Origin of the sequence: Chloracidobacterium sp. (genome assembly GCA_016711345.1) — a bacterium.
Classification (GTDB): Bacteria; Acidobacteriota; Blastocatellia; order Pyrinomonadales; family Pyrinomonadaceae; genus OLB17.
In genome coordinates this window covers 634,387-692,057 of the sequence record JADJTD010000001.1, presented here as the reverse complement: position 1 = coordinate 692,057, position 57,671 = coordinate 634,387, and the positions used below count along the sequence as shown (strand labels likewise).

General features: G+C 49.4%; 45 protein-coding genes (1 of these 45 running past the window's edge). 30 read left to right on the top strand and 15 right to left on the bottom strand.

Features of this window, described 5'->3' with window-relative positions:
• The first annotated feature begins 150 nt into the window (after positions 1-150).
• The 4 genes from IPL32_03030 to IPL32_03015 are packed head-to-tail and all read left to right on the top strand — an operon-like array spanning position 151 to position 4,184.
• On the top strand, positions 151-762 hold the full coding sequence (locus tag IPL32_03030) for a hypothetical protein (protein MBK8464779.1): 612 nt from the start codon (positions 151-153) through the stop codon (positions 760-762).
• A gap of 3 nt (positions 763-765) precedes the next feature.
• Positions 766-1,479: a hypothetical protein gene (locus tag IPL32_03025; GenBank protein ID MBK8464778.1), complete on the top strand. Its 714-nt coding sequence runs from the start codon at positions 766-768 to the stop codon at positions 1,477-1,479.
• Positions 1,469-2,923, top strand: coding sequence for an ATP-dependent DNA ligase (locus IPL32_03020; protein MBK8464777.1), 1,455 nt, complete (start codon positions 1,469-1,471; stop codon positions 2,921-2,923). The genes IPL32_03025 and IPL32_03020 overlap by 11 nt, the downstream gene beginning before the upstream one ends.
• A gap of 10 nt (positions 2,924-2,933) precedes the next feature.
• Complete coding sequence (locus tag IPL32_03015; protein ID MBK8464776.1) at positions 2,934-4,184, top strand: hypothetical protein; 1,251 nt, start codon at positions 2,934-2,936, stop codon at positions 4,182-4,184.
• A gap of 156 nt (positions 4,185-4,340) precedes the next feature.
• Here IPL32_03015 and IPL32_03010 read toward each other — a convergent pair whose 3' ends face one another.
• The 3 genes from IPL32_03010 to IPL32_03000 all read right to left on the bottom strand — a co-directional run bounded on the left by IPL32_03010 (position 4,341) and on the right by IPL32_03000 (position 4,978).
• Positions 4,341-4,502: a hypothetical protein gene (locus IPL32_03010; protein ID MBK8464775.1), complete on the bottom strand. Its 162-nt coding sequence runs from the start codon at positions 4,500-4,502 to the stop codon at positions 4,341-4,343.
• A 52-nt stretch (positions 4,503-4,554) separates the two neighbouring features.
• Positions 4,555-4,719: a hypothetical protein gene (locus tag IPL32_03005; protein MBK8464774.1), complete on the bottom strand. Its 165-nt coding sequence runs from the start codon at positions 4,717-4,719 to the stop codon at positions 4,555-4,557.
• Between the two features lie 106 nt (positions 4,720-4,825).
• On the bottom strand, positions 4,826-4,978 hold the full coding sequence (locus IPL32_03000) for a lmo0937 family membrane protein (protein ID MBK8464773.1): 153 nt from the start codon (positions 4,976-4,978) through the stop codon (positions 4,826-4,828).
• Positions 4,979-5,898: 920 nt separating this feature from the next.
• Here IPL32_03000 and IPL32_02995 point away from each other — a divergent pair.
• The 4 genes from IPL32_02995 to IPL32_02980 all read left to right on the top strand — a co-directional run bounded on the left by IPL32_02995 (position 5,899) and on the right by IPL32_02980 (position 10,785).
• Positions 5,899-8,739, top strand: coding sequence for a PAS domain S-box protein (locus tag IPL32_02995; protein MBK8464772.1), 2,841 nt, complete (start codon positions 5,899-5,901; stop codon positions 8,737-8,739).
• 4 nt (positions 8,740-8,743) lie between these two features.
• On the top strand, positions 8,744-9,400 hold the full coding sequence (locus tag IPL32_02990) for a response regulator transcription factor (GenBank protein MBK8464771.1): 657 nt from the start codon (positions 8,744-8,746) through the stop codon (positions 9,398-9,400).
• Between the two features lie 260 nt (positions 9,401-9,660).
• On the top strand, positions 9,661-10,428 hold the full coding sequence (locus IPL32_02985) for a Crp/Fnr family transcriptional regulator (GenBank protein MBK8464770.1): 768 nt from the start codon (positions 9,661-9,663) through the stop codon (positions 10,426-10,428).
• Between the two features lie 147 nt (positions 10,429-10,575).
• The gene (locus IPL32_02980) at positions 10,576-10,785 is read left to right on the top strand and encodes a hypothetical protein (protein ID MBK8464769.1); all 210 of its coding nucleotides are present in this window, start codon (positions 10,576-10,578) and stop codon (positions 10,783-10,785) included.
• Between the two features lie 108 nt (positions 10,786-10,893).
• Here the strand turns inward: IPL32_02980 and IPL32_02975 are convergent, their stop codons facing one another.
• Entirely contained in the window at positions 10,894-11,748 is an 855-nt protein-coding gene (locus IPL32_02975) for a universal stress protein (protein ID MBK8464768.1), read from the bottom strand.
• A 296-nt stretch (positions 11,749-12,044) separates the two neighbouring features.
• On the opposite strand from IPL32_02975, the gene IPL32_02970 reads away from it, so the two are divergent.
• Genes IPL32_02970 through IPL32_02950 form a run of 5 tightly spaced genes read left to right on the top strand, consistent with a single transcriptional unit; the run spans position 12,045 to position 17,639 of the window.
• Entirely contained in the window at positions 12,045-13,229 is a 1,185-nt protein-coding gene (locus IPL32_02970; protein MBK8464767.1) for a succinylglutamate desuccinylase/aspartoacylase family protein, read from the top strand.
• 4 nt (positions 13,230-13,233) lie between these two features.
• The gene (locus IPL32_02965; protein MBK8464766.1) at positions 13,234-15,183 is read left to right on the top strand and encodes a CBS domain-containing protein; all 1,950 of its coding nucleotides are present in this window, start codon (positions 13,234-13,236) and stop codon (positions 15,181-15,183) included.
• Positions 15,180-15,518, top strand: coding sequence for a DUF5335 family protein (locus IPL32_02960; GenBank protein ID MBK8464765.1), 339 nt, complete (start codon positions 15,180-15,182; stop codon positions 15,516-15,518). The genes IPL32_02965 and IPL32_02960 overlap by 4 nt, the downstream gene beginning before the upstream one ends.
• Positions 15,515-16,261, top strand: coding sequence for a VIT1/CCC1 transporter family protein (locus IPL32_02955; protein MBK8464764.1), 747 nt, complete (start codon positions 15,515-15,517; stop codon positions 16,259-16,261). Before IPL32_02960 ends, IPL32_02955 begins: the two co-directional genes overlap by 4 nt.
• Before the next feature lie 22 nt (positions 16,262-16,283).
• The gene (locus tag IPL32_02950) at positions 16,284-17,639 is read left to right on the top strand and encodes a DASS family sodium-coupled anion symporter (GenBank protein ID MBK8464763.1); all 1,356 of its coding nucleotides are present in this window, start codon (positions 16,284-16,286) and stop codon (positions 17,637-17,639) included.
• A gap of 90 nt (positions 17,640-17,729) precedes the next feature.
• Here IPL32_02950 and IPL32_02945 read toward each other — a convergent pair whose 3' ends face one another.
• The 3 genes from IPL32_02945 to IPL32_02935 are packed head-to-tail and all read right to left on the bottom strand — an operon-like array spanning position 17,730 to position 18,829.
• A complete protein-coding gene (locus tag IPL32_02945; GenBank protein ID MBK8464762.1) occupies positions 17,730-17,978 on the bottom strand; it encodes a hypothetical protein in 249 nt (82 codons plus the stop codon).
• Between the two features lie 34 nt (positions 17,979-18,012).
• A complete protein-coding gene (locus IPL32_02940) occupies positions 18,013-18,402 on the bottom strand; it encodes a DUF5335 family protein (protein ID MBK8464761.1) in 390 nt (129 codons plus the stop codon).
• Between the two features lie 28 nt (positions 18,403-18,430).
• On the bottom strand, positions 18,431-18,829 hold the full coding sequence (locus tag IPL32_02935; GenBank protein ID MBK8464760.1) for a YtxH domain-containing protein: 399 nt from the start codon (positions 18,827-18,829) through the stop codon (positions 18,431-18,433).
• A 955-nt stretch (positions 18,830-19,784) separates the two neighbouring features.
• Between IPL32_02935 and IPL32_02930 the strand changes: the two genes are divergently transcribed.
• The 3 genes from IPL32_02930 to IPL32_02920 all read left to right on the top strand — a co-directional run bounded on the left by IPL32_02930 (position 19,785) and on the right by IPL32_02920 (position 23,834).
• On the top strand, positions 19,785-20,585 hold the full coding sequence (locus IPL32_02930) for a Crp/Fnr family transcriptional regulator (GenBank protein ID MBK8464759.1): 801 nt from the start codon (positions 19,785-19,787) through the stop codon (positions 20,583-20,585).
• Between the two features lie 92 nt (positions 20,586-20,677).
• Entirely contained in the window at positions 20,678-21,709 is a 1,032-nt protein-coding gene (locus tag IPL32_02925) for a cytochrome C (GenBank protein ID MBK8464758.1), read from the top strand.
• Between the two features lie 16 nt (positions 21,710-21,725).
• The gene (locus IPL32_02920) at positions 21,726-23,834 is read left to right on the top strand and encodes a hypothetical protein (GenBank protein MBK8464757.1); all 2,109 of its coding nucleotides are present in this window, start codon (positions 21,726-21,728) and stop codon (positions 23,832-23,834) included.
• Positions 23,835-23,912: 78 nt separating this feature from the next.
• Here IPL32_02920 and IPL32_02915 read toward each other — a convergent pair whose 3' ends face one another.
• The 4 genes from IPL32_02915 to IPL32_02900 form a co-directional block, all read right to left on the bottom strand.
• Complete coding sequence (locus IPL32_02915) at positions 23,913-25,538, bottom strand: NapC/NirT family cytochrome c (protein MBK8464756.1); 1,626 nt, start codon at positions 25,536-25,538, stop codon at positions 23,913-23,915.
• Between the two features lie 144 nt (positions 25,539-25,682).
• Positions 25,683-26,021 carry a cytochrome c gene (locus tag IPL32_02910; protein ID MBK8464755.1) on the bottom strand — a complete coding sequence of 113 codons (339 nt, stop codon included), beginning with the start codon at positions 26,019-26,021 and terminating at the stop codon, positions 25,683-25,685.
• Positions 26,022-26,226: 205 nt separating this feature from the next.
• Positions 26,227-27,090 carry a hypothetical protein gene (locus tag IPL32_02905; GenBank protein ID MBK8464754.1) on the bottom strand — a complete coding sequence of 288 codons (864 nt, stop codon included), beginning with the start codon at positions 27,088-27,090 and terminating at the stop codon, positions 26,227-26,229.
• Between the two features lie 2 nt (positions 27,091-27,092).
• Positions 27,093-28,265: a hypothetical protein gene (locus IPL32_02900; GenBank protein ID MBK8464753.1), complete on the bottom strand. Its 1,173-nt coding sequence runs from the start codon at positions 28,263-28,265 to the stop codon at positions 27,093-27,095.
• A 271-nt stretch (positions 28,266-28,536) separates the two neighbouring features.
• On the opposite strand from IPL32_02900, the gene IPL32_02895 reads away from it, so the two are divergent.
• The 4 genes from IPL32_02895 (at position 28,537) to IPL32_02880 (ending at position 33,597) form a co-directional block, all read left to right on the top strand.
• Positions 28,537-29,922 (top strand): hypothetical protein, encoded by a 1,386-nt coding sequence (locus IPL32_02895; GenBank protein ID MBK8464752.1) that lies wholly within the window; start codon positions 28,537-28,539, stop codon positions 29,920-29,922.
• Positions 29,919-30,554: a carboxypeptidase regulatory-like domain-containing protein gene (locus IPL32_02890; GenBank protein ID MBK8464751.1), complete on the top strand. Its 636-nt coding sequence runs from the start codon at positions 29,919-29,921 to the stop codon at positions 30,552-30,554. The genes IPL32_02895 and IPL32_02890 overlap by 4 nt, the downstream gene beginning before the upstream one ends.
• A 144-nt stretch (positions 30,555-30,698) precedes the next feature.
• Positions 30,699-32,585: a VCBS repeat-containing protein gene (locus tag IPL32_02885; protein ID MBK8464750.1), complete on the top strand. Its 1,887-nt coding sequence runs from the start codon at positions 30,699-30,701 to the stop codon at positions 32,583-32,585.
• A gap of 292 nt (positions 32,586-32,877) precedes the next feature.
• Complete coding sequence (locus IPL32_02880; protein ID MBK8464749.1) at positions 32,878-33,597, top strand: tetratricopeptide repeat protein; 720 nt, start codon at positions 32,878-32,880, stop codon at positions 33,595-33,597.
• A gap of 289 nt (positions 33,598-33,886) precedes the next feature.
• On the opposite strand, the gene IPL32_02875 is transcribed toward IPL32_02880, so the two are convergent.
• On the bottom strand, positions 33,887-35,257 hold the full coding sequence (locus tag IPL32_02875) for an aminotransferase class V-fold PLP-dependent enzyme (GenBank protein MBK8464748.1): 1,371 nt from the start codon (positions 35,255-35,257) through the stop codon (positions 33,887-33,889).
• Positions 35,258-35,564: 307 nt separating this feature from the next.
• Between IPL32_02875 and IPL32_02870 the strand changes: the two genes are divergently transcribed.
• Together IPL32_02870 and IPL32_02865 are read left to right on the top strand one after the other, a co-directional pair.
• Positions 35,565-36,962, top strand: a complete 1,398-nt coding sequence (locus IPL32_02870) for a sigma-54-dependent Fis family transcriptional regulator (GenBank protein ID MBK8464747.1) — start codon at positions 35,565-35,567, stop codon at positions 36,960-36,962.
• 6 nt (positions 36,963-36,968) lie between these two features.
• Positions 36,969-38,873, top strand: coding sequence for a PAS domain S-box protein (locus IPL32_02865; GenBank protein ID MBK8464746.1), 1,905 nt, complete (start codon positions 36,969-36,971; stop codon positions 38,871-38,873).
• 12 nt (positions 38,874-38,885) lie between these two features.
• Here IPL32_02865 and IPL32_02860 read toward each other — a convergent pair whose 3' ends face one another.
• Positions 38,886-39,338 (bottom strand): universal stress protein, encoded by a 453-nt coding sequence (locus IPL32_02860; protein ID MBK8464745.1) that lies wholly within the window; start codon positions 39,336-39,338, stop codon positions 38,886-38,888.
• Positions 39,339-39,578: 240 nt separating this feature from the next.
• Here IPL32_02860 and IPL32_02855 point away from each other — a divergent pair, with 240 nt between their 5' ends.
• From IPL32_02855 to IPL32_02845, 3 genes are all read left to right on the top strand, one after another.
• Positions 39,579-40,073 carry a pyridoxamine 5'-phosphate oxidase family protein gene (locus IPL32_02855; GenBank protein MBK8464744.1) on the top strand — a complete coding sequence of 165 codons (495 nt, stop codon included), beginning with the start codon at positions 39,579-39,581 and terminating at the stop codon, positions 40,071-40,073.
• A gap of 171 nt (positions 40,074-40,244) precedes the next feature.
• On the top strand, positions 40,245-40,520 hold the full coding sequence (locus tag IPL32_02850) for a hypothetical protein (GenBank protein ID MBK8464743.1): 276 nt from the start codon (positions 40,245-40,247) through the stop codon (positions 40,518-40,520).
• Between the two features lie 666 nt (positions 40,521-41,186).
• A complete protein-coding gene (locus tag IPL32_02845; protein MBK8464742.1) occupies positions 41,187-41,405 on the top strand; it encodes a hypothetical protein in 219 nt (72 codons plus the stop codon).
• A gap of 112 nt (positions 41,406-41,517) precedes the next feature.
• On the opposite strand, the gene IPL32_02840 is transcribed toward IPL32_02845, so the two are convergent.
• On the bottom strand, positions 41,518-43,746 hold the full coding sequence (locus IPL32_02840; protein ID MBK8464741.1) for a carboxypeptidase regulatory-like domain-containing protein: 2,229 nt from the start codon (positions 43,744-43,746) through the stop codon (positions 41,518-41,520).
• Between the two features lie 364 nt (positions 43,747-44,110).
• Here IPL32_02840 and IPL32_02835 point away from each other — a divergent pair, with 364 nt between their 5' ends.
• From IPL32_02835 to IPL32_02815, 5 genes are all read left to right on the top strand, one after another.
• Entirely contained in the window at positions 44,111-45,034 is a 924-nt protein-coding gene (locus IPL32_02835) for an RNA polymerase sigma factor (GenBank protein ID MBK8464740.1), read from the top strand.
• Positions 45,035-45,325: 291 nt separating this feature from the next.
• On the top strand, positions 45,326-46,579 hold the full coding sequence (locus IPL32_02830) for a hypothetical protein (protein MBK8464739.1): 1,254 nt from the start codon (positions 45,326-45,328) through the stop codon (positions 46,577-46,579).
• Positions 46,580-46,715: 136 nt separating this feature from the next.
• Positions 46,716-50,816 carry a carboxypeptidase regulatory-like domain-containing protein gene (locus IPL32_02825; protein MBK8464738.1) on the top strand — a complete coding sequence of 1,367 codons (4,101 nt, stop codon included), beginning with the start codon at positions 46,716-46,718 and terminating at the stop codon, positions 50,814-50,816.
• A gap of 69 nt (positions 50,817-50,885) precedes the next feature.
• On the top strand, positions 50,886-52,139 hold the full coding sequence (locus tag IPL32_02820; GenBank protein MBK8464737.1) for a peptidylprolyl isomerase: 1,254 nt from the start codon (positions 50,886-50,888) through the stop codon (positions 52,137-52,139).
• A gap of 78 nt (positions 52,140-52,217) precedes the next feature.
• Positions 52,218-55,100, top strand: a complete 2,883-nt coding sequence (locus tag IPL32_02815; protein ID MBK8464736.1) for a carboxypeptidase regulatory-like domain-containing protein — start codon at positions 52,218-52,220, stop codon at positions 55,098-55,100.
• Between the two features lie 241 nt (positions 55,101-55,341).
• On the opposite strand, the gene IPL32_02810 is transcribed toward IPL32_02815, so the two are convergent.
• A protein-coding gene (locus IPL32_02810; protein MBK8464735.1) for a hypothetical protein crosses the window boundary here: on the bottom strand, positions 55,342-57,671 show its 3' portion. It continues 574 nt past the right edge of the window; only the last 2,330 of its 2,904 coding nucleotides appear in the window; the start codon falls outside the window, past its right edge — the gene reads right to left on this strand; the stop codon is at positions 55,342-55,344.

The following is a 57,671-nucleotide window of genomic DNA, read 5'->3' as shown; positions in this document are numbered from 1 at the left end:
AACGCGTGTTCTACGGTGTCTTTTTCAAATCGAGAAAGACACCTTTTTTGTATTTGATCTCTATGAACAGCTTATTTTTCATAGATTTACAGCGACTGCGGGTATAATATATTATTCGATTAAGTTGTTCTTTTGGATAAATTTTGAGGTATGGCAAGAGCACTGGTCCTTTCGCTTGACGGCACAGAATTTCCGGTTACGCTCGTAAAGATCGACCGCGACAAACTTTACGGACGTGTCGAGATCGAGGCGTTTGACGAGAAAGGCCGCGAGGCTTCGCTGCGAGTTCTGGCGGCGGACGGCAAGACTTTGATCGACAAAGGCGGCACGGCGCTCGCGACGGTTACCGACAAGGGCGATTCGGTTGATCGAAACGATCTTTTGCCGATCACTATCGACGGCGAAAAGATCGAACAGGTTCCATCATCATTCAATCAGACGAACATTCTCAAACCTGCCACCGTTGAGGATTACTTCACACAAGTTGTGAAGAACGTTTACATTGTCGGACCGCACGAGGACGCCGATATTTCCGAATTGCACGATCATCTTTCAACAGAACGCATTTTTACGTTTTCCTTTAGCTGGCGCGGCGGTATCGAATACGACAATGCGTTTTTGATCGGCGTCGGCGGTGAGGCTTTTATGGTCGTTGGAAAACAGGCTGAGTTCGAATTTGTAAAGCTCAATCAGGCTGCCATTTTAGAGTCAGCCGAGGAAGAAGAGATCTCAGCGGACGATATTGATTTTGATCTTTTATAAACTATGCCGATCAATATTACTAATCCTAAGAATCGTGATGCCGTTGTAGCTACAGAGGCGCTCAATCCAAAACGCGAGATTCGCTACACGGATGCGAAAGGCCGTCCGGTTTCAACCCGCAAATTATTAAAGACTGACGTATTGCACGATCTGCCGGAGTTGCTTGCGAAAAAGAAAAAGCTGGACAAGGTTGCTGAGGCCCTTATTAAAGAAGATCCAGAGATCGACATCGAAGCGTTTGGAATGTTTCTGACCGATATGGCGAGAGTGTATGTGACCAAGAAAGGCATTATTCATCTGGTCGAAGAGATCGAAGTGATCTACAACCCTGACGGCACGGTTCGCGAGCGCAGGCCGCGCAAGAAAGAACCTCAAAATATGAATGGCGAGTTTCCGATGCGCTGGACGGGGAAGTTTATTAAGAAAGAAGAAGCCGCTCACCGGTTTGTGTTTACAAATAAAAAGCAGCTCGTCCATATAAACGGCCTGACGTTTGATTTTTTGTATGAGATGGCGAAAGATCTGGACAAACGAAATGCGCTGCTGCTCGTTCGCGGTGGGGAAAAAGGTAACGAACCGCTCGTGATGAACCGCGGCGGCAAACCTTACAACGCGTTTCTGGAAGGCCGCATTAAAGGTGATGCGTATTGCCTGATCCTTCATTTATCGAATATGGAACTGAAAAAACCAAAGGGGCTTGCGACGGATGAATCTTGATTTCGATAAAAAGAAATTTACGTGCAAATTCGGTTATTGCATAGGCAAGGTGACTGATCTTGCTGATCCGTCGCTGCACATAAGGGCGCAGGAATACAAGCGCAAGATTAGCGGCCTGATGCGAGCCCTGCCGTCCGAAGATATTTTCAAGTTGCCAAAAGCGCGCGGAATGTTTGTCAGCCGCAAATACGACGGTGAGATGGCGTTGGTCTTTTTTGATGGAAAAAAGATCATCTCGGTAAACCCTGGCGGAACGGTTCGTGTCGGCTTGCCGTGTTATGAAGAAGCTGAAGAGCTTTTGAAAAAAGCGATGGTCAAATCATGCATTTTTGGTGCGGAGCTTTATGTAAAAGAAGATGCTACGAAAGCTCATCCGGTTCAGCAGGTTGTGCGCGTTTTGCGTTCGCCGTCGTCGAAAGAGCAACTGGAGAAGATAGGGCTTGCGGTTTATGACTTGGTCGATGCCGACGGCGATTCGATAACCGAAGCCGCAAAGGTTTTTTCTTTGCTCACAAAATGGTTTGGCAAAGGCAAGCGAGTTCATCCCGCTGAGCATCACAAAACGGACAAGGTCGATGCTGTGTTGGAATATTTCACAGATTGGGTCGTCGGTGAAGGCTCCGAAGGCGTCGTTGTGCGGCATGATCAGGCCGGTTGGTTCAAGATCAAGTCGCGGCACACTCTTGATGTTGCGATCATCGGATATTCGGAAGGTGAGGAAGGTCGCAAAGGTCTGCTGCACGATCTGCTTGTTGCGGTTGTGCGTAATGACGGGACGTTTCACGAATTCACGCGCGTTGGCGGAGGATTTACTGATGAAGATCGAAAAACGATCGCCGCCGACCTTAAAAAACGCATCGTTCCGTCTGATTATGTAGCGGTGAATAATGACTATGTCGCTTATGAAATGATACGTCCCGGGCCTGTGATAGAAATTACCTGCCTTGATATGATCGTCGAACGCGCTCGCGGAGGGCCGGTAAAAAGAATGGTGCTTGATTGGGACGGGAAGCGATATTCTGCCTTGACGCGCATGCCGCTCGTGAGTGTGATCTCGCCGCAATTTATACGGATGCGTGATGACAAGGAAGCGATTCCTGAGGATGCAAATATCAGCCAAGTGACCGATCTCGTCGATGTTCTGGAATCCGACAAAAGCGCTCATGCGGACGAAGATCCGGCGAGCGAGATACTTGAGCGAACCGTGTATGTAAAAATGATGAAGGGCAACAAGATGGTTCGTAAATTGCTGCTATGGAAAACCAACAAAACCGATCGCGGCGAGTTTCCGGGTTATGTTGTTTACCTCACCGACTTTAGCCCGAACAGGCAAAATCCGCTTGAACGCGACATGAAGATCTCAAATAATGAAAAGACAGCTCGCAAATTTTTCGACGAGATGGCGAAGAAGAATTTTATTAGCGGCTGGGAAAAAGTGAAATAACAGCTTAATAATGCCTGCACCATTCTACGAATTTGCCGGAAACAAACGTCTCCTTTGGATCGCTGAGGAGTGGATGCGTTATGCGGATGATCTTGCAGAATGGGCGATGGAACGGCTTGTGAATCGCCGTGACGTTTGGAGCCAGTACACCCTCAAAGAAGGAAAAATTCGCGTTTTTATGCTGCCGGTTCCTGAGCGGCGCAAATTGGGTACGGACATGGTGACGCTCACTAAATTGGTGCGGCATTTTTCCGGCAAATCGGCAGCACATTTGATCGGGCTTTTTTCTATTAGCGATCATGCGACGTGCAAATGGTTCTCGGTCGATGTCGATCTTCATGATGAAACGGTCCCAAACGCCGGTGAGATCGCAGAAGCAAATTTTGCTGCCGCTCTCGAATGGGCAGAAAAGTTACGTTCGCAGGGAATGGATCCGTTGCTGCTCGACAGCAACGGTGTCGGCGGTTATCACGTTTGGGTTCTACTTGATAAGGAATATGCGCTTGCCGACGTTTTCGATTTTGCCGATAATTTGAGATCGGATTGGGAGCGGCTCGGCTTGCCTCGCAAACCGGAAATATTTCCTCCGAAGCGGGCCGTCGGCCCTAATGATCTGCCCTATACGCTTCGAGTTCCCGGGCGGCATCATACAAGGTTGTTTTATACGCGTGTGTGGAATTTTGACGCGATCGCCGGTGAGAACGAATGGCTTGAAGGCGGCGATGCTATCGAGGCGTTGATCGCAACTCGGCTATCAAAACTTCCTAAAAAGGCCAAGGCCGCAACAAAGCGATCACTAACACAAGCTCCTGCTCCAAAAAAACGAGAACCGGCTACTCGCAAGCCACGCATTTGTCTCGATCTCGACGGCGTCCTCGCACAATACGACAAATGGCGAGGAATCGAACACATCGGCGATCCGATCCCAGGAGCACTGAAATTTACCAAAGATCTTGCGAGGATCGCAGAGATCGTGATCTTCAGCTCGCGCTGCGCACAGGATATAGCAGAAGGCTCGCGTATAACGCCGGGGCAGCTTCGTATTCACATTATCGAATGGCTCGAAAGGCACAAATTTCCCTACAGCGACGTCTATGTCGGACAAGGAAAACCGCGTGCTGCTGCATTTATCGATGACAGAGCAGTTGCATGCAGCCCCCAAAATGACAAAGACGCCTATAAGAACGCGCTTGAAGCGACGAAGATATTAGTTGCAAAACCGCACGGACTTCCGAACAAATTTGTTAGTCGAAGTAACTGACGGTTCTCTTTACGGGGAGCGAGTCGGGACGTTTTCCCTGACTAACCGGGGTTTGCGCGAGCCGGGTTCTACCCAGGCTCGCTCCCCAAAATCAATAGTACGTGTTGATCCAGTGTTTGAATGTCTCCTATGTAACAGTGGGTCCATTTTCTTCACTTATTTTCCATCGACTTTGTCCACTTCCTTAAGATCTCGTTTGTCGACATTATTTGCTTTTACTATCCTCTGCGGATCATTAGGTTGCAGCAAGGCTGCGGCTTTAGGGGTGTCCTCCGAATCCACGACCTTGATGGCAACGCATGGAAGCAAATCAAGCATCTTCGAAATCTCTCGCGACAAGCATGTTAATTTCCAAGTCGAGTTGATTAGGTCAATCGGGTTCCTTTGTTTCGTGATTCTGCCTGATTAGGATGAATGTTGAAAAGGAGATGGCTTCAAGTGAAACTACCAGAGTCAGAAATGTTGCGGTGGTTTCAAGGGCTTCTTCGAGCGTGACAATCGTCAGAATAATGCCATGGGTCTCATCAACAGGCACTCCCGTATTATTTTTTCACATTTTTATTCGGGAAGGCATGACTCAGCCTGTCAAATAAAAAAGGAGACCGATTACGATCTCCCTGATTACTAGTTTTACACTGTTTTCACAATGACGCCCGGCGTCCGGTGATTAGTTGAACGATGAATACGATCAAGGCGATCACCAGAAGTAGATGGATGAGGCTTCCAGCAGCCGGCATAAAGCCGAATCCCAGTGCCCAAAGCACCAACAGTATTAGAACAATAGTCCAAAGCATAATAATTTTCCTCCCTCGAATTAACAATCTTCAACCTATATTCTATTTAAGTTGAGGGCTGCTGAATGTTCGCTAACATACAGAAGCTGAATTTTGATTTACCCGCATGATGCATGTCCACAAGTGCAGGCGATCCCAATCAAGTCTTGATCGACACTGTCGCTGCATTGACGGCTACAAAAGTCGCCGTTGTCCGCCACGGGACAATGACACCGATCATGTTTACACGTTCCATCGTTTTCCATAGTTCAACTCCTTTTTTGGTTATCGTGCAGGCACCGTTACGTTTCTTTTGGTCTTTTTTCCAAATTGTCTTTTTTGGGGGCCATGTGAAAGTGATGTTCTTAGTTTACTTGTTCGGATGCCTTAGAATAACCCCCATTTCTGTTAATAATAATGCACAGAAAAAACAATATGGGCTTTATCCCAGCATACATATGTAGCACTTGGGAATTAGTTATCTTGTTTTAGGGAGATGATGATGAGGACACGCTCCGAGTTCATAAGTGGTGACGTGGACATATTGAAGGGAAATGATCTCGAGATGCTTTTGGCAAAGATCGAGATGTTCTGAGGGTTGGGGTAAATCTGACTGGCTAATGTCGTTGCACGATTCGAAAACGCGCTCCGCAAAAACGGCGTGCCTAGCCGCTTCGTCTATGCAGTAGCTCCACTGACAGCTTATGAGATTTTCGCTTTCCATGTGATGGCGTGGTCGCGAATTTAAAATATTACAACTATATACTGCACTAAACTATTACTAAAGTGATTTTAATACAAGTGGATAGCCCTAGTTGCAGAGAAAACAAATGTGCCTGGTTTATTTTCGATATACCGTTTTCTGATATTATGAAGAAAAGGAATTTTGTGTGTGATTGCAGGTAAATGCAGACTCTAAGTAGTTTTAACGGCTAATGGGAATGACCATCGAACGTGATGCATCACCAAGGGTGTCGCTGCTCTGGCCGAGAATGTCAGCTATCTTGCTCGCCTTGTATGCTCTTTTAGGCGGCATGGTTTCCATCACCGGCTGGGTAGCGAATCTTGAGCTTCTGACTGACTGGGATGGAAGCGGCATTTCAATCCAACCAAATTCAGCAATCGCTGCGATGGCGGCAGCCGCCGCAGTCCTACTGATGATCTATGGCTTTAGCCGGATTGCCGCTGCATTTGGAATTCTGGTGCTGCTAATTGGTGCATCTTCGATTCTACAGATAGTCTTCGATCTAAATTTTAGCACTCTGAACACGTTCTTTATGTTTGGCCGCGATTGGGGGCGCGTCGGAGTTATCGCACCGGGTCGAATGGGAACGCCGGGCTCGGCTTCATGGACGTTGATTGGGTCGGCAATCATTTTGCTAACTGCTTTTCGTCAAAAAAAAGATGTTAAAGGATACAAAAGGTACGACGTTCTTGCGTCTGCTCTACTACTCTGCACATTAGCAATCTCTACGCTTTCGATCACTGGTTTTATTTACGGAGCTGAGGTTCTTTATACGATCCCACGTTTAACGGTTATCGCTTTGCAAACTGCGACGTTCATCTTGGCGATAGCTATTGCCCTTATCCTTTCAATACCTGATGCTGGACCGTTGAGAATGTTGGCCGAAGACAGCCCCGCTGGAATTTTGGTTCGAAGAGCAACTCCGGTCCTTATTCTGTTACCATTTTTTCTAGGCTTGGTAAGATTGTCAGGGGAACGTGCTGGGCTATACGACCTTGCTTTTGGAACAGCCGCGAGGACGCTGATCGAAATAGCCTTACTCATTGGTCTATTGTGGTTGACCGCTGGTTCGATAAGCAGACAGGCAAAACGCGAAGCCGAGCAGGCGGCAATTCTGGTGGAATCGGAAGAGCGACGCAAACTAGCGCAAGAGGCAGGAAAGGTTGGCATCTTTGATTGGGATCATAGATCTGGAAAGACGTATTGGTCAGAAACCATGTGGTCTATTTACGGCCATGATTCTGGTTTAAGCAATTTCAATCCAGACGAGGCATTTTGGAGTTCTCATCTTTCTAAGGATGACCGTGAGAGGGTAAAGGACAAGCTGCGTCAAACCCTGGTGTCGGGCGGCGACGCATTCCAGGATGAATTTCGAATTGTTTTAGCTGACGGCTCTGTTCGATGGATCAATGCCCGGGCTGCGGTTTTGCGTGACGCAGGCGGCGACGTTTTACGAATGTACGGCGTGAATACCGACATAACATCGAGAAAAGAGATCGAGGAGAAGATTAAGATCAGCGACAATCAATTGAGACTTGTCACCAATGCGGTGCCAGCGCTTATTTCCTATGTTGATAAGACCGAATGTTATCGTTTTGCTAACCAGAGATTTACTGACTGGTTTGGTATTCCTAATGAAGAGATCATAGGAAAAGGTCCGAAGGATATATTCGGGCCGGAAACTTATAATGTTCTTAAGCCTTACATCGATGGCGTCTTGTCTGGCAGGAAATGTAATTTTGAGAGCACATTGAACTACAAACACGGAGGCGGTAAATATGTAAATATTTCATATATTCCCGATATTGGAGTCGATGGGAAGGTGCATGGGTATTACGGTTTGACTCATGATCTTACTGATCTCAAGCATTCTGAAGATCTTTTGCGCTCGAGTGAGGAACGGCTTGGCCTCATGATGGACAGTCTGACCGACTATGCCATTTTTTCACTGGATGGAAATGGGGTCATCAATAGTTGGAATAAAGGTGCTGAGATCATGTTCGGGTACTCAAACGATGAAGTGCTTGGACAACCTTACGCAGTTCTTTTTACCGCAGAAGACGTCGCAAGTGCGATCCCGAAGGTTGAGATGGGAACGGCGCGACGGAATAGACGAGCATCGGACGAACGATGGCTTTTAAGGAAAGACGGCGAGAGTTTTTTTGCTAGTGGGGTGTTAATGCCTGTGCATGTAGGTGAAGCTGTTACAGGTTATGTAAAGATCGTAAGCGACCTGACCGAAAAGAAACGTCACGCCGAAGAACTTCAACGGGCGTACGATGACCTTGAAGACAAAGTAAAAGAACGAACAAGGGAACTTGCTGAATCGAATGAGGCATTGGTTCAAGAAATACAAGAGCGTGAGACGGCAGAGAAAGAGCGTATTGAATTGCTCGGACGACTCGTTTCGAGTCAGGAATTTGAACGCCGCAGGATAGCCCGTGACCTTCACGATCAGATGGGCCAACGGTTGACGGCTCTTCGGTTAAAACTTGCGTCGCTGCATGAGCTTGCTCCGGGAAGCGATGAATTTACGACACGGGTAAACCGGCTTCAGGAAATTGCCGAACTTCTGGATTCCGAGGTCAGCTTCCTTACTTGGGAACTTCGTCCTACAACGCTTGATGATCTTGGTCTATTGGATGCGGTTGCGGCGTATGTGAACGAATGGTCACGACACTATGATATCTCGGCCGACTTTCATTCGGCGGGACTTCCCAAAGATCGGCTGGATCAGGAGACCGAGACACATCTCTATCGTATATCACAAGAAGCACTCAACAATATCGCTAAGCATGCAGAGGCTGAACACGTCACGGTTTTGCTCGAAAGGCGTGAGCAAAGCCTTATTCTTATAATTGAAGACGATGGAAAAGGTTTTGATCCTGTTAAAAAAAGAGCTGCCCGCCAATCCGGGAAGGGGCTAGGGTTGGTAGGAATGGAGGAACGGGCAATACTGATCGGCGGAGATATCGAGATCGAGTCGTCTCCTGGTAAAGGTACTACTATCTACGTTCGGGTACCTTTTTCTAAATAAACCAATGAGTAAAATAATACGCATTCTTCTTGCAGAAGATCATCAGACTGTCCGCGAAGGTGTGAAACTGCTGGTTAATGCCCAGCCTGATATGGAGGTTGTCGGCGAAGCCGGTGATGGTGAGATCGCTATCAAAGAAGCGGAGCGCCTTGCCCCTGATATTATCGTGATGGACGTTTCGATGCCTACTTTAAATGGCTTAAAAGCAACGAAACGGCTGCGTCGACAAAATCCCGACATAAAGATACTAACCTTGACACGTCACACGGATGACGGTTATCTACAGCAATTAATAGGTGCGGGAGCTAACGGATATGTGCTCAAACAGAGTGCTCCGACAGAACTTATTAATGCAATACGCACGGTTGCGGCAGGGAACTCGTACCTCGATCCCGCCCTCACCCGCAAAGTAATGGGCGGTTATGTTAATCGCGCCACGTCCTTGCGCGGAGAAAACAAAGGCGACCTGACAGACCGAGAAAACGAGGTGCTCAAGCTGATCTCATTTGGCTACAGTAACAAAGAGGTCGCCGAGTGGTTGGGACTTAGCGTCAAGACCATTGAGAGCCACAAAACAAATGCGATGAAAAAACTCGGCATCTCGAGCCGGATCGATATTGTACGCTACGCTATTCTGCAGGATTGGCTGCAAGATAATTAACCTCAAAACAATCAGATCCTTATCAGGGAATTCCCCTAGAGAAGTTGTCCTTTTTCCTGATTTCCCCCGAAACGACTTCCAGACATAATTAGACTATTGAATGGGCCAATGGCGGGTTATCGCTAGTGATGGAGTGGAAATCAATTAAGGGGTCGCCCGTTCAATATCCAAGGGGGACGAGCAAGGAGTTGAGCCACAATTCCTTGCTCAAAACTTCAAAGCTTTAAAAGGTAAACAGCATTTCAAAGGGGGAAAGCAATATGGATTTCAGAGACGTTTCACACTCAAGTTTTGATCATGAATATGTGGATATCGAAACGGGACGACCAAACAATGTTGCGCCCGAAACCAAAAACTTGATTCTCAGCACTTTGCCGGAGGAAATGCTCAAGTTGTTAAGGCCGGCGTTGAAACCTGTCTTGCTGACCAAGGAGCAATTTCTATATCAGGAAGAAGACCGGCTCGAATTTATCTATTTTCCGGAAACTGCTGTCGTTTCAGAATTCAAAATTCTCGAAGACGGCCGCATGGTCGAGATCGCAGTTACCGGAAAGGAAGGAGCTGTTGGGCTTTCGTCAATGTTCTCGAATTCACATTTTGCTCCAAATTGTACTCAGGTATCACAGGCAGGAACTGCCCGGCGAATCGATACCGAAGCGTTTGATAAATTATTGCGCTCAAACGAAAAAGTTCGCACCAGTCTCAGCCACTTTGTCGATATTTATATCAGACAGATCTCTCAGAAGGCGATTTGCAATATGTATCACTCAGTTAGGGAAAGGCTGTGTACATGGCTGCTTATGGTACAGGACCGTTGCGGACAGCGCATTTTAAACCTGACGCACGAACAAATTGCCAGAACACTAGGAGTTTACCGGCCGAGTATTACTTGTATCGCTCAGGAATTAAGAGATGGAAATCTCATCAGCTATTCGCGAGGCGGAATTACAATTCGCGATAGGCGACGTGTCGAACAGTCAGCTTGTTCGTGCTATATGGAGATCGGATTTGCCGCACCGACCTTTTAATTCAATTTTTTAGTCAATCATAACTGAAGTTTCAGTAAAGGCAAGGTAACTTAACCTTGACCCGTCTGGTGGGGGCCGACCATCCTTGAACATCCTCACCAACCGTTCATTCGGTACCCCGCCAAACAATTTTAAAGGGAGGAACTGATGTCTAAAGATGTCATACACGTAAAAGGAGAAGACAAAGTTGTTCGCGAGGATACCGCTAAGGCCTTTCGCGGAGTAAATTGGGCCATAATTTCAATAGGTGCTTTTGTTTTAATCGCAGGAGTACTTTTCTTTTTATTCTTATTGGTAGCGACGAGAGACGGGAATATCGAAAGTCCGGCAAATATTAATAGTGCAAATTCGCGTTGATCTACTTCGCACCTGTACGAATTCGCTCTCATAAATATAAAGTCAGCTAAATTGCTCAAGTTGAATCAAGTGTCAGATCGTATTTATTATATGTAGCTTGACTTTTTACTACGATTTTCGAACAACCTCGACGGAACAAGAAGCTCTTGATGCGACGGCGATGGAAACGCTGCCGATCAAAAACCTCTCAAATGAATCAGGTGCACAGTGAGGGCCAACGAATACGGCATCAGCATTCCAGTTTTCGGCTTCTTCGATTATTTCGTATTTGGGGTTGCCGAGACGGACTTCTATCGACGACGATACGCCCGCGCTCTCAAGCTTTTCCAGTGATGCGGCGGCGAGTGTTTCTGCCCACTGTATCGCGAACTTCGCTTCAACAGTTGCGTTCTTCATTTGCGGCGTAAATCGTCCGATCATCCCTAACACCGAGGCATCGGCGACTGCCAGCAATCGTACCTGCGTATTCGCGGACCACACTCGCCTGGCGATCGAATCGACAATACGTATTGCTCCCGCGGATCCATCAAAACCAACAAGGATCTTTGGTGAACGAGCATGAGTACCTTCTCGTTGACGTGCGATGCGAACCGAGCATCCGGCCTCGGTCAATATTGTCTGTGATGTGTGTCCAACGAAAATGTTTCCCGAACTGGTCATATGACTCGGTTCGCCAACGATTATTACATCAGGCCCGAATGACTCAGCCCTCGCGAGTATCTCTCGCGGCGGAGAGCCTGAGGCTGTCTCCGCGGTAATTGTCCAGGTTGGAAATTCGCTGGATAAAGCGTCTTTTCCGGCCAAGGCGATCGCCGTCGCTTCGTCGGCTGTCTTTGGCTCCAACCAAAACTCGGACACCGTAAGCAAAAGAGCCTCAGTATCGTCCGGAAATCCCGCGTAGCGAAGATCTTGAAGAGCGGCTCTTGCCGCGTCGGATCCGTTATAACCTATTAGAATTCGCATCGTAGTTGCCTCAACTTTGAAGATCGCCATTCTTCTTCGGTGAATGGTCAGACATCATCAAATGCAAAAGATATGCCACCCATATTGCTGCATTTAGGCAGCCATTAGTTCAATTAGTGCGAGTTTTTTCGCGGAACACTGCTAAAAGTTCTCGCTTTGCACAGAATTGTTTTCCGCCAGAGTCTTTTGGAGCAATGAGATCGGGAAATATATGATCCGGTGTTACGGAACGATGGTTGCATCATAATGGTGTGATGGAAACTACAACACATACGACAATAGAAAAAAGGATTGAAATGAAGTCTAGTTCGGAATCTCCGGTTGATGGCGTCGGGGAGCATTTGATCGGTGCGTTTATCGGCAATCCGAGCGGGCCGACGTTAATTGTTATCGGCAGTCTTCATGGAAATGAACCCGGCGGTTCAGCGGCTCTCTCAAATTTGTCGAAGCAGCTAAATAATTTGACGGGGAAACTCAAAGGGCGCGTTTATTTTCTTGCGGGAAACACCAGAGCTCTTCACGAAGGCGTGCGTTTTGTCGATACGGATCTCAATCGTCATTGGACGCCGAAAAATATGTCCAGTATCGGCACTGATGAGTTGTTAGAAACCTCTGAGGGAGTTGAGCTAACTGAACTTGACCATTTACTGGACGGTATCTTGATCACGGCAATGGATGAGGTATTTGTTGTTGACCTTCATTCAACATCATCAGACGGGATGCCATTTGCGACAGTTGGCGACACGTTGCGAAATCGCGCATTTGCGAAAAAATTTCCGGTAACGATACTTCTCGGTATTGAAGAGCAGCTTGATGGAACAATGCTCGAGTATCTCAATAATGCCGGTGCGGTAACGATGGGTTTTGAGGGCGGACAGCATCTTTCTCCTGAAACTGTCACGAATCATGAAGCACTCGTCTGGCTAGCAATGGCAAACTCCGGTGTTCTGGATGCGGCCGACCTTCCGGCTATCGAAACATCTCGCCATCTGCTTGACGCCGAACGACGCGGAGCGAGACTTTTCGAGGTCCGCTTTCGCCATGAGATCTCTGAGAAAGATGAATTTGAAATGCTGCCCGGCTTTAAGAACTTCGATCGTGTCACGAAAGGCCAGATTCTTGCCAGGGATAAAAACGGACCGATCACCGCCATTGAATCAGGCCTCTTACTGATGCCGCTGTATCAAAAACTTGGCAACGACGGCTTTTTCATAGGCCGCGAGATATCTCCCTTCTGGCTGTGGCTCTCGGGTGTTCTTCGGAACATAGGTATTCAGAAGATCATTCATATTCTTCCCGGCGTCGTGCGCGATCCGGACGATCCGGGAACCTTGATAGTTAATACAAGCGTAGCGCGGCTTTTCCCGCTGCAAGTCTTTCACCTGTTGGGATTTCGCCGTCGTCGTTGGATAGGCAATAACTTGGTCGTTAGTCGCCGGAAGCACGACACTGACGCACCGTTCAAATGGAAGGGAATGTAGAGGAATGGGTGATAAAAAAGTTACAGGCGAATATGACGACGAGCAGATGCGGGGATTTACGCTCGGGGTACTAAACGATCTTCAGGCTCTTGAATTGATGCTAGATGCCGGCATGTTTGAAGAGAATGAACGACGAATCGGTGCCGAACAAGAGATGTTTCTCGTCGATTCGGCGATGCATCCGACGGGCCTAGCGGTGGAAGTGATCGAAGAGGCTCGCGACGGTCGCCTGACGACGGAGATAGGGAAATTTAATCTGGAGGCAAATCTTACTCCGCGTTCTTTTGGCGGCGATTGTCTTCGGTTAATGGAAGACGAACTCAACGAGATACTTGATGTCGTTCGCAAGGCTGCCGGTAAATTCGATGCTGGTGTGGTCTTAGCCGGCATTTTGCCGACGATCCAGCTTTCTGATATTACTCACGAAAACCTGACGCCAAACCCTCGATATCACGAGATCGACCGTGTCGTGACCGAGTTGCACGGCCAGAACCGTCATATCCAGATCAAAGGTCTTGACGAACTGCAGCTCACGATCCAGGATACATTCATCGAATTTTGCAATACAAGTTTTCAGATCCATCTACAGGTAGGTGCGAAGGATTTCGTCAGATATTACAACTGGGCTCAGGCGATCTCGGCTCCAGTGTTGGCGTCGGCGGTAAATTCGCCGATCCTTTTGAATCATCGTCTGTGGCACGAAACGCGGCTTGCCTTGTTCCAGCACGCGGTTGATACGCGGTCGCTCGTCCACAAAGAGCGAAATCAACCGCCACGAGTCAGTTTTGGTGATCGTTGGGTCGAAGATTCGATCATTGAAGTGCTTCGCGAAGACGCTATCCGGTTTCGCATTCTGCTTACTCAAGCGATCGAGGAAGACTCGCTTGAAATGCTGGCGAATGGCGGTGTTCCTCAACTCTCGGCATGGCGGCTGCACAACGGCACTATCTGGCGCTGGAATCGGCCGTGCTACGGAATAATCGACGGCGTGCCGGGATTGAGGATCGAGGCGCGTTATCTTCCCGCCGGCCCATCCGTTTTAGACGAGATGGCGAACACAGCTTTTTTTCTTGGGTTGATGACTGAGCTTCCGGAAGAATTCGGCGACATTACAAAATTCATGTCGTTTGACGATGCCAAGAACAATTTCTTCAACGTCGCCCGCTACGGGCTGAACGGACAGATTCGCGGGCTCGACGGAAAGAGCCGTCGCGTCGGGAAACTTATTCTAGAGGAACTTCTGCCGCGTGCACATAAGGGCCTTATCCGTTCCGGGATAGATGAAATTGATATAGAACGACTGCTGGGCGTGATCGAGGCAAGAGTGACAAGTGAAAAGACCGGAGCAGGATGGATGATCAATTCTCTAGCAGCGATGGATAAACGCGCCAAGCCGAATGTTAAATTGCGTTCGATTACGGCGGCGATGAAGACTCATCAGGAGAGCGGAGAACCGATGCACGAATGGCCTATGGCGCAGATACCCGAAAGATCGGATTGGATCGACAACTACAAAACAGTCGAGCAGTTCATGGCGATCGACCTATTTACCGTGCGACCGGAAGATGTCCTCGACCTCGCGGCGAGCCTGATGCATTGGCGGCATGTCCGGCATGTACCCGTCGAGGACGATGCCGGGCGTCTGATCGGCATCGTTTCGCATCGCGACCTGATCGAGCTTTTGGCGTCGGGAAAATTTGCGATGTCCAAGCAGGTGATCGTCCGCGATATCATGAAAACCGATCTCGTTACCATCACACCTGAAACATCAACACTCGACGCGCTCGAATTGATGCGTGAGCGTAACATCGGATGCCTCCCGGTCGTTAAAGATGGCCGTTTGGTTGGCATTGTTACGGCATACGATTTCCTGACAGTGTCCTCAAAACTTTTTGAAGAGAAACTTAGCACAGTAGTACAGGCAAAAAGCGCAGAATCAGGAGGTGAGCAATGAAAACAGCTACTAGACAACACGAATGGACGAAATTTCTGAAGGTCTTCAGTGAACAAAATGCGGGCCGTCCGACACGGCTCGGTGTATTCGAACGCAGCAATGATGTCGTCAACGATTATTGGCTCGAAAACGGCCTGCCGCTCGTAGGAATTGATATTGATACAAAAAAGGAAATCCCCTCGATTCAGATCACAGTCGGCAGATTTACTCACGAGGTCAAAGATGCAGTGAAGCTGCAATTTTATTTCAGTCTCGAGGGCGACGAAGATGGAGCTGACATTTCCTGTGCCGACGGAAATACGACCATTTTGCGTTTTGAGACCAAAGTGGCATGACCGCCAGCCAAAACGCATCCCGCCTCGAACACGAACATTCGCCGGAAGCAATTCGCCGTCGACTTGCAAAAGGCGCACGTCATAATTACCTACGTGACTTTGTCTATGGCGGAATTGACGGCTCGGTGACAACTTTCGCCGTAGTGGCCGGAACCATCGGAGCGAATCTTTCGCCGCGCGTCGTGCTGATCCTCGGCGGTGCAAATCTGATCGCTGACGGTTTTTCGATGGCGGCGTCGAATTTTCTGGGAACACGTGCGGAAAGGGACGACTACCTCCGCTTGGAGCGTGTCGAGAACCGGCACATTGACATCGATCCCGACGGTGAGCGGGAAGAGATTCGCCAGATCTACGCCGCAAGAGGGTTTGAGGGCCCCGAACTTGAGCGCGTCGTCGAGCTCGTGACCACCGACCGGCAAAGGTGGGTGGCGACGATGCTCATGGAAGAGTATGGCCTGCCGCCCGAGATCCGGTCGGCATGGATCGCTGGGTTAATGACGTTCGCAGCATTTCTCGTGTGCGGGCTGCTGCCGCTATTGCCTTTTATTTTCGGCGCGTCCGAATCATTTCTACTTTCTACGATACTGACTGGTGCAGTATTTTTTCTGATCGGATCGGTGAAGAGCCGTTGGTCAACTGCTTCGTGGCTGACTTCGGGAGTGACGACATTTCTCGTCGGCGCAGCAGCAGCAGCACTCGCGTTTTTGATGGGCATCATTCTGAAAAACGTCGGCGCCGACTAAAATAAAGAAACCGATAAAAACGATGATTCGCTGGTTGCTCATAATTATAGCGGTCGCAGGTATAGCGCTGGCGACAGTGTTCGTTTTCGACTCTTACGTATTAAGGTTAACGACGATCATTGCCGCGATCTGTCTTTGTTTGTGGCTCAGTGAGATCGTTCCGCCTTTTGTTCCGACTTTTTTGCTCTTTGCCTTGATCCCGCTTCTGCTTGGACCGTTTGATAAGAAATTCAGCCTGCCAAGTGTGTTGAATTGGTCGATGGACCCGGTTATCGCTCTATTCTTTGGTGGTTTCGTTCTCGGTGTAGCCGCGGAAGCCCACGGTTTTGACAAACGTCTTGCAAATATTGCACTTCGCTTGGCCGGGAGATCATATACGGGATTTCTGCTGCTAATTATTTTGCTTACGGCATTTCTCTCGATGTGGATGTCAAATATAGCCGCCGCGGTGTTAATGCTGGCGTGTCTGCATCCGGTTTTGCTTAACTTTGACATTGATAATATCTTGCGCCGGTGTCTGCTCGTCGGCGTCGCCTTGGGGGCAAACATCGGCGGTATTTCTACACCGGTCGGAACGGGCCCGAACGCCATTGCGATCGCTTCGATCTCGGAAACAACCCATATTTCGTTTCTGGGCTGGATGGGTTTTGCTCTGCCCCTTTCGCTCGGGATGCTTGCTGTTGGTTTTGCGCTGTTGTGGTTTCGCATTCGAGGGCAGAAAGACGAATGGACAAGCAGAGCCTGTCAATTGAACAACAAATCGTCGTGCGGTAAGGATCTCAAAATCGGCAAACAGGGAGAATATGCTTTTCTTTTGGTTTTTGCCGGCACGATCCTACTGTGGTCGACTGAGGCGCTGCACGGCGTTTCGGCAAGTGTCGTCTCGCTGTGCTCAGCGAGCATTCTCTTTCTGACACGCCTGCTTAAAAAAGAACATCTATTTTGCGTGGACTGGTCAACACTCTTGCTCATCGCCGGCGGCATCACTCTAGGCAAACTTTTGGAACAGTCGGGCCTCATCACGACACTCGCCGCAAACGTCGCCTGGAGCGAATACAACACGACGTTTGCTTTACTCCTACTGTGTTTGGCAAGCGCAATGCTCTCGGCTCTTATGAGCAACACGGCAACCGCGGTGATGTTGATACCGCTGGCAGTAATGATAGTTCCGGGGCCATCGACGGCGATTCTCGTAGCCATAGCTGCTTCATTCGGAATGCCCTTTGTCATAAGTACGCCGCCCAACGCGATGGTCTTTGGCAAGGGAGGCGTAAAATTTGGAGATCTGTTCTGGCCCGGACTTCTTATTATGATCCTCGGCTGTGCCCTAATAAGTCTTACGGGTAAACAACTATTGAATCTTGCTGGAATACCTTAAGAGGAAAATGCCCGACCCGTGTTGGATCTGGAGTCGGCTTAAAAGATCGCGAAGAGGCCGCGTTACGCTAGTAACGCGGCCGTAGTGTTTTTATGCATGGCGCTCAATATGCTTGGTCTGTCCCCAGGCATGGAGAAAACCCAAATACGCGCAGATTAGTAAAACGCACGAGTTGATTGCTATCAAAAGCAGATTCAGCTCCGGCGTGATGGTCAGTCCAAAGAACAGCTTAGTTGTTAACGGCAGCAGTCCTTCGACACTCAGCCAAATATGCACTAAGACTTCATGCAGCATCAAACCTGTTAGAAATATAAATGTCATTTTCCATTTGTTTATCATAAATACCTCCTGACTATCTTAGGATCTCTTCCTCTCAGGGCGCCGTTAAGACCATCTCCCACTCGGCGATGCCGACGAGAACACCCATTGGCTCCATGAACCGGATAAGTGTCTTTGTCCCGTCCGCCTCTTCGATATCGACAACGTCGTTATGGGCGCCGTCACCGGCAAGGAACGCAACGCGTGTTGGATCCTTAATGGAGTGGGATTGATGATTTGTCTTGGTCTGGCCGAGGGAAATGCTGATCAATGTGTGTTCACCTACCGGCTCGACCGTGATGCCATTGAACGGAAGTCCGTTTGATAAGATCTGGTCGCCGGTATCGGGGCTGAGGACCTCGACCTCAGTCATCCATTCGTAGCGTCGCTTACTTAGGTTGTCGAAGAATGTTCCCCAGTCTTCTTTCTTTAATTCGATGTTCATTTGAGATGCCTCCATTTGTATACGTTTTTTATAAGATCTGCCGGGGCCTTACCGATTCGGTTACGCGTTTGGCTGCGGCGCCAGCCATACCACTTATCTTTCCGGCATCCTGAACGATCTCATCTTTGACGGCCGACGCTTTCTCGGCGAGCAGATCTAATACCTCGCCGCCTTTATCTTTTGCGGCCTCGTAGTATTCCATTGATTGTTCCTTTACACGGTTAGCCGCGTCGAGGGTTTCGTCGTAGCCTTTAGCCGCCGTGGCGGCGATATCTTGTCGAAGCTCCTTGCCGGACTTTGGAGCGAATAAAAGAGCGATAGCCGCCCCGATGCCGCCTCCGAGCATAAAGAACATCAGTTTTCTGCCGAAGCCGCGAGTTTTCAACGCTGACGACTGGTTGTTTTCGATTTTGTTATTTGTTGACATTTTTCACCTCCCCGCTTACTTTGGAAACTCCATTCGATCGCCATTGTGCGATAGGCAAATATTGTTTCCCGCGCCTATAGAGAGTGCAAGACGTGTGCCAGTGGCAAAGTACCGCAAATGCCTGTATTGTTCAGTGCAAATGTAGTCAGATCTACCGGAAGTGTGTAGTATTTCGCATCGGGTGATCAAAAAATAGCCGGTTCTCCGACAACTCCACGACACACCCGCACTCGAGCACTCTTTGTCCCGACCAAAACCGGGAGTATTAGCATCTTGCCAAGCCAAACGGTTAGTGCCGCCGTCTTTGAATAAAGCAAGAGCGGCGGCGGAGCCGCGACGGAAGGCGGTTGGAAACCGACTTTTGTCTTTCGGTTGTGATATGAGTTGCTTCCGTCGCCTTTTCCTTTTCTCTGGCGTCGAATCGGTTGCGTTGGAGTTTAGGGTTACGGCTTTAGCCGCGATCTTCACGCGTAAACGCGTAACTCTGAACGAATGAAAAGGCTGCGACTGTAAAAGCTCGCAGCCTTTTTCATTTTGGGGGATATGCACGATGTCTCTCGACAACGCTCCCTCTATTCACCGGGCGAGGATGGTTCTTGACAATCGGTGACAAGAAAACTCGCCCGATCAGGAATGAGGGTCCGACTCCATCACTCCCGCTATATACAATGGCAACCGGCGTGCCAGCGTCGGGAATCGTTTTTACTTGTGTTTACGCACGTTTTAAGTTTCTGTGACGGCAGCAGTGCGAAGTTTTTCGCGGTAGAGATGCAAAAGAACACATTATTATAGGTACGGCCGTATTGAGATGTGCAAATGGGAACCGTTTATGTTATGTTTCGGCTACTAATCAACGGGAATACTATTTGCAATCAATTAGGGCGGTTTTCCGAATGTGTGTGAACACACAGACATTTGGACGACGAAGACGAATAGTTACTTAATTGTGCCCAATATGAAACCTAACGGCCTGTCAATTCAGGAAAAATGTAACGAATGCGGCCTGAGCCGCAAAGGATTTTTTTGCCACCTTCCCGAGACCGACCTTCACGCGTTTGAATCGATCAAGATAACAAGGTCATATCCAAAACGCACGACGCTCTTTGCCGAGGGACAACCCGCAAAGGGCGTTTACATGCTCTGTCAGGGCAAGGTAAAACTTTCGACTTGTTCGCCAGACGGCAAGATGATCATCCTCGAGGTCGCCGAACCCGGCGACGTTCTGGGCTTGAGCGCGGCTCTTAACGGCAAGGACTACGAGACAACTGCGCAAGTGTTGGAATTGTGCCAGGTAAATTATGTGAAGACGGCCGATCTGCTTCGATTTTTGAAAACGAATCCCGAAGCATGTCTGAATGCTGCACATCAGTTGAGCCGCAATTATCAGACCGCCTACCGTCAGGTTTGCTCGCTGGGCTTGTCCGACTCGGTGGCCGATAAGCTTGCTAAACTTTTCCTCGGTTGGAGCCGCGGCGGAATAAGCGAAGGCGACAAGGTCCGCATAAAGAACTTTTTCACCCACGAGGAAATGGCGGAGATGATAGGAGCCTCACGCGAAACTGTTACACGAGCCCTGAAGTACTTCCGCGAGAACGGCCTTATCACGGTCCGCGGCTCAGAGTTGATCATTCTCGACAAAAAGTTGCTAAAGGCGGCAATTGGCACTCGAATGTCAAAAGGCAACGGTCTGCAGAACGGACATTCGGTGTCAGCTAATACTCACGAAAATAATGGCGATCTTTTTCACCAGATGTGACCAGGCTCACAGACCGGACATTGAAACTAGTTTAATTTAGAGGAGCGAATAGCAAATTTCTGCCTATTCGTCTCAATATCGGAGGCAATATTATGGCTTCAGCTTTTAAGATAAAGGTTGCTCTATTTACGGTTTTTGCCCTGGCACTAGTAGGCTGGGGCGTCTCGGGAAGCGTTTCACCGGCTCTCGGTGACGCTGTCACTCAGGAATACATACAACCTGAAACGATCGCCAACGCGAGCGCGGATGATTATGTCGGCAGCGATTCCTGTAAGGAATGCCACGAGGACGCGTTTAAGAACTTTGCAGGCACCAAGCACGCCAAGCTAAAACACGTGGCCAGTTGGAAGGACAAGGTTCAAGGCTGCGAGTCGTGTCACGGCCCGGGCAAGAAGCATCTGGAAGATGCGACTGATCCGAAAAATATAATTTCGTTCAAGAAGAAAGATTCAAAATTCATATCCGAATCCTGCCTGACCTGTCACTCCGGAAAAGAATCTCATAACAACTACCGCCGCGGCGAGCATTGGCGAAATGATGTCAGCTGCATCGACTGCCATAGTCCGCATGCCGCGCCCTTTGAGCATGAAAAAGCGGGTTCGGTCACGTTCATTAACGATGTTTCACGTGAGAATCCAAATAAGGCCTCGACGCTCAGGCTAAAGGCAAGCGAACCTCAGCTTTGTATGAGCTGTCATACCGAAACAAAATCCCAGTTCAGCAAACCTTTCCATCATAAGGTGATGGAAGGAACAATGAAGTGCAGCGATTGTCACAATCCGCATGGCGGTTTCGAGGCAAAACAAGCGAAGTTGGGAGTAGGAGCGGATGTTTCATGTCTCAAATGCCATGCGGGCAAACAGGGCCCGTTTGTATTCGAACACGCCCCTCTAAAGACCGAGGGATGCGCGGCGTGCCACGCACCACACGGATCTAGTAACCCAAAAATGTTGAACCGAAATTCGATCCGGCAGCTCTGCATGGAATGTCATAGCAGCCTGTCCAACGCGGAACCCGGAGCTCCGCAAGCACCGCATAATCAGTCGACGACACGTTATCAGAACTGCACGATCTGCCATAGCCAGATCCACGGTTCGAATGCGAGCAAATACTTCTTTAGATAGGGAATAGGAGGGAAAAATGTTTAATTTAACAATTAATGTTGCGGAGATTTGGCGACACACAAACCTCTTATTCATCACAATGTTCGCAGTTCTTGTTCTTTCTGCCGGTGTTTTTGGACAAACGCCGACACCACAGTCATCTCCAGAAGCTTTGTATAACGGCTATAAGGTGACGTCAGTTACCGAATTCGGCTATCGCTGGCGATCGTTGGACGGGAACGTGAATAAGTACCGCAGCGACCTGAATTACGATCGAGGGTTTCGATCTTTCGACACGAATTTGCTTATGCAAAGAGATGACGGCAAAGGAACGTATTTTGATTCTTTGCTGATCTCAAATTCGGGTTGGGGTTCGGATCCGCAAGGCTATACACGGGTCAATATGGAGAAGACCGGTTTTTACAAATTTACCTCGACCGTCCGGCGCGTCGCCTATTTCAATAACTTGTCCAACTACGCGCTTGGTGAGCACAAGCAGGATTGGAAGACCACTTTAGGCGATTTTGATATCCAGTTCTTACCTCAGAATGAACGCATTAGGTTCAATTTCGGAGGAGGCTTTGCGAATACCAGCGGTCCAGGGATGTACACTGTTCGAGCTTACAGCGACGAGTTTCCTATCACATCCGACGCAGACAGTCTCGCTAGGGACTTTCGTGTTGGAGCGGACGGTAAATTGTGGGGCTTCGACTGGGGGTTGAGTCAGGGATTTCGGACGTTCAAGGATCGATCTTCCTATATTTTGACCGCTCCGAACGCAGGGAACAATACGGGCAACAGCTCGGCACTGGCTACATTTTCAAGGAATATGCCCATCGATGGCCACGGTTACTTTACACAGTTCAATCTGCACCGGACATTTGCTAAGAAGCTAGATTTCACAGGCCGCATCATATATTCGAGTACAAATACGAGATCGTCAATGACGGAACTGATCACAGGACGGGATAATTCAAATAACGTAGTTATTCTCGATCAATTTGTAATCGCTGGTGACGCAAAACGCCCACAAACCCGCGCCGATCTTGGGGCCACGTATATGGCAACAGACAAATTCCGCATATCGAACACGTTTACGTTCGATCAATTCGCCGTTAACGGCGGCGAGGCTTTGGACGAGGCTTTATTTTTCCGGAACAACGCCGGAACGATAAGCACGACCAGACGCGTTGCATCGTCTGCGTACCGGGTCAATGCTTACCAACGTTATACGAACACGGTAGAAGGGGATTATCAGTTTGCAAATTGGATCTCCGCCCACCTCGGATATCGCTACACGAAACGAAATGTTGACGTGACAGGGTATGATCGTTCGCGAACAACGAACACGATCAATCCGCCACCTAGCCCTGCCCCGACGCCGTCCGTTAGTTTTGGCTTGATCGAAGAAACCGAAAACAACAGTACAAACACCGTGATCGCTGGGATGAGGATCAAACCGGTCAATAACTGGGTGGTTCATTGGGATGTAGAGCACGGCTCCGCAGATAACGTGTTCACACGCTTGGAGAATTACAAATATACGAATTTCAAGTTTCGAAGCCGGGTGAGCTTAAAGACTTTTGTTTTCAACGTTTCGGCGATCTCAAAGGATAACAACAATCCGTCAAGGTCTTTTGATCCGGTATCTGTCCCTTTCGGTGCTGATGTCCGCACTCGGATATATTCAGGCGATGTTAATTGGGCGCCTGTGAACCTAATTCAGTTCAGCGCGGGTTACACGTATCGTCACCTTACAAGTAAGACTGACATACGAGTAATAGGCGGCACTCCGGTGCAGGGTGTAAGTCAATTTTTTGAACGGGACCATTACTTATATGGTGAGGTTACGGCAAAGCCGCACAAGCGTCTTTCGTTGTTTGGGACGTATCGTTACGATCGGGACAAAGGCCAGGGCGATAGGGTTGCGACGGGAGGGATCCAAAACATCATCACGTCATATCCGATGCAATTCAAAACACCTGAGGTTCGGGCTGCGATTCGTTTAACTCAGAATGTGGACTGGAACATCGGTTATCAGTACTACGATTATAAGGATGTTCAGACACCGACCCAGAACTACCGGGCTCATCTGCCGTACACTTCGCTGCGGATATATCTTGGTGGCGGGGCTGCAGATCGTTAATATAAATTGATCTCTTATGAAGATAAGGCCGATGATTCTTAGATCGTCGGCCTTATCATTTTCTTCTATTGCGTGTTACTAATATTTGACCGTCATCGCATCGGTTGATTTGTGACACTCGGCACATTGGAACTGTGAAATGTCGCCGAGATTGAGCGGATGCTTGAAAGTCTGATCGCCCTTATGGCATGCGGCACATTGCCAGGTGTTTTTGTCGCCAAGATCTACCGGATGTTGAAACTGCCCGTCTTTTGCCGGAACCGTCTTACCGTCAAAGGTCTGTGAGATCGTGGTGTGACAAATATTGCAGTCATTCCTTATAACCCGACCATCGCCGCTCAAATGCTGTCCATCGTGACATCGAAAACAACCCTGAGCATTATAGTGGCCGATATTGTCGGCTGAAGCCTTCCAGTCCGTCTTCATTTCGGGAAAGAAGTAAGTCTGGTACAGCCGCTGGATCTCGGTAACGGCAGTGCTGATCGACGCACTCTTAGAGGCGTATAGATCGGCATAATTGATCCGGTAGTATTCATTAATGTCAGCAGAAATTGTCGACAGAGCCTCGTCGTTTGTATTGTACGGTTTTGCAAGTGTCTCGACAGCTTTTGCCTTAAGGAAGGGAAGCGAGACGTCGAGGCGGCCAGAATCAAATGCCTGATCGACAGCCTGATTTGGCGACAGATAGATGTGAGCAGGACGGCTGTGACAATCTATGCAGTCCATTTTGCGTTTCGGTGTCTGTTCGATCTCGTTAGCCGTAAGTATCGACTCCTGGGTCTTATACTCAACAACGCGGCCCGCCGCGTCTTTCATGCGGACCCACGGAATATTTTGTCGCTTTTCGTCCGCAGAAATAAATGTGATCTCATTGGCGACGTTCATATGCCAATGTATGCCGCCAACCTGTCCGCCTTTCGGATCACCCCCGCCAACCTTGATCTGCATACGTGTTTGGTTCAGTGAGTTTTGTTCGTCGTACTCGTAATGATTGAAAACCTTTAATATGTCACCGTGATATTTTTCAGTCCAATGGCATTTCTGACAGGTTTCAGTCGCTTCGCGCATATTCGAGACAGGCGTATGTATCGGCCGATTGTAGTGTCCGGTAACAACGCCGTAGAGCTGCCGCATCCCTGTGAATTTTGATTGAACGTAAGCCTCGGGTCCGCCACCGACGTGACACTCAACACAAAGCACTTTGGCGTGGGGCGATGCCTGATATGCAACATACTCCGGTTTCATTACGCTGTGACAAGCCAAGCCGCAGAACGCGACCGACTCTGTATATTCAAAGGCGCGATAGCTGCCAAAAGCGGTCATAAAAAGGAAAATAAACGCCGCGCACATGAAAACGATCAACGACCGCCGCCGCCTCGGGTCGTTGAGATCGAGTATCGGATATGCCGCGATCTCGTCGGGCGACTTATTGCGTCTCCTGCGTCGTTCCCATAGAGCCCCTGTGAGGACGATGAACAGTCCAAACACCAGAATGCTTGGTACAAATATAAAGGTGATCAGATCGGTATATGGATTTTCGGATGAGCCCAGTCCGATCAATAGGAGAAGAGAGAAACTGGTCAAACTCGCAGCCGTTAAAGCCATCCCTATGAAACTTATGTAGTTTCGCAGCAAACTTGGCAGGCGACGTCCGGTTGGTTCCGCACCTGGAGACTCGTCTTTGATCTCGCTCTCGTCTTTCATATTGTTTTCCACTCCCCAAGATGTGTGTCTTTAAAAACGCAAATAGGCCAAGGCCGCCTGCTAACGATTCAAACTCATTCAATTCTCTGAATCGTTTCGCTTGGGCGGCCTAGGCTAAGAGGTGCCTGACCAAAAGTCAATTTATCAATTCGCCGCAGGTTTCAGCGTTTTCATATAACCCGCTAAAGCCTTGGCTTCGTCTGCGGTCATCCCCTTCTCTTCATATCCCGGCATATAAGGCGGCTTCGCGCCTTTCTTGCCTTTCAAGATCGTTTGCACATGCTCTTCATCAGACTTTGCCGGGTCATAAAATTTGCTTGCAGTTGGCGTATGGCAAGCAGCGCATTTTGCTTTGTATGTTGCAGCGGGTTCATCGAAGGTGTAAGCGGCTACTTTCACCGGCGTTCCGTTGGAAAACGCGACAAAAAGGAGTGGTAATGCAAAAAATACGATTGCGAATAATTTTGTTCGATTGGTTCTCATGATCAGCTCCTAGTCCCAAAATGTCGAACCAGTTGGAATCGATTCCCAAAGGTTCTCGCTATTGCTACTCGCAATGGCTATGCCATAACAGGCAACCGCCAAAATGCCGGTTTTACTCAGTAAACTGCATATGGTTTCTGCTCGCTCGCCTTATATAGATCGTCCTTATACGCAACACGTGCGAAAAAGTACGCAGTAGATATTCCTAAAACTTAAATGTCTTGCCTTCGTGGCACCGCTTACAATTCGTAAAATCTGCCGGCCCAAAGGCTCGTTTATCGTTATGGCATCCGCCACAACTTACCGAACCCGCCCCAGCAAAGTGCATCGAGGCCGCTGGTGAAGAAACCTGTTTGCCGCGGGCGGCTCCGGGACGAATTGTATGACAAGCCGCACAATTCATCTTGCCCTGGCGGGTATGCTCCTGATGACTAAAATTCACCGTAAATGCCTTTGCCCACTCTGAGCCTTTGACCGGACGGCCGGGCTGATGACACTCGCTGCACGAACCGATGTTCCGCCCGGCAACCTCAGTACGCGGGCCGTGGCATTGAAAACATGTTACGTGAGCATTTGCACCTGACGGCATCGAAAATGCGACTCCGCGACGCGACGGCCTATGACATGTCGCGCAATTTGTTTGGCGAGTATGCCGACTATGATCAAATTTGATATTGAAACTTCGAAGCGGCGGAAAGGGCTTCACGCTTGTGTCTGTATGACAAATGGTACACATCTGGCTTGTATTGCCGGCAAACTCCTGTACGTGACAGGCGGCGCACGATGTATGTCCGGGAAGCTTAGGTGTCGTTGACCCTTCCGTTCGCACGTGGCATAAAAGACATGGCATCCGCGAGTGCATCGGATTGCTATGCTGAAACTTGGAGAAGTTCTGTGCCGAGTTGCTTACTATCGGCACTAAATTTTCAGTTGAAGGCTTTTCATCTAAGGTGTTTTTTGGGAAAACGGTAAAGCCATATCCGAACGCAGCACAAGCGACGATCAATACCACGAGTTTCAGACGTGTAGCGACTGATTCTCGATAATTTTGCTGCCGCATCTTCGTCATAACTATTTGACTACCTTCGCATCGGCTATTGCCTTGGTGTGTGAGTCTGGAACAGGCATCTTGCCAAAAGTGATGTGGCATTTAACGCACTGAAATGCCGCTGTAGTCTTTCGCATATCCATCTCGTAATTCAGAGCTCCGCCATCGTCCGATGTCGGAGTTGCGTGACATGTCGCACAGGACGATATACTCACTTTCGTCGTCAGCGGATCTGCAGTGTTCATCTTCAAAACGTTATGGCACGTCGAGCAGCTTAGTTCGACGTGAGCAAAAAATTCATGCCTGAATGTGCCGGTCGAGTCGCGTCGACGCCACGCATCACGCATTACTTTATTGTCGGTGACCATTGTCGCAGCCAGTTTTGGGTCAAAATCCGCCGCCGGCTGATGAGGTTTTAGTTGATGACAGGCCGAACAAGTTTGAGGAGCCGGCAATATACCGGTGTCTGCCGAGTGACAAGTAAAACAGGTCGTGTGGCCGATGGGTGCGGTCTTGAACGTGCCCTTCTTTAACCAAAATGCATCCCCCAGCTTTGGCGGGGGCTTGGTAAAATATTCATCATCTGATTTATCCTGTGGGGCCATGGTTTGGTGACAGACCGCACAACTTTCCTCGGCAGCCGCTCGGCGATCCTCACGAATAAAGGACGCATTAACAAAAGCACCGGATCTCGTCTGATTCCCGGATACTATCTCGATGTGTTTATCGTGAGGAAACCCAACGACGAAATCAGACTGAGCCATCTTACCTTTTGACGATTGATCAAATATCTCGCGCGGATTCGGGAACGGATGTCTTGAACCGTCACGTGGCGATGGATTTGTATGACAGGTCGAGCAGATAGCGGGCCGAGCACCCTTAAAGAACTGCTGTTTATGACAATTAACGCAGGACTGGTGTTTTGGATATTCAGTCACGTCCGGAATGGCGGCGTCGCCCGTTCGCACCTTGCTCCAATTGTCCGAAGGAAATTTATGGCAAGTGCCGCATTCCTGTTTGTGTGCCTTTTCACTGTGCGTAAATTCAGCGAACTTCGCTTTTCTCGGCGTAGGCGACAGCTTGGCGCCGGGATTTGCGTTTACTTGCTCAGACGGCAAATACAAGATGTTTACTGCGAAAAACGTGATGAAAAAGATGCAACTATACAACTGAATGTTTGTTGTTCCATTCTTCATTTTGATCGTGCACGATTAAGTCTTCTCTATGCTATTCCAGAAACGAAATACATAATGTGACCGATATCACAATGGTTACTCAACTCCCGCGAAATTATACGCGGTGCGTGCCAGAAATCCACAGCTCGCTCGTGATGCGAGGAGTGTAGAATGCTTTCAACAATGTGTTAATCAAAGTTAATCGTTAAACAATTTGTTTGTGATAGCAGGCACGTAAATTGCGTCTTCAGATTGGAGAAGGACTCTGCAATCACATCAGGAGGAAAAGGCAGTGAAACCGAACATTAAATCTATCAAGGTCGTCACAATCACAATATTTACCGTAATTGCGGTCTTCGCATTTATTTTTTCAAACCAAAACCAGAACGTCCTGGCAGACAGCGACGGCCCGCCAACCGGGCGGACCGGAGCTCCCGGCGAAACGACGTGCACATCTTGTCACTCGCAAAATGCGGGGTCGGGTCAATTTAATATCATCGCTCCTGCAAATTATGTACCGGGGCAAACATATGTAGTTCAGGTGCAGCACGCCACGGCAGACGGATCAAGAGCAGCGTGGGGTTTTCAACTGACCGCTCTGAACGGGACGAACACAGCTGCCGGCACATTTGCGAACATAACGGCTGTCACGAGGGTCAGAACAGCAGGAAGCGGCCGCATCTACATAGAACAAAGTGGCACAGGGTTTTTCCCGGGTCAGACGGGTGGGGCAACGTGGTCTTTTAACTGGACGGCTCCAACTACGAATGTAGGACCAATCACAATGTACGCTGCCGGATTGCAGGCGGATAACGATGGAAACGAAAGCGGCGATCAAACCTATACCAAAACCGCCGCAATTCAAGCGGGCGGAATGTCGACACCGACAAATACACCAACGAGTACACCAACTAATACGGCTACCGCAACGTCAACATCTACCTTTACACCGACGTCAACGGCAACAGCGACAGATACTCCGACACCGACTTCGACATCTACATCCACCGCGACAAATACGGCAACGGTAACATCGACGAATACACCTGCTGCAACACCAACGAACGGTGGAACGTCTTCGATCGCCGGAACGGTAACATACGGTAACCCAGCATCGCCGACCACGAAGTTCATCTCGAACGCGACGGTGGCAAGTACGGTGGGATCGCCGCTCGTTACGACGACAACAGCGGCACCGGGCGGAACAGCGGGACAATATACGCTGACCGGCTTTGGTGCGGGTAATTACACTGTCGGAGTGGCGAAGACGACGGGACAGAACGGAGTCTCATCAGCTGATGCTGCTAGGATCGCCCAACATGTGGCCGGTTCGAACATTATCCCGACATCCCGTCAAAGGATCGCGGCAGACGTGACCAACAACGGAGCACTGTCATCAACCGACGCAGCACAGATCGCAAGGTTTGTGTCAGGGCTTGGAGCACCTGTAGGGCTGACGAACCAGTGGAGGTTCTTCGTACCGAGCGTAACAGAACCGACGTTCCCGATCGGAGCATCACCGACTACAAGGTCATACACAGACCCGATCGGTGTTCAGACCGGACAGGACTACATCGGTATCCTTGTGGGCGAGGTGACGGGTAACTGGGCAGCAGGTCCGCTTCGACCGGCAGCAGGTCCTGAAAGGAGCACGGCAATAGCAGCTCGAGACTTGTGACACCGGCTGACAGCGAAGTGATCATACCTGTGGCTATCAACGGAGCGGTGAATAAGGGAATTATCTCTTATGAATTCGATCTCCGTTATGATCCGACAGTGATCCAGCCTCAGGCAGAGCCTGTTGACCTGGCAGGAACGGTTAGCCGCGGCTTAACAGCAGTGGCAAACCCGAACGAGCCGGGACTGCTGAGAGTGGTCATGTACGGAGCGTATCCGATCGACAGCAACGGATTGCTGCTCAACCTCAAGTTCACGGCAGTCGGAGCCCCTGGTTCCACCTCGCCGCTTACTTGGGAGAACGTGATGTTCAATGAAGGCGATCCGGGAACGCTTGCAACGGACGGAACGATCGAATTGTCAGCCTCGGCACCAAACCAGGCCGAGTTGACAGGCCGTGTGGTGAACACGATGGGACAGGGCATTGCAAATGCCCGCGTCACATTGACGGACACCACAACGGGAGCGATCTGTTCTGCAATGTCGAATGGATTCGGAGCATATCGTTTCGGAGGGCTGACAGTCGGCCAGACGTACACGGTCAGCGTCGATTCCAAGCACTCAACATTTGCACCGCTGACGGTCAGCGTTACCGGTCAAGTGATCGGCGTCGAAATAATCGCCAAACCATAAGGCGGCGAACAAACGTGCGAGAAAGCTCCCACTTTCTCGTTTTTGGCGGAAATACAAACCGCAGCCTAAAAGCATTTGATAAAAATTCAAATGCTTAATTTGGAAACTGGCTAACGCCAAAGAATGGAAAGGGGGATAAGCTGTATGAAACTGAATATTAAATCTATCAAGGTTGTTGCCATTGCAATATTTACCGTCATTGCGGTCTTGGCATTTATTTTTTCTGGCGAAACGAAGAAAGTACAAGCTGACAGCGACGGCCCGCCGATTGGGCGGACCGGAGCACCAGGCGAAACGACGTGCACATCTTGTCACTCGCAAAATGCGGGGTCGGGTCAATTTAATATCGTCGCTCCTGCAAACTACGTCCCGGGTCAAACGTATGTAATACAGGTACAGCATGCGACCGCTGACTCATCGAGAACAGCGTGGGGGTTTGAATTAACTGCCCTCAACGGAACGAATACCGCCGCCGGCACATTTGCGAACATAACGGCTGTTACGAGGACCAGAACGGGTAATGGCCGCAATTACATAGAACAAAGTGGCTCGGGCTTTTTCCCGGGGCAAACCGGAGCTGCAAGCTGGTCTTTTAACTGGACCGCCCCGGCAACGAATGTAGGAGCGATAACAATGTACGCTGCCGGGTTGCAGGGGGATAACGATGGAAACGACAGCGGTGATCAAACCTATACCAAGACGGCCGCCATTCAAGCGGGCGGACTGTCGACACCGACAAATACACCAACGAATACACCAACCAACACACCGACGTTAACTGCGACTAACACGCCAACAAATACAGCAACAAAGACACCGACGAGTACTCCAACAAATAAGCCGACGCTGACTGCGACAAATACACCAACACTTACTCCGACGAATACGCCATCAAATACACCAACGAACACCCCAACAAATACAGCAACAAATACACCGACAAGCACCAATTCAAATACCCCGACGATGACGCCGGCGTTTACGTCAACGGGTACAGCAACAGCGACAGTAACGGCAACAGCGACCAACGCCCCAACGATGACGCCGACAAATACGCCACCGAATTCTCCAACTGCAACTGTAACCGCGACTAACACTCCAACTGTGACGCCGACGAATACTCCAGCAAACACACCCACAAGTACGCCGACGGCGACGCCCGTTGTAACGCCGAATCATGGGTTTTCTGATTTTGACGGAGACGGCAGAGCAGACAGTGGTGTTTTTCGGCCAAGTGAAGGCTACTGGTATCTCAATCAGAGTACCGGTGGATTTAGTGCGGTTCAGTGGGGAATTGCAACCGATAAACTGACGCCCGCCGATTTTGATGGCGATAATAAAGCAGACATTGCCGTTTGGCGTGAGGATGTAGCGACGCAGGCAGCGTATTATATTCTGCAGAGTTCGACAAACACGGTAAGGACCGAAGTGTTCGGACAAACCGGCGATGATCCGACCATAACCGGTGACTGGGACGGAGATGGTAAGGCCGATCCTGCCGTTTTTCGTGATTCGGCTATTGGTTCCCAGAGCTACTTCTTTTACCGTGGTTCGCTGAACAACCCGACAGGAATAGTAACTTATCGTGCATGGGGCACGACTGGAGACCGCGCCATGCGAGGAGATTTTGATGGCGACGGCAAGATGGATCTTGCAGTTTTCCGGCCATCAAACGCGGTCTGGTATATAGTCGAGAGTTTGAATGGAGTAACGCGATACGAGTATTGGGGTTTACCGACAGATAAATTTGTTCCCGCCGACTACGATGGGGATTTGAAGACTGACACCGCGATATTCAGAAACGGTATCTGGTATATAAAACAAAGCTCGAACGGGCAACATGTAAATCATCAATGGGGGTTGGACACCGATTTGCTTGCACCTGCCGACTACGATGGAGACGGTAAGACCGATCCCGCGATCTACCGTGGCGGAACCTGGTATATGTGGATGAGCAGTTCAGGCTCGATCAACACAAGGGTCTTCGGCCTCGCGTCGGACAAACCCATAGCTGGTGCTTACATCAAGTAAGCAGCCGTTACAAGAGACAACCCGGGCTGTTCAGCGACGAGAGCGGCCCGGCATCTTTTAGAGCTTATTAATATGATTAGGCAGTAAATAGTGGAAAAACGCCGATCTTGAAACAGACTCAAAAGAATGCTAATCCAGCCCTAGTCGCATGGATGGCCTTCGCGGATTTCGGTATTCGCGGGTCACATATCGATAATGAGGCAGTCTGTCGGCTTGGTAGTATTCTGTTATTAAATTAACCTATTGTGGACGAGCTATTTGCTCCAGGAACAAGATTCGTATTTATAAATTTATGGGGAAGAACAACATACTTTTCGGAATTATTGGGCTTTTCGTTGGACTGGTCATCGGGTTTATGGTTGCAAACTCTTTCAATAAGAACAGCACAATAGCAGCGTCCACAGAGATGAAAACTAATTCAAATTTGCCGCCCGGCCACCCTGCAATCACTGAAACTGGTGAAACAAACGGGACTGCGCCGTCAGGAGGAATGCAGCCCGAGATAATGGCCGCGATCGAAAAGGCAAAGAAATCACCGGCAGATTTTGACGCCCAGATCGCAGCTGCCGACACGTATTACCAAATCGATCGGTATGACGAAGCGATCAATTACCTAAAGACAGCCAATAAGATAAAACCCGACGATCGCGAGGTCATAGTGCGTCTTGGCAATGCCAATTTTGATGCCGAACAGTTCGAAGAGGCCGAAAAATGGTACATCGCAGCGATCGCCAAAAAGGCGGATGATCTGGATGTTCGCACCGACCTCGGCCTAACGTTCGTTTTCCGCGAACCGCCGAATTACGACCGTGCGATCCAGGAATTTAACCGAGCCCTGGAGATCGACCCGAAGCACATACAATCATTGCAAAATATAACGGTTGCCTACACCAAAAAAGGCGAAATGTTAAAAGCAACCGAGGCACTCGCGAAACTCGAGGCCATCGAGCCCGCCAATAAATCTATCGCAAGACTCCGTGAGGAAATTCAGAACATCGGAGCCGCGAAGTAATAAATACAAAAGCCTACGCCATGAATGGGCGAGGCTTTTGCATTTCTTGATGGTGCATAAATAGAAATGTTCACTGATATTGAAACAAGTATATGCGCAAAAAAGTAGACTAATTGATCTCTGACAACCCATGTTTCAGGGCGGTCATAAAGTTATTCCCTTTGTCCAAAAACAATTTTTTTCGCAAAATCGTGGGATACGTGGAACAGTCACAACGGTTCTCGACCTCGCCGCAGAATAAGCGTTTACGTAAAAGGGTATTTACCGATCTCTCTATTGCGAAGGAACCCTAAGCCATTGTCGCCAAGATGTCTTTGATGTCCTGCTCGGTTGTGTTTGGGTTTATGAAACAAAATCGCGATACGGTTTCATTGTTTTCACCGGTTTTCCAATGGGTTGGAGCCACAAGTGCAAAGCCGGATTTGTGATTGCGGTATGTCCACGCCCTGTAGTCTTCGGGTGACCAGCCGAGTCGCCTGTACAAAACGCAGGAAAGGCTCGGTTCGCGAACAAGTTGAGTATGGGGCGTCTCAGTGATCAACCGGCCTGCTGTTTTTGCCAGCTCGATGCCCCGCTCGATGGCGGCTGTGTACCGATAGGTCCCGTGCATAGCCAGCGAAAACCAAAGCGGCAGGCCGCGGACGCGCCGTGTTAGTTGTATCTGATAGTCCGACGGATTAAAACCCGTAACCCATTCGTCATTGAAATAGTCCAGATACGAGCCTTCTTGAGTATGGGCCTTTTTGGCGAGTGAGGGATCTCGGTAGATTACCGCACCGCAATCGTACGGAGCAAACAGCCATTTGTGCGGGTCGATGGTGACGCTGTCGGCTCGTTCGATGCCATTAAATAAATGACGGACTGACGGCGCTGCAAGAGCCCCTCCTCCATATGCGGCGTCAACGTGCATCCAGATGCTTTCAACTCCGCAGATAGCTGCGATCCCTGCAAGATCATCGATTATCCCGGCATTCGTAGTGCCGCCGGTGACGATAACTGCAAACAATCGTTCTCGGTCGGCCTTGGACATTTTTGCAATCGCGTCAGATAGTCGCGACCCTTCGAGACGTTCATTGTCAATAAAAATGATGTCCGCATCGATCACCCTAGCCATCGCTTTAACAGACGAATGAGCGCCGCTCGATGTAATGAGGAGGCCGCGCTGCATTCGCCTCCCTTCGTCCTGGCTACGCCAGTATTCGCGAGCTGTGACCATCGCCGAGAGATTAGCTTCGGTGCCGCCGCTCGTAAAGACGCCGAACGATCCGGCGGGCATTCCTGTTAGCGACACCAGCCATTCCATTGCCTGGTTCTCAACGAAGATGCAACCCGCACCTTCGAGCCAAAATGCTCCATGGACGCTCGTCGCCGATGTGACAAGGTCAAACAGGATCGCGGACCGCGTCGGCGATGCCGGCACGAAAGCCAGATGACGAGGATGATCGATAGGGACGCTGGCCTGGACCAGCACATCGCGGAACAATTGGAACGCCATTTCGCCGCCGATGCCCTTTGGTGTGATCGTCTCACCGACACGTTTCTTTAACTCCTCAGCCTTCACTGGAAAGCCGAGCTTTGGGTCGGTGTCAGAGATCCTCGCGATCGCGTACTTGATCACATCGAGCGACATTTCTACCAGGTCAAGATCTACGTTATGCATTATATTTTAGACGGCCCGCTGTTGAAAATTCTAATGAACGATATTTTGGATATCTTAACTCCATTAGACGAAGTGCAACTAGCGGACCAGGTTTCGAGAATTAGTCTTGGGCTAATAATTTCGGGTGAGATTTGGCATCGAAAGCCGACAATGTTGATAAAATGCACTAATATAGAGCATTCTTGGTCCTCGTTTGCGTCACCTTCAGAGTTTCCGCAGTGTGGATTTTTTCGCGCTGCATTTCTTGAATAGCCGCTGTCGTGCTAATTATATTCATATTGTTACTAAAACTGGCAAGGAACGAGATATGGCAGATAAGACTGGGAAAGTTCTGATTGTTGATGACGACCGCTTTGTGCGAATGGCACTTAGCGAGGCGCTAAAGGCATGGGAATACGAAACCTTCGAAGCTGACAGTGTTAAGTCCGCCAAAAGGGTTTTTGCCGACGAAGAACCGGGGATCGTTCTGCTCGATATTGACCTGCCGGACGGTTCGGGCTTAGATGTTTTGACCCACATAAAAGAGCAGAGCCCGGAGACCATCGCGGTGATGATCACGGGCAATGTCGACGTCGAAAATACTGTTGCGGCCCTTCGCGGTGGGGCGCATGATTTTATTGGAAAGCCGGTCAGGATCGAGGAACTGAGGGTCACGCTTCGAAACGCAAGCGAAACACGAGAGCTTCGCCGTGAGGTCAGACAGGCACGAAACGAACGAAAGCGCAGTTTTGATTTCTCAGAGATTATCGGTGAGTCCGATGCTATGAAAAAGGCCATGGAACTCGCTAGGCGAGTTGCTGTTTCAGACGTCGGCTCGATCCTGCTCAATGGAGAAACCGGTACTGGCAAGGACCTTTTTGCGAGAGCGATACATTTTGCGTCCGAAAGGGCCGAAGCTCCGTACCTCGCTATCAATTGCGCGGCATTACCAGCGAATCTTATCGAATCGGAGCTATTCGGTTATGAAAAGGGAGCCTTTACCGACGCCAAAACAAAAAAAGAAGGGCTTTTCGAACAGGCTCACGGCGGCACGATCTTTTTGGATGAGATCGGTGAGATGGATATCTCGCTGCAGGCAAAGCTTTTACGGGTACTCGAGGAAAGTACATTTCGCCGCGTTGGCGGCCTGAAGGATATCAAGCTCGACGCGCGGATCGTCGCCGCGTCGAACAGGAACCTGAAACAGGAAAGCGAGAACGGTAATTTTCGGCTCGATCTTTACTTTCGGCTGTCGGTCATACAGGTCGATATTCCACCGCTCCGCGAGCGAGGTGACGACATTATTCTACTTGCGAACTACTACATCGATCGGGTCAATCTTAAACGCCGTGGAAAATCTTTGTCAGGGTTGGCCCCTGATGTCGAGCGGATATTTCGCAAGTATAGTTGGAGCGGCAATGTACGAGAGCTAAGAAACGTCATTGAACGAGCCTCCATTCTTGAGGACGGCGACCTTGTCACGTCTGCCCATCTGCCTGCGGATATGCTCGGAGGACATTCGAGTCAATCGGCGGGCGGCTCCACATTTGTTCTGCCTGCAGATGGTGTTCCGCTGGAAACAGTGGAGTTTGAACTGGCTCGGCAGGCTTTCGAACGCACTGACGGCAATCTGACGCGTGCGGCCAAGCTGCTCGACATTTCGCGCGACCAACTCCGTTACAAACTCAAAAAAGCCGGTTACGATATGGACGCAGCCGATAAGTAGAACCAGGTGACCGAAAAGAAAAATACATCCGCAGAAAAAGATCCGCTAAAAGAGCTTACGGATCTCAAACGGGCGCTCGACGAATCGGCGATCGTCGCGATGACCGATCAGACGGGCCGGATCACTTTTATCAACGATAAATTCTGTGAAATTTCTCAATACAGCCGTGATGAACTGATGGGACAGGACCATCGGATGATCAACTCCGGTTACCATCCCAAGGAATACATTCGCAATATTTGGACGACGATTGCAAACGGTAAAGTATGGCGTGGCGACTTGCGAAACCGAGCCAAAGACGGGTCGATCTATTGGGTGGATACGACCATTGTGCCGCTTCTTGATGAGGATAAAAAGCCGTTTCAGTACGTCTCGATCCGTTATGAGATCACAGAGCGAAAACTCGGCGAAGAACGCATCAGCCAACAAGCCTCGCTCCTTGACAAGGCTCAGGATGCGATTCTCGTCTGTGATCTCAATTTTCAGATATTGTATTGGAACAAAGGTGCTGAACGTATTTACGGTTGGCTTGCCGAGGAAGTTTTTGGCCGACATGTAATCGACATTTTGTGCGGCGGCGATCCTGAGCACGTTAGACAGGCACAAGAGGCTCTTGAAAAGGCAGATGAATGGAAATCCGAATCACGGCATACTACGCACGCTGGCGAAACGATAATTGTTGATAGTCGCTGGACCTTGGTGCGCAGCGATCAAGGCAAACCGGATTACTATCTCGTTACAAATACAGATATCACCGAGCAGAAACGAACAGAACAACATTTGTTTCGTGCCCAACGAATGGAATCCATCGGTACCTTAGCAGGCGGTATCGCACACGATCTAAATAATATTCTTTCGCCAATAATGATGGCGGTTGACATGCTGCGGCTAAATGTTAATGACGATGATTCGAAGCGATGGCTTAGCATGATCAAAGAGAGTGCCGAACGCGGCTCCGATCTCGTAAATCAAGTACTCACATTTGCACGTGGAATGTCGGGTGAGCATCTTCCCGTCCAGCTAAAACACATCGTCAAGGACCTCGTCGGCGTCCTCAACGAGACGCTTCCCAAATCGATCTCGGTCAAATATGACATTGCCACTGATCTGTGGACGATCTCTGCCGACCCGACTCAGATCCATCAGGTCCTGATGAACGTCTGTATCAACGCCCGCGACGCGATGCTATCGGGCGGAACGCTTACGATAAATGCTGAGAATGTGGTGATAGATGACAATTACGCCCGTATGAATCTCGACGCCGAGCCCGGTAATTACGTTCTTTTGACAGTGAACGATACCGGTACAGGAATGACTGACGAAATCGTCAAACGAATTTTTGACCCGTTCTTTACTACCAAAGAGATCGGAAAAGGAACCGGCCTTGGTCTTGCAACTACCCTGACGATCGTCAAGAGCCATGGCGGATTTATCAATGTCTATAGTGAGCCAAAGCGGGGAACCAAGTTCTCGATATACCTGCCATCGGCCGAAGCTCATTCTGAAAAAGCCGTCATCGCAGCAAAAAACGCCCTTCCACATGGCAGCGGGGAATTGATCTTGATAGTCGATGACGAAGAGAATATCCGCAATGTGGCCGAAGCGACGCTAACCAAATTTGGCTATCAAACGCTTACGGCGGTTGACGGTACTGACGCCCTAGCCGTTTACTCACAGCACACTAAAGAGATCGCGGCTGTATTGACCGATATGTCGATGCCATATATGGACGGGACGGCACTAGTGAGGGCAATAAAGAAAATGGATCCGAATATCAAGATCGTCGCAATGAGTGGCCTGACAAATGAGGGAACGGCCTCCGAGCTACAAAGCCTAGGAGTAAACGCTTTTCTTTCAAAACCATTTTCAGCCGAAACGCTGCTGAAAGAACTTGCGGAGTTGCTTTCTTAAAATCGAAATAATTTAATTCGGCTTTCTCACGACGAGTACAGAACAAGGAGCATGATGCACAACGCCATTGGAAACAGAGCCGAGTAACCGCCCCCAAAACCCACGGCCGTGCGAACCAACGACTATAAGGTCCGCATTCCATTCATTGGCTTTTTCGATTATCTGCTGGTCCGGCGGACCACGCAAAACTTCGGTTTCAATGGCAAATTCAGCTGAAGGAAACGCATCGCGGACGATCTTTTTCGCGTCGGCGACAAAGTTCGTGGCCAGCTCGAGGACGGCATCGTCCAGCTTTTGATAATACTCAGCCGAAATTGCATACGGTTCGGCCATTATCGGATATGCATCCTCGTAGACCGAAACTATAAGCACTTCGGTGTTGTCAGGACGTATGATCATGCGACAGCATTCTTTGATCGCCGCAGCACTAAAATCGGAACCATCTGTTGCAATTAGTATTTTCATCTTTCTACCCTCATTAAAAGTTGAGTCGTTATAACACAATCTGTTACCGCAATCAGCATTCCAGATCATTTGTGGCGGATTGATATTACAGCTTTCTTATAAACACTGTGTTTGGAAGAATGGCTTAGAGTTAGAGTTCGATGTAGCTGTGAAAATTTACGCGCGAGATAGTAAGTTTTTCACGGGCACGCGAGTTGCATATGCTATGGTTGAGAAAATTCCTAATTGGAGAATCAAGCCATGATCGAAATCGAAGATCTATCCGAAAGTGAAATAACGGAAATACTTAGCCGCATTGGCTATGCCCATCTTGCCTGTTGTCGTGATAATCGACCCTACGTAGTGCCGGTTCATTACGCATACGATGACGGGGCGGTCTTTATTTACACTACCGAAGGTAAAAAGTTTGAGATCATAAGAGAAAATCCCAATGTTTGTTTGCAGGTTGAAGAGGTCGTCGATAATCAGCATTGGACGAGCGTTATCCTCGAAGGCGTAGCGGACCAGATCAAAGATGGAGCGGAGCGTGATCGTGCACTTGAGTTGATCGTCAAAGGAAATCCGACATTAACACCGGCTGTGAGCATTAGGTGGATGGACAACTGGGTGCGTGAGAACATTGAGGTCGTTTACCGCATAACCCCGACAGTTACAAGCGGGCGAAGATCCATAAACCGACTCGGGGATAAGCCGTTCGTTCCGCTGAGTAAAGCAGACCAAGACAGGCTTATTTAGTAAGGCCTTACACATATGAACAAATTCGCGGTATTGCGAAAATTTTCGCGTATTTCTAGCGAAAAACTCCCATAAAATCAATGCACTCAGGTGGCATAACGTTTGCTCATGGTATAGGTGGCTGATCCGTTGGACGTGCCATTTACTAATATGATCATTCGGAGGTTTTATATGTCACCCAGGTCCTACAGTTTTCTTTGGTTAGTTTATTTTGTTTCCGTCGGCGTTATGTCCATCGCAGGTGTTCTGACTATGGTAGCCGTCGTGGCATTCGGCTTTATTGCATTTGGCCTCGTTTTTATGGGAATGATGTGCGTTCTGCCTGCCGCAGTAGCACACCCTTTGCAAAACGAAGAAAAGGTTCCAGAAGCTGTGCGGTCGCTTAAGTCCAAGACACAAATGCACGTAAAAGAGGTTCGGGGTTTTTCAGCATATAAACACGTCTGAAAGTTTGAACTATATTCTAGCCACATCAATAAAATAAGGTCTCATCTTTTGTAGGCTGAGACCCTATATTTACTGGAGCCGGTGAACGGATTTGAACCGCCGACCTGATGATTACAAATTCTTTTCGGGCAAAGTTCATAGAGTGCTACTGAGTGTTATGAGGCTATATTCACTGGAGGCTGTAACATTGGTTTCCAACTGGTAACAGTCCAGATGAGCAAGTGGTTGTTACATTTCTCGCTACATACCAAATCACTCATCGTCTTGACGGTTCTAACCACTGATCTCGGATTTCACACGCGATAGGCCAAAAGTTCAATTCTTGTAGACGGCACCAATGTTTTCAATTACTTACCGGCACCACGAGGTGCCCGTTTTTCAATTCCCACCCAAATTCCCACCACCGAATTCGGCCTAGAATTTTGTAGCAAATCTTCTTCGTCGTTAGTAAAATAACGCTCTGGAGAGGCATTGTTTGAACTCCTTGAAAAAATGGTTGTTAGAGGTTCCATGACAGAGATCATTGATCGTGCAAGTTCCGGAATCCTGTAACAATGAGTCTTAATCCGAAATGTTAACGATAAGTTAAAGATTTAACATGTTTTGTAACATAAAGGATTGAAAAATATCGTATGATACTCTCCAAAGTTTATAAGGAGATCTACGATGAAGAAGAAAAAGCTAAAGGCAGAACTATCTAAAACCAAGAAAAAGTTGGCGGATGTCAAAGCTAAATTGAAAGCTGTTGAATCAACACCTACGCCTACACTAACACGCAAGACTGCGGCGAACACACCAAATGCCAAGGAGAAATCGGTTGCAGCAAAGCCAGCAAGATCCACTGTTAAGACGAGATCGCAAGCTAAGAAAATTTCTGAATACTAGTAATTTGCTATATCCATAAAAGATCTATTCACCGGTTAAGCATCGCTAGTAAATACTAAGAGGCTGCCTGAGTATTCAGAGCAGCCTCTTTTTGATTTGGTGGCCAGATAGCTTACTGTTGGACGATCATATCGACACCAACCGAATGGTTAGTGATGCTGACCGTCAGCGGGGCGAATGTTGAGTGCTTGGAATCGACGCTGATCGTGTACGTCTGGCCGACTGTCAGCCCTCCGAAACGATAAACTCCGAATCCATTCGACATTGCAGAACGGATCGCTCCCGTTGTGGTGTCCGTCAATGTGACGCGGGCATTTGCAATGCCCTGTCCCATCGTGTTCACCACACGGCCTGTCAGCTCGGCCTGGTTTGGTGCCGAGGCTGACAATTCGATCGCTCCGTCCGTTGTAAGTGTTCCCGGATCGCCTTCATTGAACATCACGTTCTCCCAAGTAAGCGGCGAGGTGGAACCAGGGGCTCCGACTGCCGTGAACTTGAGATTGAGCAGCAATCCGTTGCTGTCGATCGGATACGCTCCGTACATGACCACTCTCAGCAGTCCCGGCTCGTTCGGGTTTGCCACTGCTGTTAAGCCGCGGCTAACCGTTCCTGCCAGGTCAACAGGCTCTGCTTGAGGCTGGATCACTGTCGGATCATAACGGAGATCGAATTCATAAGAGATAATTCCCTTATTCACCGCTCCGTTGATAGCCACAGGTATGATCACTTCGCTGTCTGCCGGTGTCACAAGTCTCGGAGCTGCTATTGCCGTGCTCCTTTCAGGACCTGCTGCCGGTCGAAGCGGACCTGCTGCCCAGTTACCCGTCACCTCGCCCACAAGGATACCGATGTAGTCCTGTCCGGTCTGAACACCGATCGGGTCTGTGTATGACCTTGTAGTCGGTGATGCTCCGATCGGGAACGTCGGTTCGGTTACGCTCGGGACAAAGAACCTCCACGTGTTGGTGATACCAATTGGTGGCCCTAGGCCCGACACAAATCTCGCGATCTGTGCTGCGTCGGTCGATGACAGTGCTCCGTTATTCGTTACGTCTGCCGCTATCCTCTGACGAGAAGTTGGGATAACAGAAACAGCTGAAACGTGCTGGGCAATCCTCGCCGCATCAGCTGAAGAGATGCCGTTCTGACCGGTCGTCTTCGTAACACCAATCGTGTAGTTACCCGCACCGAATCCGGTCAGCGTATATTGTCCAGCTGTTCCGCCCGGTGCATCCGTGTTATCCGTAACAACCGGCGATCCTACTGTGCTTGTCACCTGCGCATTTGAGATGAACTTAGTCGTAGGCGATGCTGGGTTGCCGTAGGTTACTGTTCCGGCAATTGATGGCGTTCCAGCACCCGTAGGTGTTGATGTTGGCGTAAATGAATTTGTTGCTGTCGCGGTCGGCGTATTTGTTGGTGTAGATGTCGGTGTTGCCGTATCCGTCGCCGTGCTCGTCGGGCTGTTTGAAGGCACTGTGGTCGGCGTATTCGTTGCTGTCGCCGTTGGAGTTCCACCGCAATTTGGCGTATTAGGAGCCCCAGGAGTCAAAAGACCACAGGCCGGAAAGTTGGGGCTTAAAGGAGCAGTATACACCGTGCTGTTGCCACTAGGCCCGGCCAACTCGCCGTAGTACCAAGACGCTGCGTCAAATGCCGTAATACTCGCTTCAAATCTCGTCGTTGCGTCTGGCAAGTCCGTGTTTCCGCTGTCCACAAGAATGGGAGAACCGCCGTAAACTACGTTAAAACTTCCGCTGAGAACCCAACCAACGCCGTCAACTGGCGTTAGGCCGAAGGAAGCATCGAGAACGCCGTCGTTGTTGACATCAAGGTCCTGGCCCTCGAAAATCTGTGTCGGGTTGGTCGAAGTTGCAAGCAGAAATGTTTCGCCTCCGAAGCCGAGAGCGATACTGTTGACCTCAAGCACTGTAGTACCAGCCGGATAAGTTCGACCGGCACATATGTCAGAGTTACTAATGATCGTAATCGTTCCATTCGAACCAAAGCTAACGCCTGTCAGATTGCCAAGGTAAGTGACAATTCCAAATTGACCGGAATCTCCGTCAATCGAAAGGAAGAAAAGATTGTTAGGAGCCTGCGTGCTGGCAGGACCTTTAATTTCTATATATTCGCACTCTTCGCTAGCCGGATTAGGCGTATCAACGTTTACTTCGTTTAAAAATATACCTGGCCCCGCTACCAAGGTGTTTCCGCCGAACGCATGTCCACCATAGGCTCCGATGACCACTGGTAAGATGGAAAATATTATTGCACTGATAATCGCTACGGCAACCAACTTGGTGCTTGTGAAACTGAACGACTTATTATTTTTTATCATATGGCACTCCTAAGAAGATTTTATCCAGCAAGCAAAGAACTCCGACGCAGACCTTCACATCACGTCCAAAATTAAAACCCATTCCTTTTGCTGTCTTCGTAATGGTAAACAGCTTGAAATGACCTTTATGTCACAACAGAATAAATTTTCTGTTAATTATCGAGTTCGAGGGTTTCTATTCGGAAGGTTTTTGCTTTGTGAATGACGCGCCCGAAGAGCACTTTTCCTGTCAAACTGTGAAAATGTAACTAAGATTTGATGTATTGTTCTCCTCAACCTAACACTTTTGTAACTTCAAACAACTAATTTAGATTCATCAGCGATATTAAGGTCCTTTAGTACTTATTACGGTAGAAGTTTATTTATGATGCCTAAATTAGCCAGGGATAAGAGCGCAGTTGTTGATGAGATATTTGATGAAAATTATCCAGCAATGATGCGATGGGCGAATGTTGTTTCCAACAACAACAAGCCGCTGTCTGAAGATCTTGTTCACGATGTTTTTATCAAATGTAAGCGTTCGCCAAGTGACCTTTCGGAAATAGAAAATATCAAAAGCTTCCTATTTACCGCGATAAAAAACACTTATGTTTCCCAACTTAGGCGAAAGACCTCACGGCGCGAGGTCCCAATCGTCGATGAAATGTCGCCTAACTCAATGGGACTTGTCCATGATCCTCGTATTTCAGGCGCGGCCCGAGACCAGCTTCTTGATATCTGTTACTACGCTTGCAAAAGAAAAGAGAAATCAATTTCCGCTAGTGTTTTAATTTTTAGGTACTTTCTTGGGTATTACCCATTCGAGATAAAGAAGCTCCTTAAACGACCCCAAAATTCGGTTGAGGTGAGGATGTCGAAGGTGAGGGCAGAGGTGACTGAGTATCTTTGCGGTGAGGGAAGAATGGAGAAATCCAATCAGGGCATAAAAAAAGAATCCCAACTGAATAATCACAATACCACGGGCGACAATTTAACTGCTGAGATTCAATCGATCATATTTTTGCACGCGTCGGGAAAGTGTCTTTCAGCGAATGAATGGCGAAGACTTTATCTAAAAAGCAATGAGATTGGCCGCGAGGATATCAGCCACCTTGTGAGTTGTCTAAGCTGCCTCGACACAGTAAACGAGTTGCTAAGAATTCCTTTGTTAAGACACCGCCATCCCTTAGATAGCTGCAACGTTCAACCTCAACGAAGATTTCTGGATTCTGGCGGGATCCAAACAACGGTGTTCGCAATTCTTATTGTGTTAATTACCGCGTTCGTTAATTCTGGCCGTGCATTTTGAGATTCGTAGAAAGAAGTGAAAGTAAACTTTCTATTAAATCAGTCTGAACAAAATGCGCAGAATGTCAGAAATGGTATCTCGAAAGCGTCTTATATCTTGAATCGATTATTTTGCGCATGGGGCGCACTCCAGGGTAATTCCGATTGCCCCTCGTAGTTCTCCATTGTGCTAGTCAACAGTTTAGACGGGCGAAGGCTCGAAGCGGACATTTTTAATGTCATTTTCAATTTGATACAGATCGGCTGAAAAAGCCGTTGATTTAACTAGTTAAAAAAGAGAATAGGAGACAAAATGAAGAACTTCTTTAAAATTTTTCTTTGCATCACGGTAATGGTGTCGATGCAAACAGTGGCTTTTGGCCAGACATTTGGCTATATGGTCTCGGACAATGATCAGGATGCTACGAATTTTCCGCAGGCGCTTTTCAGGGTCAACCTTGCAAGTGGCGAGACAAAATATCTTGGTGATTTGCTCGTTGACCGAAACAACGATGGCGTTTGGAACGAGTCGATCGCTGCCGGAACGGGGGAACGCGTTCAACGTGAATACGAAGGCCTCGCATCGATCGGTGGCGTACTTTACGGTGTTCCTGAATTTGCGACTTTGTCCGGACAGATCTCGATCTGCAACACGGGCAGCGACCCTATCAGCGGTTTGTCAACCGATTTGAGAACATTTCGCTACAACGGCCCACAGCAGACGGTGCCGTCACCCGGCAATCGCCTTCCGGCCCCTGTCGGTGTCGGAGCACCCGGAACTTCATTCACAACGAGCGGCATTGTTGGTCCGCAGATAGGTGAGACCTGCATCGCGTTCGGTTCAGAATCCGCCTTGGGATACAACGCTGTCGACGGTTTTCTTTATTCGATCGCCAGCGACGACCTCATCGCACTCCCGGCAATTCGCAGCCGCGTTTACAAGATCGATCCGACGACAGGTTTAGCAGTTGCGAGTGCCGACGTGACCAATCCGATGCGTGCAGTTGGCAGCTCACCATCTGTTCCTTCTGTTGGTGATATCAATCCTTACATGGATGGATTCACCATCCTGCCAAGCGGTTTTGCATACGGTTCGGAACTTCGTTTTGACGTTGATGCAGGAGCTGCTGATCCCGACACTCGTGACGCTGGTGCCCTCTACCGAGTCTATCTTGGAAGCGGAACCGCATCAGGCGGTGACCAGTGTACCGTTGGTACTCCGGTAAGTTTTGGCAGTGCCTGCCTTGTCAAACACCTGCTTCCGGGCGTTCTTTCGCGAGATACCGGTTTGGGTAACCAGGCAAATGGAACCATGTACATTCTGAACGAAAGAGGCCTTCTTTACAGAACAACTCTTTCGCCGACGAGCACGGTTACGACGATCACGTTGCAGACGACTGGTGCGACATCGGGTGCCGGCGGCGGCGCGGCGGGAACGCGTATCGAGGGCTGCCGCGGTGCGGTGCTAGCTGACGAATTCCAAGCGACCACCCTGACAACTGGTGGATGCCGCGATCTCGAAAGCTTCGATATTCCGCTGGTAACGCTTAATCAGCCTTCAATCTAGGCAAGTTTGACTACCCGTTTGGACGATACGGGAAGTCTCGGGCATCAGGGCGATGGTGAACACGCCCTGATGCAACCTTTCTAAAAAAATTTGTTGGACCTTGCAACCATCTGCGGTTTAAGGAAAAAAATATAAAATGATCACTCCGATACGCAATATATACTGCATTACTTTTTTGATATTTTTATTGTTTTCGGCTATTAATGCTCAACAGACGGATAACGGTTCGCTAAGCGGAACTGTCAAGGATCCAAATGGTCAAGTTGTTGCGGGTGCATCAATAGCGGCTAGAAATACAGGTACAGGGAGTCGACGAACAGCAACGGCCGATGGAGAAGGGCGCTGGTCGATCAACGTGCTTTCGCCCGGGGTTTACGAGATCAAGGTCGAGGCCCCAACCTTTCAAGTTACGACGCAGAGCGTGACTGTAAGTGCAAGCAGTACTGCAGTCGTGAATACTGTGATGGGTATTGAGGCTGAGGGCGCCGTAGTCACCGTAGATGCTGGTGATCAAAATTCAACATTGAGCACGGAGCAGAGTCCTGTGACGGGAACAACAATCACCGGACGGACACTTGAGGCAGTTCCGACAGCAAACAGGTCATCGTTTGGCCTACTGGGCAATGATACATCGGTTTCGGGCAACTTAACTGACCCTCTATCAAACGGCAACGGGAACCCGGAGGTTTCCATAAACGGCAATCGCACAACCAGCGTTGGAGTTCTTTTCAACGGCATAGACGCGACCAATCTTTCCGGTACAGGATCGCTTACTGAGAACTTTGCTCCCGCACCCGAGACGGTTCAGGAAGTGAAAGTTTTGACGAGTCTTTATGATGCGTCACTTGGCAGAAACGGAGGCGGAAATGTTCAGGTTGTTACCCGCAGCGGAACAAATCAGTTCAACGGCACCGCTTACATTTACGCTCAGAATGAGAAATTTAACGCAAACGATTTTTTCTATAATCGCGACGGTATCGATCGGCAGCGTGCCAGACGCATCGAGGGCGGCGGCACCATCGGTGGTTCGATCATAAAAGACAAACTCTTCTTCTTCGGCGGATATCAACATACCGATGCTGAGTCAGCATACGTTTCGACAGCACAAAGTTATGTCGTCCTTCCGTTAGCGTTGGCCTTTACCTCCAATCGTTCGCCCGAGGCATTGAGAATCGCATTTCGCGCTGGGCGTGGTGATACCGGAGGGGTTGGATTTGACAGTCCGGCATGCATAACCACATCGCGAATACCTCAATTTGCCAATACAAACCAACTCAATCGCCTTTGCATCGATCCGTTTGGGCCGGGATACAAACTGTTTACGCTTAGAAATCCGGTTACCGGTGGCTATTTGATACCATCGTTAACGCCCGGTCGCTATTCGCAACTTTACCTAAACCCGCTGAATACAACATTTGATACAGACCCGACGCTGAGCGGTTTCGACATAAACAAGATACCGTTGCTCGATCTCGTTCGCGAGAGCAGTATTGCGGGTGGTAATCCGCTTGCTCGTTTCCGAAATGTTTCTCCGGCCGAATTCAAGCAAGATCAGGCAACATTACGGCTCGATTACAATTTATTTCAGGGTGGTTCCTCAGCCAATACGCTGTACGGAACATTCTTTTTTGCGAATTTTCCGGCGATCGAACCTTTTAGTTCAGATATATCGGTTTCACCGTTTCCCCTGAAAAAAGACGACAAAAATCGGACCCTTGCCATTACGGATCAGCACGTTTTCAACGATAAGTTGATAAATGAAATTCGATTCGGGTACTTCAAGCTAGACAACACGAGACGGTTGGACGAAAGAATGCTGACGTCTGAGTTTACAAACACTGCTTTAGGTATCGATAATCCGGCGAGTTTCTTTGCACCCGGTGATTTTTCCGAAAGATGCGGCCGGCTCTCGGGTCGCGGCAACATTCAGGATTTTCAGGTTTGCGCTTCGAGTGACATCTTCAACAAGCGAGACCAAACCACGCTGACTTTTGCAGACAATGTTACATACACCCGTGGACAGCACGGTATAAGATTTGGAGTCGAGTACAAGCGTAACTCTTTCGAAACGGATCTGCCTGAAGAACAAGGCGGCGATTTTGAAAAACTGGATAATTTTAGCTCGTTACTTTTGGGCTATGTGCCCGAGGCCGACACAGCCTTTGGTATCAGCGACAAATCGTTTCGCTTCAATGACCTCAGTTTTTATGTGAGCGACGACTGGAAAGTTGCTTCCGGGTTAACGCTAAACCTCGGTTTTCGATGGGATTGGTTTGGATTGCCTACGGAAAAAAATGGCCGCATCGCTAATTTTGACCCTTCGCTGATTACCGATCCTAATGACATCCGTCCGGGCTTGATCCTACCGGACAATACAACAGCGAATACTGGTTTCGTCGCCATTGACGAATCGATTCCGACAATCACCAAGGTCAACAATAAGCATACGCTAAATGGACAGGATCTAAATAATTTCGCCCCGCGCGTCGGTTTCGCATGGGTGCCGTTCAAAGATGGCAAAACTACGATCCGCGGCGGCTATGGTATTTTCTACGACCGTCCGTCGGGCTCCTTCATAAACACACTTTATAAAAATTATCCGTTTTTCCGGGAAATCGAGTCTCATGAAGATCTTTTCAATCCGTTTGCGCTCCAGTATGACCGAGCCTTCGGAGACGCAAACCCGCTGATACCATTTAGCAGCTATCTGCCGTTTAGAACCCAATACGTCGGTGGCATATCGGTTGCCTCGCCGTTACAGTTGTTCGATAGCCGTCCGATAACGACCGTAATAAATGGAAATTCGTATAGCGGCGGACGGGCAGAACCGCTGGAAGTTCGCGCGGTGGATCGCGATCTGAAAACCCCGTTGATCCAGCAGTGGAATTTTGGAATACAGCGTGAGTTGTGGAAAGGCTGGACAGTGGAGGCTCGGTATGTCGGGTCGAAGGGCCAGAATTTACTGCTTGCCGTCGGATTTAACCAGGCATACGATCTAAATGACCCGACAACACCCGATTATATATTTGAAAGACTCAATCAGGCCTATCTAAACAGCCCCCTGGCTCAAAATTTTCCCCTGCGAGAGGGAGCAACCGCAAGAGAACGCGGTTGCGGAATTGCTTTCGGTGCGTCGCGTTTCCCCCTGAGTATCCCCGGATTTCCATATCCGGCGGGGCCGCCGTGCCCTGGTTTTGCCGGTCCCTTTGAATATAATTTCGACGCCTACAGTAATTCGGGAGCCGAAGGCACGGACTTGATCCCTACGGAACTGCGTGTTCCATATTTGGGCCTCGACCCTGTTGAATCGGTGATGCTCCAATCCCGTGGATACTCGTCGTACCATTCAGGGAACTTAAATGTCAGCAAGAGATTTTCAAAAGGGGTCGGAATGAACTTTTCTTATACCTGGTCGAAATCGATCGATATTGGCTCAACCGATCCGGGCAGCACCGCCGCATCAGGCCGGCCGGATACGCCAAATTTGGGCCTAGTTGTTCAGGGGGATCAGCGAAATATCAACAGCAATAAAGCGGTTTCTGACTTTGACCGTCCGCATCGGTTTTCTTCGAGCTATGTTTGGGAACTTCCGAGTTTTGGATCGAAGTCAAAGTTTCTTACTGGATGGCAGCTCTCTGGCTTCGGACAGTGGCAGTCAGGAACACCGTTCACTATTTTGGCGAGCGACGTCGAGTTTGTTCCGATAAACCAAACCGGTAATTTTCAGAATCAGTTTCTTGGGATCTTCAGAATAAACGAAATTCGGCGCGATCCCCAAAATCCAAATGGGTCTATAGCTTTCGCCTACACAAGTTACAACTCAGGACGTGCCAGCGGAACACTATTCAATGCAGGGTTCGGTCGCCCCAATGTTCGCAGTTTGCAGCTACTTAGAATGCGCAATTGTCCTGATATTACTTTGTGCTATTTCAATACGGGCCAGAACCCTAATGATCCGAATTCTGCCCTGCTCGCGGCCTACGGACGTTTTGGCAATCTGCCTCGAAATGCTCTGCGCGGCCCGTCGCAGAAGCGTGTCGATCTTAGTTTGCAAAAGACTACAAAAATTTCCGACCGCGTAGTTATGGAACTTAAATGGGACATATTTAACTTGTTTAATTTTGTGAACTTCGCTAACCCGAATGCAGATCTCACCGACGAGACTGATTTTGGCCAAATCACAAACACGGTCGGATCACCGCGTGTAATGCAATTTGGGCTAAAACTAAGATTTTAAAACGTTATTGGAGAACCCGTTTCACGCAGACAAGTTAGAAAATCTCCGGACGACGGGAAGAATAAAGATATGAGATGGAAAATATTATTGCCTTTTAGTTTGATAGTCGCTGTTTTGTTCGGCGGTGTTTGGTGGCTTCAGGACTCCCGTGCAAAGGCTGCGAAGCTGGAATCACAAATTCTAAAGAAAATTACCGCTGAGGAGATCGTATCCGTGCTGAAAAGTCAGGAATCGAGCGATCCGGAAAAAACGAGAGCGGTAGTAGCATCTCCTGAATCGCGAAAAGTTTTTCTCAAAGGCCTGCGTGAATACCTCTCACTGGCATCCCGTGCCAGACGAGAGGGATTGGCTGACGATCCGAATTACAAGCTAAATCTTGAGAACAAAACCAGAGCTCTGCTTGCTGGAATGTACCAAGCGAAACTTGGTGCGGAACAAAAGATAGGGAAAATCACTCAGGATCAGATTGACGCCTTTTGGTCTGATCAGTCGAATGAGGATCAGTTCAAACGAGAATTCGATGCGGTCGCAGCGATTCAGCGAACAGCGGCCGAGTATATGGAAAGCAATACGGGCGTAAATCTTCCAACATCCGGCGAAGCCCTCGAAAAAACCCGCATTGGTTGGGCTAAGACTAAGATAACGGCCGATTTGGCAATGGCTGACGGCGAGTTTATGGCACTTCCGGTTGTAAAGCTTAGGAGGGAAATACTAGAGGCCGGGATTTTGTCAACCAACGTCATGTCAAAACACTGGCTGGCAAACATAAAAGCGTCTGAGGCGGACATAAAAAAATATCTCAGCGAGCATCCTGAGTATGATCTTTCGGCTAAACGGGTTTTGGCGGAAAAATTACTTCAGCGAGTGCGCGGCGGCGAAGACATATCGAAACTGGCTAAAGAGTTTAGCGAAGATCGCGGCTCGCGCGATCAGGGTGGCCAATACTCCGACTTTGCTGCCGGCGGGCTTTGGATTGAGATCGAGAATGCGGCCCGCGGATTGAAGAAAGGCGAGATCGCCGACCGATTGATAGAGAGTAAGGACGGTTGGCACGTTCTTCAACTGGTGAACACAACCGGAACAGGCTCTGACACAAAACTGACAATAAAACACATTCTGATCCAGAAACGCTTTGAGGATCCGAATTCCGCCCGCGTAGTCTCATCAGCTCCGTCACCGTTCAAAACGCCTACTGAGATCGCAAAAGGTGAAGTAGAAAGAGCAAAAAGACAGACGTTTATTGACGGAATTATAGCGGCTGAAAAGATTGAATTACCCGAAGACTTTGAATTTGAAATGACGCCTTCAGCATCAGGCGAATGATCGAAATGCGTTAAGAGAGCGTGTGTGTTTTGATCCCGATGTAAGAACTTGTCGAGGAATTAAAAAATGGAGAGAACAATGTTACGCAAAAGAGCAACAAAATTTGTAGTACCTATTATTATCGTTATCATAATTTCAACATTTGGAATAGCCGCAAACGCCGCAGGATCTCCGTTTTTGGATTCGATCCGCGATTTTTTTGGCTATCAACAAACTCTAACTAACAATCTTTGGTCACGACCAAACAACCCGACATCGCCAGCAGTGGAACCGATGATGTTTGGAGACCCAGCGATCCTTACATGGAATACGTTCGGCAATCTCGGAACGGAGACGACGGAGCCGAGTACCACAAACGACGCAAACCTATCGGCCGCCAACCTAACGCAAGGAACGATAACAGCCGCGGCGAATGGGAATCGTTTTGGTGGTAATAACTGGTTTGATACGGGCGATACAAACCCGACAACTTTGGCTGAGTCGGTTGCCGGTAATGACTACATTCAGTTTATTGTTACTCCCAACGCAGGGTTTTCTTTCACCCCTACGTCTTTTGTTTTTGTTTGGGATCGATCTAGTACCGGACCAAGCAGCGTTACTTTGCGGTCTTCGGCTGATGGTTTCACCGCAGACCTTGGCACTGTCACCGGAATTGTTAGCGCCGCCTTTGCAACAAACACGATCACCATTTCAGGTTTAAGCAACCTGTCCACAGCCACAACTTTTCGGCTTTATGGTTACGGTGGCACCGCGACAACCGGAACAGGCGGCCTTGATATAAATGTCAATGCCGACAACGTGTTCCTAAACGGCACAACGCAGTCACTCTCAACGCCGACAAACACGCCGACGGATACTCCGACACCGGCAACAACCAACACGGCAACGGCAACGAACACGGCAACATTCACACCGACGCCGGTGACAGCGACAGTCTTCGTACTGAACGAAGTAGAAGTGGACACGCCGAATCTGGCCTTTGAAGCGTGTCAATATGCGGAAGTGCGTGGAACAGCTGGTGAAATACTTCCGGCAAACACATACTTCGTATCGGTTGACGGTGATTCGGGACAGTTTGGCGTCATCAACTATATTGCAAATATCGGAGGCACGGTCTTCGGTGCAAACGGAACGATCACGGTCATAACAGATACGGATACCTGTGCGGGCCGCAGCTATACGGGCTCGACAGTTGTTTCAACGAACAGTATCGCGATGGGCTTTGGAGCCGAGACGTACATGATCGCTTCGTCAACAACAACACTGACAGAAGGACAGGACATTGACGTTGACAACAACGGAGTGATCGATGCCGGATTCGGAATCACGGCGATCGACGGAATCGGCTGGATCTACAATCAGGCGAATAACGTAGTCTATGGCGGTGCACCGGTACTCAAGGAAGGCGACATCGATCTTCCGGGAGCGGCGACACGCTTTGATGGCAACAGTGCGATCAACAGCTTCGCCGCGTGGTTCTGGGGTGACGTGGTCGGTGCCGACAACTCGACGACATACGGCGGACAGCTGAGTGTGAACTTCCCGCTTGACGGTGGTAGTCCGTGCGGTGTGTTGACACCGGGAGCACCGAACACGCAGTCGGGAACATGTTTAGCACCGACGCCGACGGCAACTTCAACGGCAACAGAAACCTCAACCCCGACAAATACTGCTACGGCGACAAGCACGGCGACGGCAACGAACACGCCGACGCCTGCGGACACACCGTCAATCGCCGGAACGATAACATACGGTAACCCTGCATCGCCGACCCTGAAGTTCATCTCGAACGCACAGGTGACAAGCACGGTAGGATCGCCGGTCGTTACGGATAACACGGATGCACCGGGCGGAACAGCAGGACAGTATACGCTAACCGGCTTTGGTGCTGGCAACTACACGATCGGCGTGACGAAGACAACCGGAGCAAACGGTGTTTCATCCGCCGACGCTGCAAGGATCGCTCAGCATGTTTCCGGCCTTTCGCTTATCACCGCTCCTCGCCAGCTGATTGCAGCAGACGTAACGAATAACGGAGCACTGTCGTCAACCGACGCTGCACAGATCGCAAGGTTTGTGTCAGGGCTTGGAGCACCTGTAGGCCTGACTGGCCAATGGAGGTTCTTCGTTCCGAGCGTAACACAACCGACATTCCCGATCGGAGCATCACCGACGACAAGGAGCTACACGGATCCGATCGGTGTTCAGACCGGACAGGACTACATCGGTATCCTTGTGGGCGAGACGACGGGTAACTGGGCAGCAGGTCCGCTTCGACCGGCCGCAGGGCCTGAGAGAAGCACGGCAGTTGATCTGCCGCGTCTTGTCACGCCAGCGGACAGCGAAGTGATCATCCCTGTTTCGGTTAACGGAGCGGTGAATAAGGGAATCCTCTCTTATGAGTTCGAACTCCGATACGACCCGACAGTGATCCAGCCTCAGGCAGAGCCTGTGGAACTGGCAGGAACGGTGAGCCGCGGCTTAACAGCTGTTGCCAACCCGAACGAGCCTGGACTGTTGAGAGTGGTCATGTACGGAGCGTATCCGATCGACAGCAACGGATTGTTGCTCAACCTCAAGTTCACGGCAGTCGGAGCACCTGGCTCGGTATCGCCGCTTACTTGGGAGGGAGTGATGTTCAACGAAGGCGATCCTGGAACGCTTGCAACGGACGGAACGGTTGAATTGTCAGCCTCGGCACCAAACCAGGCCGAGCTGACAGGCCGTGTGGTCAACACAATGGGACAGGGCATTGCAAATGCCCGCGTCACATTGACGGACACCACCACGGGAGCAACCCGTTCTGCAATGTCGAATGGATTCGGAGCATATCGTTTCGGAGGGCTGACAGTCGGCCAGACGTACACGATCAGCGTCGATTCCAAGCACTCGGCATTCGCCCCGCTGACGGTCAGCATCACCGGCCAGTCAGTCAACACAGACATGATCGCTGCTCAGTAACCTAGACGACGATCAACTAAACCAAAAAGGGCGAGCTTCGGCTCGCCTTTTTATAATGGTTAACCGGGGGAACTCCGCTATTTATGTCAGTAAACATTAGTTTTTTGACATCTCAATTTGAGAGTGTTGAATTCAAGTGAAACCTATATTTTAACAGATGACTTATTCAAGTGTTTTTTGACACGTTCTTTTGACCAAGGCATTGAGATGTCAGCCAACCCGTCGCATATCACAGGAAAGATCAGATGTTGCGTTTTTCACCTATTGTCAGGGAAAAGAGATTACCAACGTGAGAGAGACGATCCCATCCAATATCCGCGTTTATTAAACTGGCCCGTGATTTGATGTTAGATATTCCGCGTCCATTGCCTGTAACGATGTCCGGTCGGAACGGCGAACCGTTGTCATGGATCGTTAGGAGAAATCTTCCATCGGTAAAAACCTCGACGCTTATTTCGACATGGGTTGCGTCGGAATGCCGGTTGATGTTTGTGATGACTTCCTGTGCGATGCGGTAAATGTGAAGCTGCTCTATGATGGGAAATTTTATAAGTTCGTTGGCGTCCTCGCTGGTTGAGAATTTGTGATCTTTGACGGAACGGCTGAGAAGAAATTCAAGCGCGGCTACAAGGCCGACATTTTCGAGGACCGACGGACTGAGGTCTTCGCAAATGCGCCGTATCTCGGTCGATACGGACTCGATCTCCGATCGAAACTCCATGTTTGGCGGCGAGAGCCGGTCGCTCATCATCAACAAATTACGCAGGTCCGCCAGCGTTTGGTCGTGCAGATCACGGGCGATGCGGCTGCGTTCGCGCTCGGCTTCGTTCGCGAGATCGAACCGCGCGGCGGCAAGTTCCTTATTGCGAAGTGCAATGTGCCGCCTCTCGATCATCGCCCACGCAAAAGCGATCAAAGCGATAAGCAGCAAAATGCCCAGAGCCGCCGCTGTCCACGGAAACGGCGCCTTGGCGATGGAAAATCGAATTACCAGCGGTTCCGATGCCAACAGGTCGCGGTTGTATGCGACCGACTCTAATCTGTATTCGCCGGGCTTTAGGTCGGACGGCGAATACTGCGCTTCGTTCGAAAATCTGATGTCGACAAGGTCACCTTTTCCGTTCTTCAAAAAGAACGCATATTGGAACTCTTCGGGAAAGGTTCGGCTGCTTTGTCCGGCGACCTCGATCTGGAGTGAATTTTGCGGGTAATCAAGCTCGATTATCGAATCGATCTCTCCCGCGTCGTGTAGCCTTTTGCTAAGTACGCTAACCGCGATGAGTTTTGGAGCGACGGTTCCCGGCTTGTACAAGACGATGCCCCGATTGGTAGCTATTATTAACTCATCAGCGGCGTTCGGCCTGATCAAAAATGCTTTCTCCGAAGGCATTCCTTGTTCAAAGCCAATCGAAGAGACCAGCCAGCCCAAACGATCTTCATGACGTGCATGAAGCAATCCTCGGGTCGTCGTGGCGGACCAAATCTGCCCGTCACGGGTGAAGACATCGCGGACTTCCTCAGCAGCAACGATCTGTTCGACCGCGCCATTGCGAAAAGTAAAAACACCATGCTGGCCGGCAATGTAAAGCGTGCCTTCCGGTGTGTCGAACATATTCCATATCGTTCCGCTTTTTAAAGCATCCGGACCGGCCTCGCTCTTTACAGTTTTGCCGTCGAAGCGAAACAGGCCATGTCCGGCCGTTCCGATCCATACTCTGTCACCAACAAGGTTGCAAACGGATGTAACGGTCTCATCGGCGAAGACAGTCTGAGGCACGTTGCCAGTAATGTCCACGACTCCGCGCCCATAAACGGCGGCATAGGACCGCGAATCAAACGACGCGAAACCACGTACGTCGCCATCGAAAAGTTTTTCCCCGGATGTATCGAAAACGCCTTCCGATGTCCCGACGATCATTTGTCCGCCGGGTCGATTCGTAATGGCGTAGATAACCTTGTTCCTTAAACCGGGAACCTCGGTCCAGGCCCGATTCTCACCTTTTATGAACAGTCCGCGATTCGTGCCCGCATAACTTCGCACATCCCACATTCGATAAAATGTGCGAATAAAATTGCTGTTTGGAATATCGGATACGTTTTCCTGAAATGCGCCTGAGGGATCGAAACGGCTCACTCCGCGATTGGTTCCGATCCAGAGGACGCCTTCGCGGTCGGTGAAGAGTGTGTAGATCGTGTCGGAACGCAGGCCACCCGAGGTGTTCGCGAATGTGTACGCTTTTTTCAGCTTCGAATCGACAAAATTGAACAGGCCATACCGTTCGGTACCAGCCCAGGTGCCGTGATCATTTGCCGCGAGCGTTAGAACTTTCGACGTCGGGGCAGAAACTCGTACTGGCGTCTTGTCCGGGTCAACTGCAATTATTCCGCTGGCGCCTCGGGCGGCGTCGATTCCCAGCCAAACGATAAAATTCGAGTCGCGTACAATCGCGTTCACGAAGGGCGAGCGCACAGGCAAAGTAGATTCGTTCTCCGCGATACCCTCATCTACAAAAAACACGCCCCGGCCTGAGGTGCTGGCGAAAATGCCCCCATGATCGGCTTGGATCAAGC

What these genes read in the sequence shown, in the direction of transcription:
- IPL32_03010 (MBK8464775.1), bottom strand. Translation starts at nt 4,502, where the DNA reads ATGCTTGATTTGCTTCCATGCGTTGCCATCAAGGTCGTGGATTCGGAG.
- IPL32_02870 (MBK8464747.1), top strand. Translation starts at nt 35,565, where the DNA reads ATGGCAGATAAGACTGGGAAAGTTCTGATTGTTGATGACGACCGCTTT.
- IPL32_02905 (MBK8464754.1), bottom strand. Translation starts at nt 27,090, where the DNA reads ATGACGAAGATGCGGCAGCAAAATTATCGAGAATCAGTCGCTACACGT.
- IPL32_02835 (MBK8464740.1), top strand. Translation starts at nt 44,111, where the DNA reads ATGATGCCTAAATTAGCCAGGGATAAGAGCGCAGTTGTTGATGAGATA.
- IPL32_02925 (MBK8464758.1), top strand. Translation starts at nt 20,678, where the DNA reads ATGGCTTCAGCTTTTAAGATAAAGGTTGCTCTATTTACGGTTTTTGCC.
- IPL32_02920 (MBK8464757.1), top strand. Translation starts at nt 21,726, where the DNA reads ATGTTTAATTTAACAATTAATGTTGCGGAGATTTGGCGACACACAAAC.
- IPL32_02855 (MBK8464744.1), top strand. Translation starts at nt 39,579, where the DNA reads ATGATCGAAATCGAAGATCTATCCGAAAGTGAAATAACGGAAATACTT.
- IPL32_02815 (MBK8464736.1), top strand. Translation starts at nt 52,218, where the DNA reads ATGTTACGCAAAAGAGCAACAAAATTTGTAGTACCTATTATTATCGTT.
- IPL32_02875 (MBK8464748.1), bottom strand. Translation starts at nt 35,257, where the DNA reads ATGCATAACGTAGATCTTGACCTGGTAGAAATGTCGCTCGATGTGATC.
- IPL32_02915 (MBK8464756.1), bottom strand. Translation starts at nt 25,538, where the DNA reads ATGAAAGACGAGAGCGAGATCAAAGACGAGTCTCCAGGTGCGGAACCA.
- IPL32_02850 (MBK8464743.1), top strand. Translation starts at nt 40,245, where the DNA reads ATGTCACCCAGGTCCTACAGTTTTCTTTGGTTAGTTTATTTTGTTTCC.
- IPL32_02820 (MBK8464737.1), top strand. Translation starts at nt 50,886, where the DNA reads ATGAGATGGAAAATATTATTGCCTTTTAGTTTGATAGTCGCTGTTTTG.
- IPL32_02930 (MBK8464759.1), top strand. Translation starts at nt 19,785, where the DNA reads ATGAAACCTAACGGCCTGTCAATTCAGGAAAAATGTAACGAATGCGGC.
- IPL32_02910 (MBK8464755.1), bottom strand. Translation starts at nt 26,021, where the DNA reads ATGAGAACCAATCGAACAAAATTATTCGCAATCGTATTTTTTGCATTA.
- IPL32_02985 (MBK8464770.1), top strand. Translation starts at nt 9,661, where the DNA reads ATGGATTTCAGAGACGTTTCACACTCAAGTTTTGATCATGAATATGTG.
- IPL32_02880 (MBK8464749.1), top strand. Translation starts at nt 32,878, where the DNA reads ATGGGGAAGAACAACATACTTTTCGGAATTATTGGGCTTTTCGTTGGA.
- IPL32_02975 (MBK8464768.1), bottom strand. Translation starts at nt 11,748, where the DNA reads ATGCGAATTCTAATAGGTTATAACGGATCCGACGCGGCAAGAGCCGCT.
- IPL32_02955 (MBK8464764.1), top strand. Translation starts at nt 15,515, where the DNA reads ATGACCGCCAGCCAAAACGCATCCCGCCTCGAACACGAACATTCGCCG.
- IPL32_02840 (MBK8464741.1), bottom strand. Translation starts at nt 43,746, where the DNA reads ATGATAAAAAATAATAAGTCGTTCAGTTTCACAAGCACCAAGTTGGTT.
- IPL32_02830 (MBK8464739.1), top strand. Translation starts at nt 45,326, where the DNA reads ATGAAGAACTTCTTTAAAATTTTTCTTTGCATCACGGTAATGGTGTCG.
- IPL32_02970 (MBK8464767.1), top strand. Translation starts at nt 12,045, where the DNA reads ATGAAGTCTAGTTCGGAATCTCCGGTTGATGGCGTCGGGGAGCATTTG.
- IPL32_02945 (MBK8464762.1), bottom strand. Translation starts at nt 17,978, where the DNA reads ATGATAAACAAATGGAAAATGACATTTATATTTCTAACAGGTTTGATG.
- IPL32_02900 (MBK8464753.1), bottom strand. Translation starts at nt 28,265, where the DNA reads ATGAAGAATGGAACAACAAACATTCAGTTGTATAGTTGCATCTTTTTC.
- IPL32_02935 (MBK8464760.1), bottom strand. Translation starts at nt 18,829, where the DNA reads ATGTCAACAAATAACAAAATCGAAAACAACCAGTCGTCAGCGTTGAAA.
- IPL32_02845 (MBK8464742.1), top strand. Translation starts at nt 41,187, where the DNA reads ATGAAGAAGAAAAAGCTAAAGGCAGAACTATCTAAAACCAAGAAAAAG.
- IPL32_02940 (MBK8464761.1), bottom strand. Translation starts at nt 18,402, where the DNA reads ATGAACATCGAATTAAAGAAAGAAGACTGGGGAACATTCTTCGACAAC.
- IPL32_02995 (MBK8464772.1), top strand. Translation starts at nt 5,899, where the DNA reads ATGACCATCGAACGTGATGCATCACCAAGGGTGTCGCTGCTCTGGCCG.
- IPL32_02965 (MBK8464766.1), top strand. Translation starts at nt 13,234, where the DNA reads ATGGGTGATAAAAAAGTTACAGGCGAATATGACGACGAGCAGATGCGG.
- IPL32_02980 (MBK8464769.1), top strand. Translation starts at nt 10,576, where the DNA reads ATGTCTAAAGATGTCATACACGTAAAAGGAGAAGACAAAGTTGTTCGC.
- IPL32_02885 (MBK8464750.1), top strand. Translation starts at nt 30,699, where the DNA reads ATGAAACTGAATATTAAATCTATCAAGGTTGTTGCCATTGCAATATTT.
- IPL32_03000 (MBK8464773.1), bottom strand. Translation starts at nt 4,978, where the DNA reads ATGCTTTGGACTATTGTTCTAATACTGTTGGTGCTTTGGGCACTGGGA.
- IPL32_03015 (MBK8464776.1), top strand. Translation starts at nt 2,934, where the DNA reads ATGCCTGCACCATTCTACGAATTTGCCGGAAACAAACGTCTCCTTTGG.
- IPL32_03025 (MBK8464778.1), top strand. Translation starts at nt 766, where the DNA reads ATGCCGATCAATATTACTAATCCTAAGAATCGTGATGCCGTTGTAGCT.
- IPL32_02825 (MBK8464738.1), top strand. Translation starts at nt 46,716, where the DNA reads ATGATCACTCCGATACGCAATATATACTGCATTACTTTTTTGATATTT.
- IPL32_02960 (MBK8464765.1), top strand. Translation starts at nt 15,180, where the DNA reads ATGAAAACAGCTACTAGACAACACGAATGGACGAAATTTCTGAAGGTC.
- IPL32_02860 (MBK8464745.1), bottom strand. Translation starts at nt 39,338, where the DNA reads ATGAAAATACTAATTGCAACAGATGGTTCCGATTTTAGTGCTGCGGCG.
- IPL32_02990 (MBK8464771.1), top strand. Translation starts at nt 8,744, where the DNA reads ATGAGTAAAATAATACGCATTCTTCTTGCAGAAGATCATCAGACTGTC.
- IPL32_03020 (MBK8464777.1), top strand. Translation starts at nt 1,469, where the DNA reads ATGAATCTTGATTTCGATAAAAAGAAATTTACGTGCAAATTCGGTTAT.
- IPL32_03030 (MBK8464779.1), top strand. Translation starts at nt 151, where the DNA reads ATGGCAAGAGCACTGGTCCTTTCGCTTGACGGCACAGAATTTCCGGTT.
- IPL32_02950 (MBK8464763.1), top strand. Translation starts at nt 16,284, where the DNA reads ATGATTCGCTGGTTGCTCATAATTATAGCGGTCGCAGGTATAGCGCTG.